Genomic DNA, 57,671 nt, shown 5'->3' with positions numbered 1-57,671 from the left:
TCGTCCTGTTATAGGGTGTCTATTGTCCTGTTATAAAAAACTATTTGTTTTCCTATAAGAAAATAATTGTTTTGTTGTAAGGGGATAATGAAAATTATGCAGTAAAGGTATTTGTTTTATGTGAGGCGGACAAGTAATTGATGCAATGTTTGGGAATAATCTTCTAATGTGTTGAACAAGTGAACGTTTCTTGTCCTGTGCCGAAAATTATGTTTTTCAGCATAAGTGAGTGTTTTTCTATACTAATATTATTGTATTCTAAAAAAAATCCCTTAATATTGCATTTGTATTATTTGTCAGACAAATAATACAAATCATAAAATTCTAATAATATGAAGATAGAAATTAATCAAACAACATTAATCGATCAGGTGGAAGACAGTCTGCTTACTTACTTTAAAAAGAATGACTTAAGGCGTGGAGATTCAATTCCCAATGAGAATAATCTGGCTGCAGAATTAGGAGTTGCAAGGAGTGTTGTCAGAGAAGCATTGAGTCGTTTGAAAATGATGGGGCTGATTCATGCACGTCCTCGCAAAGGAATGGTTCTGACCGAACCTTCTATTTTAGGAGGGATGAAAAGAGTGATAGATCCTCGTGTTTTGAGTGAAGAAACTATTTTAGATCTGTTAGATTTCAGAATTGCACTTGAAATAGGAATATCAAGCGATATTTTCCGTAAGATAACTCCTAAAGACATCGAAGAATTAAGCGAGATAGTGAAAATGGGAATTGTTTTTGAGAATAATGAATACGCATTAATCAGTGAATCGGCTTTTCATACGAAACTATATAAAATCACTGGAAATAAAATAATATCCGAATTTCAGGAAATCATTCACCCTATACTTGTCTATGTGAAAGAAAAATTCAAAGATTATTTGAAACCTATAAATATAGAAATGAGTAAAAGTGGTAAAATAGCTACTCATGCTGATTTGCTGGATTTTATAAAAAAAGGGGATGAAAAAGGATACCGGGATGCCATCGAAAGACATTTTGAGGTTTATAAGATTTTCAAGGTCAATCGGAGTCAGGAGTTGATGGCAGAAAAAGAAAGTAGTGAAAAGGTAGAAGGGATATGAAAAGACTATATTTCATCATTTTATGTTTATCCTTAATAATATTGTTTATGAATACATCTTGTTTGAGAAAAAAGGAAAAGAGGATAGAGGTGCAATGGGAAAACTCATTGCTGCTTCCAGGATGCGCCGGCATGCCGGAGAACGTCGGATTAGCAGGTGCATATTCCGGGATAGTGGAAGGAAAGTTGCTTGTGCTGGGCGGAGCTAACTTTCCTGACAAGTATCCTTGGGAAGGAGGAACGAAAACTTGGTGGTCTACTTTATATAGCTATGATTTACAAACGGGAAAATGGACTGTTTATGATGATTTTCTCGATCGCCCGCTTGCTTATGGAGTTTCAATAAGTCTGCCGGAAGGATTGTTGTGTATTGGAGGGTGTGATCGTACGCAGTGTAGTGATAACGTTTTCCTGATAAAGAAAGAAGAAGATTCATTTGTGATAGACTCTGTCAGTTATCCATCTTTGCCGGTTCCGTTGGCGAATGCAACGGGAGCAATGGATGATAACTGTATTTATATTGCTGGGGGGCAAGAGACTATGGTAAATGAACAGTCGACTCATCATTTTTACATGCTTGATTTGATGCATAAAGAAAGAGGATGGCAAGAAATGCCGGATTGGAATGGTCCTTCTCTTTCCTATGCAGTAGGTGTGGCTCAAGGGGAACGATTTTATCTTTTCAGCGGAAGAAGTTATGCTCCGGATGAGGCGATGGTAGAACATACGGAGGGGTACGTATTTGAGCCAGGCATTGGAAAATGGAGTAAAATGATCGGTTCTTTTCCTGTAATGGCGGGGACTGGTATACCATACGGGGAGGATAAGATTCTGCTATTTGGGGGAGTGGAAGAGATTCTTCCTACATCTTCCGAGCATCCGGGATTCAGCCGTAAGTTACGAGTAGTTAGTACAAGTACGAATTCTCTGGTAGATTCGCTCGAATGTCCTTATCGCATTCCGGTTACTACAAATGTTGTTTCTGTCGGAAATCAGGTATTTATCGTAAGTGGTGAGGTACAGCCGGGAATACGGACGCCATTTATTCTAAAGGGAAGTTTCTAGAAATAAAATGAAATATCAAATCTAATTAAATGCATTATGAACAATTATGAAAGACTGGAAGGGATGGTTGCGGCCACCTTCACCCCAATGGATGAAAATGGGGATGTAAATTTATCTGTTATTGAAAAATATGCTGATTGGATCGCATCAACTCCTATTAAAGGGGTGTTTGTGTGTGGTACGACCGGTGAATTCTCTTCGCTGACGATTGATGAACGTAAATTAATTCTTGAAAAATGGGTTGCTTCGGCTGGTAAGCGGTTCAAAGTGATTGCCCATGTAGGTTCAAACTGTCAGCGGAGTGCTATGGAACTGGCATGTCATGCGGAAAAAGCAGGAGCCGATGCCATTGCTTCAATAGCTCCGTCTTTTTTCAAGCCGGGAACGGTAGATGAGTTGATCGATTTTTTTGCTCCGGTTTGCAGGTCTGCCAGTGGACTGCCTTTCTATTACTATAATATGCCGTCGATCACAGGGGTTAATTTGCCGGTAGATAGATTTTTGGTAGAGGGTAAGAAGAAAATACCAAACTTGGTAGGTACTAAATTTACTCATAATAACCTGATGGAGATGGGGGCTTGCATCGATTTGGAGCAGCATAAGTTTGAAGTTCTGCATGGCTTTGACGAGATTCTGATTGCAGGTTTATCAATGGGAGCTGTGGCAGGCGTAGGAAGTACATATAATTATATTCCCAATGTTTACCATGCCATTTTTGAATCAATGAAGCAAAATGATGTGGAAACAGCACGTGTCTGGCAAATGAAATCTATACGTACAGTGGAAGTTATCATTAAATATGGTGGAGGCGTACGTGGAGGTAAAGCTATCATGAAATTAATAGGTATTGATTGTGGCAGTTGTCGTTTACCGATAAAACCTTTTTCAGTTGAGGAGTATGACAAATTAAAAGGTGATTTGGATGCAATAAATTTCTTCGATTTTTAGATATAAAAAGAGGAGATGACAGTAAAAGTATATTGCTGGGGTTTAGCTATTTTACTTTCTGTCATTCCCCTCAAATCTAGTTAAATGCGTTCAAAATTACCTAAAATAAAAATACTATGAAAGTAAGAAGGGAAATATTAATCATATTTTCAATGATTTTATTATTGGTATTGCCAGCCACGTCTTTGGGTAAAGAAATAAAATGGGTGCTGGAACGACCGGTAATTCCTGTGTTGGTGAAGAAATCGGCAAGTCCTGTATTAAAGGTTACTCTAATCAGGGCAGACAATCAACCTTACGCCATTCAGCAAATAGATTTAGATTTATTAGGGAGTACAGATGTGGCAGATGTTGTTTCTGTTGCTATATATGGTACACAAGAAAATGGACTGATAGATACATCCCGTTTGCTATATAAATCACTTCCCGCTGCACGTAAAATATCATTTACTGATAAAGTGCAGGTAAATCAGGATTCTTTGTCTTTTTGGGTAGCCGTGACGTTGAAAGATACGGTTTCATTGGATCACCGTATTCAACTTAACTGTAACCGGATTAAAACGACTAAAGGCAATCTGAAAATCTCGGAAAAAGGAAGTAAACCTTTGCGGGTAGGAGTAGCGGTACGGCAGAAAGGACAGGATGGGTGTGTTTCGTCACGTATTCCGGGATTGGCTACCAGCAATCAAGGAACTTTGTTAGCCATTTTTGATGCCCGTTATGACTACTCTCGTGATTTGCAAGGAAATATAGACATTGCTCTTCATCGGAGTACGGATCAGGGATTGACCTGGCAACCTGTTCAGACTGTATTAGATATGGGAGAATGGGGCGGCTTGCCGCAGAAATACAATGGAGTGAGCGATGCTTGTATTCTAGTCGATAAAAATACAGGTGACATTTATGTAGCCGGATTGTGGATGCATGGCCTGCTGGATAAAGATGGCAAGTGGATAGAAGGATTGAATGAAAGTAGCACGGTCTGGACACACCAATGGAAAGGAAAAGGCTCCCAACCCGGAACAGGACTAAAAGAAACCTGCCAGTTTATGATAGCGAAAAGTACGGATGACGGTCTTAGCTGGAGTTTTCCGGATAATATAACCGCAAAGACGAAGCATCCTGAATGGTGGCTGTTTGCACCGGCACCGGGACAAGGGATTACGTTGAAGGATGGTACGTTGGTATTTCCCACACAAGGACGTGATGAAAAGGGACTTCCTTTCTCAAATATTACGTATAGTAAAGATCACGGAAAGACGTGGGTGACCAGCAACTCTGCATATCAGGATGTAACGGAATGTAGTGTCGTACAATTGAATGATGGTGCCCTGATGTTGAACATGCGCGACAACCGGAACAGAGGACATAAAGAGGTGAACGGTCGGAGAATTTGTACGACTACCGATTTGGGAGCGAGTTGGAAGGAACATCCTACTTCAAGAAAGGCACTGGTGGAACCTACCTGTATGGCAAGCCTGCACCGACATGAATATATAGAAGAAGGAAAAAAGAAAAGCATGCTTCTCTTTGTAAATCCGAATGATTATGGGAAAAGGGATAAACTGACTTTGAAAGTGAGTTTTGATGATGGAATGACCTGGCCGAAGGAACATTGGATTCTTTTCGACCAATATCGCAGTGCCGGATATTCCTGCATTACGTCCATAGATGAAAATTCAATAGGCATATTATATGAGAGCAGTCAGTCGGATTTAGCTTTTATAAAAATCGATTTAACGGAGATTTTAAAGTAAACAGGCATGAATAATAAAACTTCAAATATATATCCCTGGGTAGTAGTCGGACTATTGTGGGGTGTTGCTTTGCTGAATTATATGGACAGGCAAATGCTTTCCACTATGCGAATTCCGATGATGGAGGATGTCCGGGAATTGGAATCGGCTGCCAATTTTGGTCGTTTGATGGCTGTCTTCCTGTGGGTATACGGACTGATGAGTCCTTTGTCGGGTATCATCGGTGACCGTGTGAACCGTAAATGGTTGATTGTAGGTAGTCTGTGTGTATGGTCGGGAGTTACTTATCTGATGGGCTATGCCACCACTTTCAATCAACTCTATTGGTTGCGTGGGATTATGGGAGTTAGTGAAGCACTGTATTTACCTGCTGCTTTGTCTCTGATTGCCGATTTTCACAAAGATAAAACTCGTTCGCTGGCTGTGGGAATACATATGACGGGATTATATGTAGGACAGGCTATCGGTGGGTTCGGAGCTACTTTTGCAGCAATCTATTCCTGGCATACCACGTTTCATTGGTTTGGCATTATAGGTGTAGGTTATGGTATTATTCTGGCATTTTTCCTACGTGATAAAGAGAGAGGAAATGTCTCGGAGAATCAGAAGATGAAAAAGATTCCGGTATTGAAGAGCTTGGGAATGTTATTCTCTAATGTCTTCTTCTGGGTTATCTTATTTTATTTCTGTGTGCCGGGTACTCCGGGATGGGCGGCAAAGAATTGGTTACCAACTCTTTTTTCTGATAGCTTGTCTATTGATATTTCAGTAGCAGGTCCTATGTCTACCATTTCTATAGCCTTATCTTCACTCTTCGGAGTATTGGCAGGTGGATACATCTCGGATCGATGGGTATTAAAAAATGTACGTGGAAGAGTTTATACCGGTGCGTTGGGTTTGGGGCTTATCATACCTTCCCTGCTGTTTATCGGATATGGTCATTCTATTTTTGCATTGGTCATGGGAGCGGTGTTATTCGGAATAGGTTTTGGTATGTTTGATGCAAATAATATGCCTATTCTTTGTCAGTTTGTATCTGCACGTTACAGGGCAACCGCTTATGGTATTATGAATATGTGTGGTGTATTTGCCGGAGCTGCTATTACTAGCCTTTTAGGCGAATCAATGGATGCCGGACACCTGGGACGTGATTTTGCACTGCTTGCTATATTGGTACTGGCTATGCTGGTTATTCTGGTCACTTGTCTGCGACCTAAAACAATTGATATGAAAGATTAATTTTCAAATTTTAATTTTATATTTTATGAAAAACTCAATAAAGCATACGAATAAAATATTATCGGTGTTATTTGCTTTTTTATTTATTTCCCTAAATATTCAAGCAGATGATATCAGTTCTAAAGAAATTAAAGTTTCTGGTATAGTACAGGATCAAACTGGGGTAGAATTGCCCGGAGTTTCAATTTCTGTAAAAGGAATAGATAAAGGTACCATTACCAATGCGTCCGGTGAATTCTCAATAATGGTTTCTCCTGACGCTACTCTTATTGTTTCTTTTGTAGGAATGGAAACAAAAGAAATTGCAGTCAAAGGGCGTAGAAATATTGTTATTGTTTTGAAAGAGAGTTCTGTATTGCTTGATGAAGTTGTAGCTATAGGCTATGGAAAACAATCAAGGGCATTAATAACCAATTCTATTTCTAAGATAAATAAGGAAGAATTCCAGAAGGCACCCGGACAGAATCCATTATTACAGTTACAAGGAAAAGTGCCTGGTCTGTCTTTACAGATTTCTAGTGGGCAGCCTGGAGCTGATCCTCAATTATTTATTCGTGGAGGAAGTTCAACTTCGCCGGAAAGTGATACGCCTTTAATAATTATTGATGGTATAATATCACAAGGTTTTAGAAATATATCAGATATGAATCCGGCAGATATAGAATCTATAGAGGTCTTGAAAGATGCTGCTTCTACCGCTATCTATGGTTCCAGAGCAGCCAATGGTATTATTCTTGTCAAGACTAAATCCGGTCAGAAAGGGAAACCTGTTGTGAGTCTGCGATACACATACGGAGTGGAACAACAACCTCAGCGAATCCCATTATTGAATGCACGGGATTATATAACATTATCTCGTTCGAATATTGCCAAATTTAATCAGGCAGACTTAACTTATAATGGAAAAGAAGATCAGGCTAAATTTTTGAGCGGTTCATTTGGTATGTCAACCGGAAATCCTAGAAATTCAAAGAATACGCTTGAGTTTTTGGATGTTTATCTTCAAAAGTATGGTCAAGGTTACGTCAGTAACTTGTTGGAAAACGAAGGATGGCAGACAATGGCAGATCCTGTTACAGGTAAACAACTTATTTTTCAGGATAATGACTTTCAGAAAGCCACCTTTACAACTGGGCAGAAGCATGAAATAGATTTGAGCATTAGTGGAGGGACGGAAGCTATTAACTATTATGTAGGATTAAGATATTTGAATCAGGATGGTATTCTTCGAGGTACGAATTATAAGAATTACAGCGTTTTGTTTAATGGAAACTATAAATTGAGTGAAGCATGGAGTCTGTCTACTAAAGCTAGTTTGCAGGTGAGAGATGCTGTAGGAGGTGGAAATACAGTTAATACCATATCACGAAGCATATTGACTCCACCAACTTACCGCTTGTATTATGAAGATGGAACTCCGGCTCCGGGTGAAGGAATTTCTTCTTTCAGAAGCAGATTGCATGAAATTTATTATAAGACTAACTATGATGATACCAATGTATATAGGACAACTTTCCAATTAGGTGCAATTTGGAATATTCTGCCTGGCTTGATATTAAAGCCTACAGCCTATTATTTCGGTACGGAAGGTATAGAAAATTATTTTCAGGCAGATAATGAAACAACCGGAAATACAATTCGTCCGGCTTCTGCCAAACATAATTTTGACAGGCATTTGCAGGGAGATTTAGTGCTCTCGTATGATAAGAAAGTGAAAGATCATAATATTGGAGTCGTAGCAGGTGCCAGCTATACTCATGATTATAGTTATAGGCTTTCTGCAAGTGGCAGTGGTTCTTCCATAGATTTAATTCCGACATTAAATGCAACGGCAGATAGTACTCAGCGGGCAAGTTCAACTAAAACAATGGAAGCCACTTTGAGTTATTTCGGACGTGTAAATTATGATTATAATGGCAAATATCTTTTCTCTATTAGTATGCGTGCCGATGGTTCTTCGCGATTTGCGGAAGATAATAAATGGGGATTTTTCCCGGGAGTATCTGCTGGGTGGAATATGCATCGGGAAAACTTCTATAAACCATTGGAAGCTATCGTTAGTCGTTGGAAATGGCGTGCTAGTTGGGGGCGCACAGGTAACAACAATTTGAGTGTGGCTAATTCGAGAGGAGAATATAAGATTACAGATACCAACTATCAGGGCTCTGTCGGTATATTAAATACAACATTGAAAAATTCGCAGTTGCGCTGGGAAACAACAGAATCCTATGACATCGGGGTTGATTTGGGCTTTTTCAATAATAGATTAGGACTGTTAATCGACTATTACAACAAACTGACATTTGACAGATTGTATGATGAACCTTTATGGAGTTCTACCGGATTTAGTTCCATTAAGAGTAACTATGGATCTGTAAGAAACTCCGGAGTAGAGATTGAGTTGAATGCTAGTCCTATTCAAACTAAAGATTTCTCATGGGATTTAGGGTTGACATTTGCTTATAACAAAGGAGTGGTAGTAGACTTACCGGATAATGGAGAAGAAAAGCATCGTGTAGGAGGAAATTTTGTTTATGATCCTGCAACTGGAGGGACAAAAAAAGTGGGTGGTATTGCCGAAGGTGAGAGATTTGGCGGAAGATGGGCTTTTCATTACTTGGGAACATATCAGACTGAAGAAGAAGCGGCCAAGGCACCTAATGACCCGAACGCACAAGGAAGAAAGAAACATGCGGGAGATGCAATATTTGAAGATGTAAATAATGATGGACAATTGGACTCAAAAGACATGATTTTCATGGGATATGTTCGTCCTGATAAAGTCGGAGGAATTATTAATACATTGAAATACAAAGGACTAACCGTGCGAATCGTTATGGACTGGGCTATGGGGCATGTAATAGACAATGGCTTCAAAGGACAGATAATGGGTAGCTCACGTAATAATAATAATGCCATCAAAGAGGCAATGACCAATTCTTGGCAGAGTGCGAATGATGGAAGCAAATATCCTAAATATACTGTTCAGAGTGACTATGATTATCAATATAGAAATCATATGAGATGGGATAATCAGATCGGAAGCTCTGCAAGTGGTAGTACTAATAATAGCTTGTATTTTAGCAAGGGAGATTACCTGGCATTCAGGGAAGTGTCTTTAAGTTATATGTTGCCATTATCTTGGATTAGAAAGATGAGACTCAGTGCTGTGGAAGTTTTTGCAGGAGCGTATAATATTGGTTATATAAAAAAATATGATGGCATGTTCCCTGAAATATATACTGGTGTTGACTATGGTATTTATCCGAGACCCAGACAATATAACATGGGAGTAAAAATTAATTTCTAATTAAATAAGACTCATAATTATGAAACAATTTAAATCAATACTATTAGGCATTTCTTTATTCTTGTTACATTCGTGTAACTTACTGGATGTAGATACTGTTTCAAGCATTACCGGAGATGGATACTGGAATACAAAAGGCGATGTAGAAAGTTATATGATCGGTATTTATACCAAATTGCGCGATACATCGAATTCTACTCTTCATTTTGAAGACAGAGGAGATGCCTTTACAACAGGGCTGGAAGGTGGCCCTTCTAATTTATGGGCGCAAAACCTCACATCGCAAAATGGTTATAGCTGGTCAAGCTATTACTCTGTAATACAACATTGTAATATGTTACTGAAGTATACTCCCGGAATAGATTTTGGTGTAGAGGCTGATAAAAACAGATTATTGGCAGAGGCGTATTGTATCAGAGGGTATATGTATTTCTGTATTGCCCGGATATGGGGGGATGCCCCTTTGGAACTGGAACCGACAGAAAGTTCAAATAAGCCTAAGTTAGCAAGAGAACCCGCGGAGGAAGTTTTGGCACGTGCTCTAAGTGATGTAAATACGGCAATTGATCTTTTTCCGGAAGAAAGTTATGCAAATGGAAAAGGAAGGGCATCGAAGCCGGCATGCTATGCATTGAAAGCCGATATTTTGCTATGGAAAGCAAAAGTGATGAATGGATCGGAACAAGATTTGAAAGATGTCATAACTTATGCGGATTTGGCAAGTAAAGGACTTTCACTGGAAGATAACTTTGCAGATATTTATGGAACTAAATATGGGAAAGAAGTGATATGGACTATCCATTTCGAAATTTATGAAAAGGAAGCTCAGTATAGTCAGAGTCTGAAACCAAGAGATGTTTTTGTAGAAAAGGCGGTCAATAAGGATGAAATTCCTTATGCTAAAGGAGGAGCTCGCAGCACTTATGCACCAAGTCCGTTTTTGATAGGTCTTTTTAATGCAAATCCGGCAGATATCAGAACCAAAGACTCTTATATCACTGCAAAGGATGCGGACGGAAATGAAATAGGGACTTTTGATAATAAGATGAAGGGAACAAAAACAGAAGGAGATCGCACCTATGACTCAGATATAGTTATATATCGGCTTGCAGAGATGTATTTATTTAAAGCAGAAGCTTATGCGGCGTTAAATCAAACACCACAGGCTATTATTGAACTGAATAGAGTCAGAGACCGTGCCAAGATTGGAACTTATAATGGAAGTACCAATAAAATAGCAGTGGAGAAAGAAATTCTGAACGAGCGTGCAAGAGAGTTATATCTTGAGAGAAAAAGATGGCCCGATCTTCTTAGATTTCATTATGGTGGAACGATTGATGTTTATCAGGAGGTCCCGAACTTAAAGAAAAAAGTCGATGATAATATTATCATTCCATTATATCTTGCAATCCCATTGAGCGATATAAATATCAATCCTAATTTAAAACAAACTCAAGGATATGAAAACCTATAAGATTATTACATGCGTATTTCTTTTTACAAGTATGTTTACACAGGCTTGTCAAAAAGATGATGAGACACAAGGAAACCCAACTCCTGTTCCACCGGAAGAAGAAGTGCCTTCGTCCGAATTCAACTATATTTATAATCAAGGGACGGATGGTTTTGAACTCTATCGAATACCTGCTATTGTTAAAAGTAAAAGCAATACTTTATTAGCTTTTGCTGAAGCTAGAAAAGCTCGAAGTAATGGAGATAGCGGAGATATAGATCTTGTAGTCAAACGTTCGTCGGATAATGGAAAAACATGGAGTAAACAGATTACGATATGGAATGATGGACAAAACACTTGTGGAAATCCCGTGCCTATTGTTGACGACAGAGGTAGAATACATCTGCTTATGACTTGGAATTTCCAGACTGATAAATGGGGGGCAATAACCAATGGTACCGGAGAAGACAGCCGACGTCCGTACTATACATATTCTGATGATGACGGCATTACTTGGGCGCAACCAGTTGAAATAACTTCTTCTGTAAAAAAAGAAAAATGGGATTGGTATGCTACCGGTCCGTGCCATGGTATTCAGATTCAAAAGGGAATACATAAAGGAAGATTAGTTGCTCCAAACTATTTTACAACTCGGGAGAGTGGAAAGGTCACGAGTTATTCTCATATCATTTATTCTGATGATTACGGAAAAACATGGAAACCAGGAGAACCTACTCCTGTCGGTGGTGTTGGAGAATGTTCTGTAGCCGAGATAGGAGAGGGAACGTTAATGTTGAATATGAGAGCAGATGAAGGCTTTTATCGGAAAAGTTGTACTAGCATAGATGGAGGACTTACTTGGTCTTCACCTCAAATTAGCATTGATCAAATAGACTGTAAGTGTCAGGGTAGTATATTATCAATAGGAGGAGCTGTTTTTCTTTCGAATGCTGCTTCCGCTACGGAACGTATTAATATGACTATCAAAAAAAGTACGGATAATGGGAAAAACTGGAAGGGACAATATACAGTTTATGAAGGTAACTCTGGTTACTCTGATATAGTTGAGCTCTCTGATTCACAGATTGCTATTATCTATGAGGGAGGAGAAAAACGATATACGGATGGGCTGGCATTTAAAGTTGTTAGCATAAAATCAATACAATGAATTTAATACATTACTGATATGAAAAGAAAAACTATATATTTATTACAGTGTATTGTTGTGATATTGTTATTGGCTTGTTCTGAAGATGATTTGCAGTCCTTGCAAGCTGCTTTCGAATCAGATCTTCAGGAAGTCACAATCGGAGAAAGTATTACTTTCAAAGACATATCTACTGGTGAACCTTCTAAATGGAATTGGCGGTTCGAAGGTGGAGAACCAGAAACCTCAATCTTATTTAGTCCTAATGTTGTATATAATAAGCCTGGAGTTTATTCGGTTACCTTGTCGGTCGGACGCGGAGAAGAAGCAAACGAAATGGTGAAGGAACAATATATTACTGTTAACTATCCGTCGCAGATAACTGTTGACTTCTCTGCAGATAAAACTACTGCTACAAATGAAGATGTTATTTCTTTTAAAGATTTGTCCAAAGGCTATCCGAATGAGTGGTTATGGAGTTTCACACCTAAAGAAGGTGGAGCAGTTATCACTTCAACAGAACAAAATCCACAAATGACACTTTCTCCGGGAATCTATACTATTAAATTGACAGCTAAGAATCCCAAAGCGTCTTCGGACAAAGTAAGAGAGGATTATATTACTGTTATTGATAAAAATGCGATTGCCGCTGATTTTGGTGCACAATGCCGGAATACTTATGCCGGGGGATATATTAACTTCTTGGATAAGACATTAGGAACGGTTGAAGAATGGGAATGGACATTTGAAGGAGGTACTCCAGCCAGTTCTGTAGAACAAAATCCTGTAGTGCAATATAATAATCCAGGAAAATACAAAGTGACGTTGAAAGCTAAAAACTCAGTAAATAGCTCTACGAAAGAGAAAGAAGGTTATGTATATGTTGTTTCTGCAGAAAAGTTAGTATTGTATTTGCCATTCGATGGTGATAATAAAGATGCAGGTCCAAATCAATTGAATCCTGAGGAACTTACGGCAGGAGCTGGTTCCAGTGTATATAATTCTCAGGCGCGCTTTTCCGGAGAAAGTGCTGAATGTCGATTTGCAGCACACTTCCAAGGCGACAAGCAAAATTATTCAATTTTGTCTATTCCTGAAGAAGGATTGAAGAATCATTATACGGATAGTGAATTTACAGTTGCATTTTGGGTGAAGGTTTCAAATATGACAGCTAAGAATGCAGTCTTTCATCAAGGTGTGGGACCTGGTGCTACTTATACCGATCCTGTGCCCAGACAAAGTTGGTTTAGACTTGATACCAGTGGTAAAACTGTTGTTTTCTGTGTAGAATACAAGGGAAAAGCAGGAAACTGGGCTGAATATGAAGGTAAACGAATGGATGACGGTGAGTGGCATCACTATGTATGTATTTATAAGAAAGTGGATGGAAAAAGAGATAGTTATTTGTATATAGATGGGCAGAAAGTTATTGAAAAGAAAGGGGTTGTTGACAAGGTGGTAGATAATTGGCCATACTATATTGGTTGTAACTATCGATTTACTAATGGAGAATTTGCACCTGAGAACTTCTTGAATGGTTATCTGGATGATTTTATTTTGTATAACAGAATATTGTCAGAAGAAGAAATACAAGATTTATACAATAACTAAAAACTAATTGTGGAACTTCTCTTTTAATCAGTAAAAGAGAAGTTCCACATTCAATTAATATCAGAATATGAAAAAACTTTTTCTATTGATTTTCATGCTTGTAAATTGCATTGGTTTATATGCACAACAGGTAATGGAGACAAGTGAAGCATACAAGAAGGCGGATGAATTATTAAAGAAGCTGACAATTGAGGAAAAAGCGCCATGGTTAGGGGCTATAATAAGTTTTTTATCAAAGGTTTTGAAGAAAAAGGAATACTTCCTGTTTATTTGTCGGATGCGACACAAGGGGTTAATATCCGGAATAATTTGCCTGATCCTAACGTTGTAAAGCAACTGGAACGTTCAACAGCTTTTCCTTCTCCCATTTTGCTAGCCTCAACATTTTCACCGGAGTTATCTTACCAATATGCTAAAGCTATTGGAGAAGAATGTAGAGCTGGAGGAATTGAGGTTTTGTTAGGTCCCGGATTAAATATCTATCGACAGTCTCAATGTGCCAGAAATTTTGAATATTTTGGAGAAGATCCCTATTTGGTATCTCAAATGGTCAGTCAATATGTGACCGGACTTCAAAGTACGGGTACAGCGGCATGTTTAAAGCATTTCTACGGGAATAATACTGAATTTTATCGTAAACGGAGTAATTCCATTATCGGAGAACGTGCTATGAATGAAATCTATTTGCCGGGTTTTAAAGCTGGGATAGATGCAGGAGCTATGTCTGTAATAACTTCTTATAATCAGATCGATGGCGAATGGGCAGGACAAAGTTCGTATGTAATAAAGAAGATTCTTAGAGAAAAGCTGGGATTTAAATGGTTGGTTATGAGTGACTGGAATTCTGTGTGGGATTTGGAAAAGGTTATTAAATCAGGTCAAAATCTGGAAATGCCGGGTTCATATAATTTTGGAGTATCAGTATTGGATTTATATCATGAAAAGAAAATAACAGAGAAGGATTTAGACGATATGATACGGCCCACTTTGGCTACTTGTGTTGCCATGGGATTTTATAGCAGGCCTAAGTATGACACGACTTTGTTAAGTAAATATCCTGAACATGAGCAGACTGCGAGGCGAGTTGCAGAAGAAGGTGTGGTATTACTTAAAAACAGGAATGAAATTTTACCGCTTGATCCTACAAAAAATAGAAAAATATTATTAACCGGTAAATTTGTATATGAAATACCTCGTGGCTATGGTGCGGCAGAAGTGATAGGGTATAATAATGTAAGTCTGATTGATGCTTTGCAGAAAGTCTTTGGGCGAACTGTATATTATATTGAAAAGCCTACTGTGGCAGAGATAAAAGAGGCTGATGTTGTTTTATTGAGTATGGGTACACGGGATAAAGAAGCCGTAGAACGTCCGTTTGCTTTACCTAGGGAAGACGAATCATTTATGCGCTATATCACTAAAAATAATCCTAACACTATTGCTATTATCAATACTGGGTCTGCGATTGATATGTCAGCATGGAACGAACAATTAGCAGCTTTGATTTATGGTTGGTATGGAGGACAATCTGGATTTGAAGCACTTACTGATATTATTATCGGAAAAGTAAATCCATCAGGAAAATTACCGATGACTATAGAAAGGTCATTTAAAGATTCACCGGCATGGGGATATTTGCCACAAGGGGCATCACTCTATAATGAGCTTAAAAATGAGCATCTTATTAATGTGTATGATGTTAATTATAAGGAAGATGTATTAGTTGGATATAGGTGGTATGATACAAAGAAGATAGAACCGCTTTATCCTTTTGGATATGGACTATCCTATACAACATTTGCTTTGACAAAACCACGATTATCATCTAACAAGATGAATGATAAACAGACTATAAAATGTTCTGTTACTCTTACGAATACAGGTAAGTGTGAAGGAGCTGAGGTGGTACAATTATATATCAAAGAGAACCAGCCAAGTGTATTACGTCCCGAAAAAGAACTAAAAAGATTTGAGAAAGTATCCTTGAAACCTGGGGAAAATCGAATCCTTGAGTTTATAATAACTTCCAAGGATTTAGCTTTTTGGGATGATCAGACACATAGTTGGAAAACAAATACTGGACAATATACAATTTTTCTAGGAACATCCTCCAGGCATATAAATCAAACTCTTTCTTTTATAAAAGAATAGGAATACTTTTAGGGCTACTTTGTGGATGCCGATGATAGAATTTGCCTTTAAGCATAAGTTAATAAAACTACAGTCTGATAATGATTTAGATTGTAGTTTTTTTGATAATATCTCATTCATTTATTATTTAATGGTGGAATTGTCTTATTTATTTGGCCAATTCTGTATATTTGCAGACATATATTACAATATCATGAAAATTATATTTATTAATGCACTTCGTATCCTGATGATTCTCGTGATTATTATTTCATGTGGAGTTGCCTATGTAGTATACGAAGATACATTAGCTGCCTGGTGGATACCTGTTGGAGTGGCACTTATAATAGTGATAGCAACAATTCCTTTCTATAAAGGATGGATTTGGCTGACAACAATGGATAATAAAGTAATTAATTGTTGTTGCCATTTGGTTTGTGTCGGTGCTATCAGTTGTGTATTGTTTCTTGGGGGGAATTACTGGTTTGCCGATTCTGCTTCCACGCATGAAGAGAAAGTCATGGTACAGAAAAAATATGTGGAAACACACAAGAAAACCCGTAGAGTCGGCAGACACCGTTATGTGTCGGATGGTGTTCGTAAAGAATATTATTTGCAGGTAGCTTTTGAAAATGGGAATGTAGAAACATTGCATGTATCTCCTTCTACTTATAATAAGACAAAGACAGGTCGGCCGAAGATTCTGACTTTGCAAAAGGGCTTATTTGGGTTGCCTGTAATTACCAAAGGACTTTAATGAAAGTCACACCACCTTTAGAATGGGTTATATATCCTTTAAAAGCGATATTCTTCTTTTCTTTTATTTTTCATCTTGCTAATTTTGCATTTAGTCTACAAATGGGACACGTTCGTCTCATTTGAAAAATTAGTGCTGATCTCTGCCTTATCTTCGTGACGAAATAAAAACGGAATAAAATCATGAAGATGAATAAAACTAGATTATTAGAGAAAATATCTATTCAGTCGGGTGTCTCTTTAGATGAGTGTGGGACAGTGCTCAAAACTTTTGAAAAAGTTCTAAGTGAAGAACTTTCCCGGAAAATATATCGTTATGGCGGATGGATCCTATTATTGACCGCTTTATTTGTGTCTGTAACAGTATTCAGCCAGACAACAGGACGGAAAGGACGTCCGGTGCAGACCATCCGTGGGATTGTTATAGATGGAGACTCGAAGTTTCCGATACCGTATGCAACAGTAAAGCTATCTGAAAAAGAGGGGGCGGGTACGATAACAGACAGTCTTGGTCGTTTCAGTATACCGCAGGTTCCTGTCGGGCGACATACCGTAGAAGCTGCGTTTATGGGATATGAACCGGGCATTTTCAGAGAAATACTGGTGACCTCCGCCAAGGAAATATATTTGGAAATACCTTTGAAAGAAAGCGTGAACGAATTAAACGAAGTAATAATTCGTGCGCGGACGAACAAGGAAGAAGCAATGAATAAGATGGCTACTACCGGAGCACGTATGTTGAGTGTAGAAGAAGCGAGCCGTTATGCAGGTGGATTTGATGATCCCGCACGTTTGGTTTCTGCTTTTGCCGGAGTAGCTCCCAGCGTTTCTTCCAATGGAATTTCTATTCATGGCAATGCCCCACATCTGTTGCAATGGAGACTGGAGGATGTCGAAATTCCTAATCCGAATCATTTTGCGGACATCGCTACGTTGGGTGGAGGAATCCTTTCCTCTCTAAGTTCACAAGTGCTTGGAAACTCTGATTTTTTCACCGGAGCATTTCCTGCCGAATATGGAAATGCTGTATCCGGAGTCTTTGACATGAAATTGCGTAACGGCAACAACCAAAAGAACGAAAATACCATTCAGGTGGGAATTATGGGAATCGACGTCGCTTCCGAAGGCCCTTTGAGCAAGAAACATAAAGCATCGTATATTTTCAATTACCGTTATTCTACAACCGGACTTCTGAATCTTGAAGGAGGAACGATGGATTATCAGGACCTGAACCTCAAACTCAACTTTCCAACACAGAAAGCCGGAACGTTCTCTGTTTGGGGAACGAGCCTGATTGATAAGTTCACCAGTGATTTTGAGAAGAACACAGAGAAATGGGATTATTGGGGCGACCGCAGTGAATCAAGAGACAAGCAATATATGGCAGCCGGAGGTGTCAGCCATCGTTATTTCTTTAATAATGACGCATCGTTGAAGACCACGATAGCCGCTACCTATTCGCAACTCGACGGAGGAGCAACCTTGTTCAACCATTCGATGGAGTCTACTCCTTATATGGATCTTGATTCAAAATATACCAACCTGATATTTACCACTACCTTTAATCGTAAATTCAGTAACCGTTTTACGAACAAGACAGGATTCACCTATACCAATATGTTCTACAAAATGGATCTTTCCATTGCTCCTTATGAAGCCGAACCACTGGAAATTGTATCTCAAGGAAAAGGTAATACAAGTCTGATTTCAGCCTACAATAGTTCATCGGTGGGATTAACAGAGCGTTGGACCCTTAATGCAGGAATCTATGGACAGCTTCTGACTCTGAACAATAAATGGTCTGTAGAACCACGGGTTGGCTTGAAGTGGCAAGCTACTCCAAAAACAACCTTTGCGTTGGCTTATGGAATGTACAGTCGTATGGAAAAGATGGATGTATATTTTGTTAAAACGAAAAGTACAGGCAATCAATCCGTCAATAAAGATCTTGATTTTACAAAAGCACAGCACATTATGTTATCATTCGGTTACAAGATTTCTGATCGCATGAATCTGAAGATAGAACCATATATCCAGTTTTTGCATGATGTCCCAGTAATGGCGGATAGTTCTTACTCCGTACTTAACCGTTCTGATTTTTATGTGGAAGATGCGTTGGTTAATAAAGGAAGAGGACGCAATGTGGGAATAGACATTACCTTCGAACGTTTTTTGGAGAAAGGACTTTATTATATGATTTCGGGTTCTTGGTTTGATTCCCGTTACCGGGGTGGGGACGGTGTGTGGTATAACACGAAGTTTAACCGTAATTATGTGATAAACGGACTCATCGGTAAAGAATGGATGCTGGGAAGAAATAAACAGAATATACTTAGTGTCAACCTGAAACTAACCTTGCAAGGTGGTGATCGATATTCTCCGATTGACTTGGAGGCAACGATGAATCATCCGGATAAAGAAGTGCAATATGACGAAACGAAAGCTTTCTCAAAACAATATTCTCCTATGTTGATTGGTAATTATACTGTCAGTTATCGTATCAACAAGAGAAAAGTATCACATGAATTTGCAGTGAAAGGACTTAACTTTACGGGTGCTAAAGAACATTACGGGCATGAATATAATGTGAAAACTGGAAGAATAGATGTCAGCGACAATTCTACGATATTGACGAATGTGAGTTATAAGCTTGAATTTTAGAGATACGGTATAGAGTCTAACCGGAAAAATGTTTTATCTTCGTCCCCAATAAAGCGTATGACAACTGAAACACTTGCAACAGGTAGTGAATCTACCTTTTTATATCGATTTCTCGTTAGTCCGGACTTACGATGGATGCGGTATTTGGTACTTATCCTGGTGCTGGGGACGATCTCTTTCAATCAGGTCTTTATTATCTTTTTGGATTATAAGGATATATTGGGCGGATGGATTTACACATTTACCTTTCTTTACCTGCTCACTTATGTAGCGGTTATCTACTTGAATCTTTTCCAACTCTTTCCGAAATATTTGTTGAAGAGACATTATCTGACCTATTTGTCATTACTTTCTGCTGCGATGATCGTAGCTCTGTTGATACAGATGTCAATAGAATACATGGCATATTCCTATTGGCCGGAACTCCATGCGCGAGGTTCTTATTTTTCGATGCACATGGTAGTGGACTATATTTCTTCTTTTATGTTATCTACGCTGTGTATGATAGGAGGTACGATGACAGTTCTCCTGAAGGAGTGGATGATTAATAACCGGCGTGTTTCACAAATGGAGAAAGCCCATGTCGTTTCTGAAGTGGAACGGTTAAAAGAACAGATTAGCCCTGAACTTCTTTTTAAAACATTGCACCAATCGGGAGAATTAACGTTGAGTGAGTCGGAAACAGCCTCAAAGATGTTGATGAAGTTAAGCCAACTTCTCCGCTATCAGTTGTATGACTGCAATAGGGCCAAAGTCTTGCTTAGTAGCGAAATTACATTTCTTACTAATTACCTGACATTGGAACAGACCTCCCGACCACAATTTTACTATGAATTTACTTCCGAAGGCGAAGTGAATAGAATGTTGGTACCACCTTTGCTTTTCATCCCTTTTGTACAATATATAGTCAAAGCAATAGACGAGCAACAGATACAGCCTCCTGTTTCATTGAAAACTCATTTGAAAGCGGAAAAGGGTACGATTATTTTCGCTTGCGCTTGTCCTGAAGTAAATCTCTTGTCGTCCGATAAAGGGCTGGAAAGAATCAGACAAAGATTGGATATTTTGTATGGAAGCCGTTACAGATTGTCATTGGCTGTCGGCAGTATATGGCTGGAACTGAAAGGAGGTGAGTCATGAGTAGGGATACCAATCATGGTAATGACTTCAATAAAAATACCACTGACAGAAATATGAATGATAAAAGTGTCACTGCATTTCTATTGAGTCCCCGTTATCGGATATACAGGCATTTGCTGCTGCAATTGGTTGTTGTTTTGATAACAATCAATGTCCTTTGGTATGAGCCTTTACAAACAGTCTCTTTTGGGAGGCGACTGGGCGGATGTCTGGCATATTTTGCTTCTATGAATATGGTGATATATATAAACCTGTATGTATTGGTTCCTTATTTCCTGTTGAAGAATCGTTGGGGTAGTTATGTGTTGATGGCAGTCATTACAAATATAGCAGTCATTACTTTTCTTTCAGTTACCCAAGGTTTGCTTTTTGAAGTGATTCTGCCCGGAAAAGATCCCAATGGTTTTGCCACTTTTATCAATGCTTTTTCGGGCATACTGACCATTGGCTTTGTCATGGCAGGCTCTGCAGCTATCTCATTGTTCATGCATTGGCTACGCTATAACCTGCGTATTGATGAACTGGAATCCACGACTTTACAATCGGAACTGAAGTTTCTTAAAAATCAGATTAATCCGCATTTTCTTTTTAATATGCTGAATAATGCCAATGTCCTGATAAAGAGAAATCCGGAAGAAGCATCCAAAGTACTTTTCAAATTAGAAGATTTACTGCGCTATCAGATAAATGACAGCTCGCGAGAAAGAGTTTCGTTAGCATCGGATATTCATTTCTTAAATGATTATCTGAATCTGGAAAAGATCCGTCGTGATAATTTTCAGTTTACGATGGAGGAACATGGAGAGACAGATTCCATTTGGATTCAGCCGTTATTGTTTATTCCTTTTGTGGAGAATGCGGTAAAGCATAGTTTTGACAGCGAGCATCCTTCGTATGTGCACGTTTCTTTTAAAGTTGATAATGATAGATTAGAGTTTCGATGCGAGAATTCCACACCGGAAGTTGCCGTTAGTAAAGGGAAAGTCGGAGGGATAGGACTTGTGAATATTCAACGCAGATTGGGGCTGTTGTATCCCGGTCGGTATGAACTGAAGCAGATAGAGAATGAAAATAAATATACTGTAATTTTAAGTATAACATTATGAATTGTATTATTGTAGACGATGAACCATTGGCACGTGAAGCCATGAAGCTATTGATAGAAGAATCGAATAACCTTCAATTAATCGGGAGTTTTAATAGTGCGTCCACTGCTTCCGATTTCATGGAGCAACATGTGGCTGATTTGGTTTTTCTTGACATTCAGATGCCAGGGATTACAGGAATTGAGTTTGCACGTACGATTTCAAAGAAAACACTGGTCATTTTTACCACAGCCTACACAGAGTATGCACTGGACAGTTACGAAGTGGATGCGATAGATTATTTGATTAAGCCTGTTGAAGCGGAGCGTTTTCAAAAAGCTGTGGATAAGGCTTTGTCTTACCATTCTTTGTTACTGAAAGAAGAGAAAGAAGCCATCGAAACGGTGGTTACTGCCGACTATTTTTTTGTGAAAGCAGAACGCCGGTATTTCAAAGTCAACTTCTCCGATATTCTCTTCATTGAAGGATTGAAAGATTACGTTATAATCCAACTTAGCGATCAACGTATTATCACCCGTATGAGTTTGAAAGCCATATTCGATTTGTTACCCAAATCAACTTTTCTGCGGGTGAATAAGTCATATATTGTCAATACCGGTCACATCGAATCATTTGACAATAATGATATATTCATAAAATCGTATGAAATAGCTATCGGTAATAGTTACCGCGACGATTTCTTTGAGGGGTTTGTGATGAAACAAAGAGTGTGAGATCGTGATGTAGTATTATTCAATGTTTCTGCATTTTTTCAATTTGAAATATAAATAAGAAGATAAAGTGAAGTGCGAATATATGCAAATATGTTTATTCTTATCATTTGGCATATATAAACAGCCCTCTATCCATCTTCTAAAGACGAATAGAGGGCAGTTGCCATGACGAGAAAAAAGTCGAAGTCTATTGCTTTGCTTCGTTATTTTGTTTCAGAAGAAATTCATCAATTGCTTTTTTAAGCTGGTCTTTAGGCATAGCTCCCTGCATGATTCTCGGTTCCTCTTTCATCGGAATCATCAATAGGGTAGGGATGCTGCGGATACCGAATGCTGCTGCCAGATCTTGTTCTTTGTCCACATCAATCTGGTAGATATCTACTTTGCCGCTATATTCTTTGCTAAGTTCTTCCAGAATCGGGTGCATCACTTTGCAGGGACCGCACCAGGTAGCATAGAAATCTACGATGGCAGGACGGCTGCCTTCAAATTTCCAATCGTTCGGATTGGCTTCATAGTTATATACCTTCTTTAAAAAATCTGCTTTATTTAATGCTACTACTTCCATTTTATTGTCCTCCTTTGTTGGTTCATTGCTTTTTTTATTTTCTCCGCTGTTTCCCGCGCAAGCCGTGGCTGCCAGTGTCAAGACGAAGACACTTAATAAGCTTTTTATCCGTTTCATATATTATCTTTCTTTTTGTTTTTATCTGATGCAAAGATAGGCGATATAAAGGGACCATAAAATAGCAATTTGACAGAAACTCTTGGCAAAACTTCCCTCGGATAGTTATTGAACACTAAAATTTGTCTATTAATCTTTGGAAGATATAAAAATAAGCACTACTTTTGCTGCGATAAAATGAGTATTCACCCTTTAAAATTGATGGAAAGGGTATTAATTATGTTGGAGTTATAATATTTTCAAATTAGGACTAAGTTGTCTCGTCGGGAGGATGAGGCTTTGCAACTTATTATTTTTTATATTGAACTGATGGTTCTTACATTGACCGCAATTCTACTAACAGGCGGCAATGGTTGATTAGTCCTGCAATCACATTTATTATTTTTAAAATTAATCACTTCAATGCGGTGGGAGGGTATTTTATATCCGTATCCTAAGCATTGGTATCACGTGTATTGCATCGTCGTTTGCCGGTGAGGCTGACAGGGAATGTTGTATGCGAATGAAAAAAGAGTATGGGAATACGATTAAAAGATTTAAGTAAACTGGGATACCGGGATAATGTTGCCCGCAGTCTGGTAGTGGACATTGTGAGCAAACATTGCAAATATAACACGAAGGAACAGATTGAAATGACATTGAGCGATATACTCGAGCATCCCGAATCTTACAAAAACAATGAAATATGGAATAAGCTGGCCGAACGCCTTTCGCCGACTATAGTAGCGAAAGAGTTTATAGCTTATGATTTACTGGATGGGCCGTTGATGTATAAAACCTATGGAGGTAAATTTATCGAGACGCTTGCCAAACAACAGATGAACCTGGCTATGCGCTTGCCCGTAACAGTGGGCGGAGCATTGATGCCTGACGCTCATGCCGGATACGGATTACCTATCGGTGGAGTGCTTGCTACGGATAATGCGGTGATTCCGTATGCCGTAGGAGTTGATATCGGCTGCCGGATGAGTCTGACAGTATTCGATGCCGGAGCAGATTTTCTGAAACGGTATGCCTATCAGATGAAAGAAGCCTTGAAAGATTTCACCCATTTCGGTATGGATGGCGGATTGGGTTTTGAGCAGGAACATGAAGTGTTGGATAGGGAGGAATTCCGTCTGACGCCTTTATTGAGGGATTTGCATGGAAAGGCCGTCCGTCAACTGGGGAGTTCCGGTGGTGGCAATCATTTTGTAGAGTTCGGCGAGATCACTTTGCAAGAAAAAAACGTACTGAATCTTCCGGAAGGAAGTTACCTGGCATTGCTGTCACATTCCGGTTCACGAGGATTGGGGGCTGCTATTGCAAAACATTACAGTCTGCTGGCACGTGAAGTGTGCAGGCTTCCTCGTGAAGCACAACATTTTGCTTGGTTGGATTTGAACACGGAAGAGGGACAGGAGTATTGGATGAGTATGAATCTGGCAGGTGATTATGCCCGTGCCTGTCATGAACGGATTCATTTGAATTTGGCGAAAGCCTTGGGGTTGAAGCCTCTCGCTAATGTCAATAATCATCATAACTTCGCTTGGAAAGAGGAAATAACACCGGGACGTATGGCGATCGTCCATCGTAAAGGGGCTACTCCGGCGCAAAAGGGACAAGCGGGATTGATTCCCGGAAGTATGGCCACCCCGGGTTATCTGGTGTGTGGCAAAGGGGTGGAAGATGCGTTGAATTCGGCTTCTCATGGAGCCGGCAGGGCAATGTCCCGCCAAAAGGCAAAAGATAGTTTTACGCAATCGGCTTTGAAGAAGTTACTGTCGCAAGCAGGAGTAACTTTGATTGGTGGGAGCGTGGAAGAAATGCCGCTGGCATACAAGGACATTGACAGAGTGATGTATACGCAGGAGACACTAGTGGAAGTGCAAGGCAAATTTATGCCTCGCATTGTACGAATGAATAAGGAATGATGCGATGAAAGAAAAAGTCTATTTACAAATTACTTCCGGCAGAGGACCTGCGGAATGTTGCCGGGTAGTGGCTTTAGTGCTGTTTAGCTGTGCAAAAAAGAATAAGTATTTAATTAAAAAAAAAGAAGAAGATGATATCAGAGAAATATGGTCGTACCTATCACTATCCGTTCTCTCCCGGAACGACTAGTGATGACCGAATTAATCATACGTATTGGGAAGATATCCAACGGATTAAGACATTGGTGCATACCGAGAAGTTGGATGGAGAGAATAATTGTTTGAGTCAGTGGGGTGTCTTTGCCCGTTCGCATGCGGCTCCCACCACTTCACCCTGGACGAGGCAACTGCGGGAACGTTGGGAATTGATAAAGAATGATTTGGGCGATATAGAAATCTTTGGAGAAAATCTATACGCCATACATTCTATTGAATATCAACGGTTAGAAACGCATTTTTATATCTTTGCGGTTCGTTGCATGGATCAATGGTTGTCATGGGAAGAAGTGAAGTTTTATGCAGCTTTATTTGACTTGCCTACGGTTCCGGAGTTGAAGATAGAACCTGTTTCCGGTTTAACGCCGGAGCTTTTAAAACAGGAAATCATCGATATGTCACAAGACCCGTCTGTTTTCGGTTCATGTGATCCGTGGACGAAAGTGGCTTGTACTCGTGAAGGAGTAGTCAGCCGCAATATCGAGGAATATCCGGTAAGCGAATTTGCGCATCATGTGTTTAAGTATGTGCGAAAAGGACACGTCAAAACAGATGAGCATTGGACGCGTAATTGGAAACGTGCCCCGCTTGTCTGGGAATTGAGTAATGAAAAGGAGAATAATGATGAATTGGAAATTGATAGAAGATAAATCGTGGTGCTCACTCGAACAGCAGTTCGAGTGGGTACGAGAAATGAATGTCGTCCCGCAGGATACTCGTTATCATGCGGAGGGAAGTGTGGCCGAGCATACCCGTATGGTGTTGGAAGCATTGCAGCAGTCTTCTGCTTATCAGACTCTCTGCACCTTGGAGAAAGAAATTATTTGGACATCTGCATTGTTACATGATGTTGAAAAACGTTCGACTTCCGTGGATGAAGGAGAGGGGCGGGTATCTGCTAAAGGGCACGCCAGAAAAGGAGAGTACACTGCCCGTACTATTTTATACCGGGATTGTCCTGCTCCGTTCCATATTCGGGAGCAGATTGCGTCTTTAGTCCGGTATCACGGATTGCCTGTTTGGCTGATGGAGAAGTCGGATTCTGTAAAGAAACTCTGTGAAGCTTCTTTACGGGTAGATACTTCATTACTGAAAATGTTGGCTGAAGCTGACGTCAGAGGACGTATTTGTGAAGATAAGAATGGGTTGTTGGAAGCTGTGGAACTGTTTGAGATTTTCTGCCGTGAACAAGATTGTTGGAGTAAACCGAGAGAGTTTGCCACAGATTATGCACGCTTTCATTACTTCCATGCAGAAGGCAGTTATATTGATTATATCCCTCACGAACAGTTTAAATGTGAAGTGACGATGTTGTCAGGACTTCCGGGAATGGGGAAAGACTATTATATTCAGTCTGCTGGCATGGATATGCCGGTGGTGAGCTTGGATGCCATTCGTCGCAAGTACAAATTGAGTCCCACGGATAAGTCGGCGAATGGACGGGTAGTGCAAATGGCGAAGGAAGAAGCCAGAACGTATCTTCGCAAAGGACAGGATTTTGTTTGGAATGCTACTAACATAACTCGTCAGATGCGTGCCCAACTGATTGATCTGTTTGTTGATTATGGTGCAAAAGTGAAGATAGTCTATCTGGAACAGCCATATCACACTTGGCGTCAACAAAATAAAAGCAGGGAATATGCACTTCCTGAATCTGTATTGGATAAGATGTTGGATAAACTGGAGGTTCCTCAACTGACGGAAGCGCATGAAGTGGTATATCATGTGGTATAAGTAACTTATAGAACTTATACAAATAATGACCGAATAGTTTCAAAATATGTTTCAAGCCTTGAAACAGTTCGTTTCTCGGTGTGAAACACTTTGTTTCAATGCTTGAAACGCTTTGTTTCCCGGTGTGAAACACTTTGTCCCAAGTAATGAAACAAAGTGGAACTACTGTTAACCGGAAATTTTCCAATGAGTAATTACGAGGCAGGTTGAAAGTAACCGTTTACCCTCCCACCTGTAACCATGATGAATAAGCGGTTTGAGCTAATAGGGAGAGGGTGTGAGGGTAAAGACATCGTAAACTTATTAGAGATATCTTTGGGGTAATCAACTGAAAATATAAACAATAATTCCGGTAATCGCCACATACACCAACGCATAAGGAATAGCCGCTTTCAGTATTTCACCTTCTTTTCCCTGTTGGTTTCCCGCAGAAGTAGCAATGGCAATACTTTGCGGAGAGATAATCTTACCACCTGTAGCACCTACTGTATTTGCAGCGGACAGCCAATCCGGGCTGACATGAATTTGCCCTGCAACACTTGCTTGCAACTTTCCGAAAAGGATATTGGAAGAGGTGTCGCTTCCGGTGATAAACGTTCCCAGACAACCGATGACCGGAGCAAACAGTGGATACAAACTTCCCGTAGCCGTAGCCAGTGCCGTGGCAATCACAGCAATCATTCCGGCACTATCCATAATTGTGGATAATCCCACAAGGCAGATCACGGTGATGAATGTTTTCTTTAATTGCTTCACTGTATTCCAAAGAACGATGAACAGGTCTTTTACTTTAGCTCCTTGAATTAATCCACCGATAAAAGTTCCGATGAAAAGCAATACCCCGGCATGAGTTAGCCAGGAAATGGTATAATTGACGGTGGAAGCATTGATGGGCAAACTGATTCGGGTTATCCAGTTATTCTCTAATGTATGACGCAATTCCGGGAAGAGGGGACTGGTCAGGATGATTAAAAATAGAATCAGCAAATAGATGCTCCATGCATTCAGTATATCTTTTGTTCTCAGATGGCTTTTCCGTGCTTTCTCTTCTTTAGAGGCAGTCAGTTTTCCATAAAGAACAATCACGATAATCGAAAGAATACTGCCGATAATGGCCGGAGATTCAGCACCCATGTACTTGGCAGCCAGATATTGGCTGACTAAAGAAACTCCGCCTACTAATAAGGCAAGAAATATATTTTTGGGAAGCGATTTAAGTTTGGAGTCAGTAAGGAAAAGCAAAACTAGCGGAATCAGGAACATCAAAACGGATAACTGCAATACGACATTCGTGCTAAGATGCAATACATCCAAATTCGTTTCTTTGGCTAGTACCAATACCGGAGTTCCGATCGCTCCGAAAGCTGTGGCTACACTGTTGGCAATCAAACTTACGGTTGCCGAAAAGATAGGCTTAAATCCCAGACTGATAAGAATGGCTGCCGGAATGGCAACTGCTGTCCCGAAGCCGGCCATCGCTTCCAGTAGTCCCCCGAATCCCCAAGTCAGTAATAACACCTGAATACTTTTATCGGTAGAAATAGAAGCGAATTGCTGTTTGATAATCTCCATCTTTTTTGTTTTCAACAATACGTTATAACTGAAAATAGCCATCAGGATAATGATTAAGATAGGAGAGACGGCTTTTAACGCCCCATATAAAAAGGAGTAAAACAGATTGTCTACTGAAAAAGCGAAGCCGAAAATAGCAATCAGCATCGTCACGATCAGAGAAATGATACTACTTTTGTCACCCGGCATTTTAAAGAATGCCATTAATATAATCAACAGTAACACCGGAATAATAGCAAGGATCAAGGTCATAATTATCAGATTTAAAAAGTGGAACGTCGTTTATTATTGATATAACAAACAAACGTCCCACTTTGGTCGGGTGAATAAAAAGATTTTTCTGTTTATTTCATTTTCACGCTAAGAATTTGTTGTAATTGTTTTAAGTTGGCCAGCGCAGCTTCGTTACCTAGCTTTGCTGCCTTTCGGATAGCTGTTGGCTACCTGATACATTTCGTTCAGACTAAGGTATTTCGGATTTTCCCTGATAATGATGCGGCCTTGTTCAACATCGAAGTTGACAACGGTATAGGTTTTATTAAAAATGATAAGCGATAAACAGAAAAGCGGGGAAGTTTGTTGTCGCAACCTGCAAAAAAAGCTCCCTAAATAAATGGATAAAGATGTTTTAAGGCATAAATGCTAACATTTTCCACACATGAGGCGTTCATTATATAAAAGTACTTTGTGTAATCAATATGACAATGATTTCATATATTACTGTTTATTTTTACACACACATACAACTTTAATAACTACAGCCTATGAAAGAGCTTATTAACAACCTGGAAGAACTGAACAGGAAAGCAGAAAAAGGCGGCGGAGACGCTCGCATTGAAAAACAACATTCTGTGGGAAAACTGACCGCCCGTGAACGCATCGATTTATTATTGGAGAAAGGTTCGTTTATCGAACTGGATAAGTTGGTAACCCATCGGTGTACCGATTTCGGTATGGAAAAGCAGAAATTTGCCGGAGACGGGGTAGTGACGGGATACGGTATGATTGGCAAGCGCCTGGTTTATGTCTTTGCACAGGATTTCACCGTATTTGGTGGAGCTCTTTCGGAAACGCACGCTAAGAAAATTTGTAAAGTGATGGACATGGCTATGCAAATGGGAGCACCCATCATCGGACTGAACGACTCTGGCGGTGCACGAATTCAGGAAGGGGTACGTTCTTTGGCCGGATATGCCGAGATATTCCTGCGCAACTCTATGGCATCCGGAGTGATTCCGCAGATTAGTGCGATCATGGGCCCATGTGCCGGAGGTGCGGTTTATTCTCCTGCATTGACAGATTTTATCCTGATGGTGAAAAATTCCGGTTATATGTTTATTACAGGACCGGATGTGGTGAGAAGTGTGACACAGGAAGAAGTCACTAAAGAGGAACTCGGCGGAGTAGGCGTACACATGACAAAGTCCGGTGTAGCTCATCTTTCTGCGGAGAATGATATTGAGTGTATTAATTATATTCGTGAATTGATTTCCTATCTGCCGGGAAATAATATGGAAGAGCCTCCGTTTGTAGCTACAAACGATTCGCCGACCCGTCTGACTCCGGAACTGGCTAATTTGATTCCAACCAATCCGAATCAGCCGTATAATATAAAAGAAATGATTGAAGCAGTGGCTGATGATAATAGTTTCTTCGAACTTCAGGCAGAGTATGCTGCGAATATTGTGACCGGCTATATCCGGCTGAATGGAAAAACAGTGGGAGTGGTGGCTAATCAGCCATTGGTACTTGCAGGCACGCTGGATATTAACGCATCTGTCAAAGCTGCCCGTTTTGTCCGCTTCTGCGATGCTTTCAATATCCCTTTACTGACACTGGTAGATGTGCCGGGATTCCTTCCGGGAATCGATCAGGAATATGGCGGAATTATTCGTAACGGGGCAAAATTGCTTTATGCTTATTGTGAGGCTACAGTGCCGAAAGTTACGGTTATCACCCGCAAAGCATACGGTGGCGCTTATGATGTGATGAGCTCCAAGCATATCCGCGGAGATGTCAATCTTGCTTTTCCTACTGCCGAAATAGCTGTGATGGGACCGGATGGAGCTGTGAATATTCTTTTCCGTAAGGATATAGATAAGGCCGGAAACCCCGAAGAAAAACGGAAAGAACTTCAGGATGATTATCGCGGGAAGTTTGCCAATCCTTACCGGGCGGCGGAATTGGGATATGTGGATGAAGTGATTGAACCGGCGGTAACCCGTTTGCGGTTGATTCGAAGTTTCGAGATGCTTGCCAACAAACGGCAGTCTAATCCTCCTAAGAAACATTCGAATCTTCCGCTTTAATAAGTTGAGAGTGGAGAGTTGAGAATGGAGAGTGTTCATTAAAAGAATAAAAAGATTATGATAAAGAAAATATTAGTAGCCAACCGCGGTGAAATAGCGATGCGAATCTTCCGTACCTGTCGGGTGATGAATATCGCAACGGTGGCTGTTTATACCCATGTAGACCGCGGAGCTTTGCATGTACGTTATGCAGAAGAAGCCTATTGCATCTCCGAATCGCCCGAAGATACTTCCTACCTGAAGCCGGAATTGATCTTGTCCATTGCTAAAAAGACCGGTGCTGCTATTCATCCGGGATATGGTTTCTTGTCGGAGAATGCGGATTTTGCCCGCCGTTGTGAAGAAGAAGGAGTGATTTTTATCGGACCGAGTGCGGACATTATTTCCAAAATGGGAATCAAGACAGAAGCCCGCAAGATTATGCGTGAAGCAGGATTACCCATTGTTCCCGGAACCGAAACACCTGTGCAGGGGATTGATGAAGTGAAGAAGGTGGCTAATGAAGTCGGCTATCCCATTATGCTGAAAGCACTTGCCGGAGGTGGAGGAAAAGGAATGCGTTTGGTACGTACGGAAGAAGAAGTGGAAACGGCTCTTCGTTTGTCACAATCCGAAGCAGGGACCTCTTTTGGCAATGATGCGGTATATATTGAGAAATACATCGAGAACCCGCATCATATCGAAGTTCAGATCATGGGAGATAAATATGGCAATGTGGTCCACCTTTACGAACGTGAATGTTCTATTCAGCGCCGTAATCAAAAAGTGATAGAGGAAAGTCCTTCTCCTTTTGTGAAAGAAGAGACGAGAAAGAAAATGTTGAAGGTTGCTGTGGAAGCCTGTAAGAAAATAGGTTATTACAGTGCCGGGACATTGGAGTTTATGATGGATAAAGACCAAAACTTCTACTTCCTCGAGATGAATACCCGTTTGCAGGTAGAACATCCTGTGACGGAGGAATGTACGGGAGTTGACCTGGTTCGGGATATGATAACAGTTGCCGCCGGAAATCCGTTGCCTTATAAACAGGATGATATTCAGTTTAGCGGAGCAGCTATCGAATGTCGTATTTATGCGGAAGATCCGGAGAATAACTTCATACCTTCTCCCGGGGTGATTACTGTTCGTGAAGCTCCCGAAGGGCGTAACCTGCGTCTTGACAGTGCCGCTTATGCCGGATTTGAAGTCTCTCTGCATTATGACCCGATGATTGCCAAGCTATGTTGTTGGGGACGTACCCGTGCTTCTGCCATTTCCAATATGGCACGTGCTTTGCGCGAGTATAAGATTTTGGGAATTAAAACAACAATTCCTTTCCATCAACGTGTATTGAAGAATGCAGCTTTCCTGAAAGGCGAATATGATACAACGTTTATTGATACGCGCTTTGATAAGGAAGATCTGAAACGCCGTCAGAATACCGATCCGACAGTGGCTGTCATTGCTGCCGCAGTGAGACACTACGAACGGGAGAAAGAAGCGGCTTCCCGTGCCACAACGCTTCCGGTGGTAGGCGAATCGCTCTGGAAGTATTATGGTAAGTTGCAGATGACTGCTAATAATTATTGATGTAAGACTAAAAAATAACAGAACAGATTATGGGTACAACATTAGCTACATATTACGCCAAGCTCCAGGACATGCCGGATAGTGAATATAAGGTGGAAATACTGGAGGACGGACCAATCAAGAAGATTGCAGTCAATGGTAAGATATATGAGGTCGATTATAACATGGGTGGCGACTCTATCCATTCAATTATCATCGATCACCACTCGCATGGAGTGCAGATTTCTCCCTCTTCCAATAATTCATATACAATCATGAATAAAGGGGAGCTTTATCAGATTGAATTGCAGGGAGAAATGGAGAAGATACATAATGCCCGCACTGCTGCTGAGTCTGTAGGACGTCAGGTAGTACAGGCACCGATGCCGGGAGTAATACTGAAGACGTATGTAAAGAAAGGAGATAGTGTGAAACGTGGCGATCCGCTTTGCGTATTGGTGGCAATGAAGATGGAGAATGAGATACGTTCGGTGACGGATGGAGTAGTTAAAGAGGTATTTGTGGAAGATGGCATGAAGGTGGGATTGAACGACCGGATCATGGTAATTGAATGATTCTCAAAAAAAAACTGGTTTTTGCGTACTTATCTTCAAAAAAAGATTTACTTTTGGCAGATAAGTACGCATTAATTCTGATATATCATGAACACCGAACAAAACCAAAAAGTACTATTAGAACAGCTGGAAGCGCTAAAGAAAGAAAATGAGCAGCTCAAAAAGGAGCTTTCTATTCTTAGGAATGAGAATATAAGTAATCGTCCCCTGAGTTTCAAAGAAAAATATGCTGTCAGGATTCTGGACTCTTTGCCGGATATGCTGACTGTCTTCAATCAGAACGAAGTAGGCATTGAAGTTGTTTCCAATGAAGAAACCAATCATGTCGGGATATCAAATAAAGATTTTAAGGGAATGTATATGCGGGAAATGGTTCCACCGGAAGCATATCAGAATATTCACTCCAATATGCGTCAGGCTGTCAGCACGGGAGCTGTTTCAACCGCCCATCATGAATTGGATTTTAATGGCGAACATCATCATTACGAAAATCGTATCTTTCCGTTGGATGAGGAGTATGTATTGATTATGTGCCGTGATATAACGGAGCGGGTGACCACGCAAAGGCAACTGGAGGTTTTCAAGAGTGTACTCGATAAAGTGAGTGACAGCATTCTTGCCGTATCGGAAGACGGGACATTGGTTTATGCAAATAAGCAATTTATAGAAGAATACGGAGTTACCCAACAGATGGGTATCCAAAAGATATATGATTTGCCCGTCTCTATGACAACAAAGGAGGCGTGGGAAAGACGTCTTCAGGAAATACGTGACAATGATGGCACTTTTGCTTATCGTGCTGCCTATATGCGGAAAGGTGAAGATAAAGAGCGGATGCATCAGGTGTCTACATTTCTGATTCGTGAGAATAATGAAGAACTGACTTGGTTCTTTACACAGGATATTACTGATGTTATAAAGAAACAGGATGAACTTCGCGAACTAAATCTATTGCTGGATGGTATTTTGAATAATATCCCAGTCTATCTGTTTGTGAAAGACCCGGAAAATGATTTTAGGTATTTGTATTGGAACAAAGCATTTGCCGACCATTCAGGTATCCCGGCGTCTAAAGCGATTGGACATACGGACTATGAAGTATTTCCGAGTCATGGAGACGCAGAGAAATTCCGTAAGGATGATTTGGAATTACTTCAGACCCATAAGCGTATTGATATGCAGGAAACGTATCTTTCCGTCACCGGGAAAGCGCGTATTGTACAGACGTTAAAGGCGCTTGTGCCGATGGAAGGACGCAAACCGTTGCAGATTGGTATCTCTTGGGATATTACTAATCTTCAGAATATTGAGCAGGAACTGATAAAGGCAAGGATTAAGGCGGAGCAATCCGACCGATTGAAAAGTGCTTTCCTTGCTAATATGAGTCATGAGATCCGGACACCCCTGAATGCAATTGTAGGATTCTCTCAATTATTGCCTGCTGCCGAAACTGCTGAAGAGAAAAAGCTCTATTCGGGTATTATCAATCAGAATTCGGATATTTTGTTGCAACTGATTAATGATATTCTGGATTTATCGAAGATAGAAGCCGGGACACTGGAATATATCAAGCGTCCAATGAATCTGGGAGAAGTTTGCCGGACAATTTATGCTGTTCATAAAGAACGTGTGAAAGAAGGGGTAACTCTTGTTTTTGATAATGAGGATGAGAATTTATTCATTGAGGGAGATCAGAATCGTATCATGCAGGTGATAACGAATTTCCTGACTAATGCGAGTAAATTTACGTATGCAGGAGAGATTCGTTTGGGTTTTGAGCGGACGGATAAAAATATTCGTGTATATGTGAAGGATACAGGAATAGGAATAGAACCGGAAAAGGTAGATCATATCTTCGAGCGTTTTGTCAAACTGAACTCTTTTGCTCAAGGCACAGGATTAGGGCTATCTATCTGTCAGATGATTATCGAAAAGATCGGTGGAGAAATAGGAGTGACTTCTGAATTGGGTAAAGGCTCTACGTTCTATTTCACGATTCCTTATGAAGAAGCCGGAGAACTCGGCGAAATCTTTAAAATGTCAAAGACGGAATCTAAAGGAGATACTGTAAATCGTGTGCAACAGATCAAAAAGATTTTGGTAGCGGAAGATGTAGAAAGTAATTTCATCCTGCTGAAGAATCTGATCGGCAGGGAATATACATTGCTTTGGGCTAAGGATGGGGTGGAAGCCATTGAAATGTATAAGCAGTATCAACCGGACTTAATTCTGATGGATATAAAAATGCCACGCATGGATGGATTGGAAGCAACGCATATCATTCGTTCTTATTCCAAAGATATTCCTATTATTGCTTTGACGGCTTATGCTTTTGAAACGGATAAAGAATTGGCTTTGGAGATGGGATGCAATGATTTTGTGACTAAACCGGTTTCGGAAAGAACTTTGAGAAAGGCTTTGGATAAATATTCGACTATTGTTTAATGAATAGATGCGACAGAAGAGAAAAGCCCGCAAAATCAGTGAATAATTGTAGAATGTTCTACCATTACGCGCTTACGCAGCAGATATATAAGAAGGTTCCAGCGGATTTATAATCCGCTGGTCTTTTGTATCAGGATTTTTAGTCCGCTTGTCGTGTCCGATCGTTTAAAAACCTTTGTCTCTTTCGATTTTAATCGTACATTTATCCTCTCTAATCAAATTAGTATATCAATGGATACTGCGAATCGAGTTTTAGATGAATTATATTTTGTTACTTCTACCGTTGTCGATTGGATAGATATCTTTACCCGTCCTAAATACAAGCATATAATTCTGGAGTCACTAGCCTATTGTCAGGAGAAAAAAGGCTTAAGAATTTATGCCTGGGTATTAATGAGTAACCATTTGCACATGATTGTCAGTTCCGGAACAGAAGCAACAGTTTCGGATATCCTTCGAGATTTTAAAAAGTTCACTAGTAAACGTATTATGGCAGAACTCGAAACAGATCCTCAAGAAAGTCGTCGCGAATGGATGTTGGATCGTTTTCGCTTTGCCGGAGCTAATGACAAAAAAATATCTAAGTATCGTTTTTGGCAAGAAGGTAATCATCCCGAATTAATTTATTTGCATGACTTCTTTCTGCAAAAATTGAATTATATTCATAATAATCCGGTGAAGCAGGAGATTGTTGCACGGCAGGAAGATTATTTATATAGTTCGGCGGTGAGTTATGCGGGTGATAAAGGACTGCTAGAGGTGATTGTAGTTTAGGAAGGCAAGAGGTTAAGGAGCGGATTACAAATCCTGATACTCAAGCAATCGGATTGCAAATCCGATTGAATGGAGCAGATTGAACAGAGAACGGAAACCTACTTTAAATGATTTTATGGCGAACTTTCATGTAAGATGTGATGTTGTTTAGATAGAAAAATGTATCTTTGTAATGTAGTAAGTTTGATTCATTCATGCATTTAGAAAGAGTAAGAAATGAAGAGACCGGAGATTATAGAAGCTATTCGTGAAACATTAAAACGTGTTGCTCCCAATGCGCAGGTTATTTTATATGGCTCTGAGGCGCGTGGGGATGCCAGGCATGATAGTGATGTTGATTTACTCATTTTAGTGGAAGGTGATAAAATGACATTGGCTAAAGAAGAAGCTATCACATTACCTTTATATGAATTGGAATTGAAAACAGGTGTTAGTATTAGCCCGATAGTTGTTTTGAAGAAATTTTGGGAGAACCGGCCTTTTAAAACACCTTTTTATGTAAATGTGATAAACGAAGGTATTGTCTTATGAAAGAAATTCTAGATAAGGAAAGTAAGAAAGCACTGGTCGCTTATCGGATACAACGTGCTTATGAAACATTGAGAGAGGCTGAGGTTATGATACGTGAGTCATTCTATAATGCTGCTATTAACAGGCTGTATTATGCATGCTATTATGCAACTGTAGCTCTTCTTTTAAAATATGATATTCAAACGCAGACTCATAATGGGGTGAAGACGATGCTTGGTCTGCACTTTATTTCGACAGGAAAACTTCCTGTAAAAGTAGGAAAAACTTTTTCTACATTATTTGAGAAAAGGCATAGTGGAGATTATGATGACTTTGTATATTGTGACGAAGAAATGGTAAACAACTTATATCCACAAGCAGAGACTTTCATAAATAGTATTCAAGAATTAATAAGAGATAAAGAGTGGGAATCTATATAAGGAAGGTGAACCGTCCCAGTGGATTTTGAATCCGCTTGCTTCACTTATGTGTTGTTGATTTTTAAAAGAAGAGATTATGAGCAATAAAATTTATCCTATCGGTATTCAGAATTTTGAAAGCCTTCGTCAGGATGGTTATTTTTATATTGATAAAACGGCATTGATGTATCAAATGGTAAAGACCGGGCGTTATTACTTTTTGAGTCGTCCGCGCCGTTTCGGAAAGAGTCTGCTCATTTCTACTTTAGAGGCTTACTTTCAAGGAAAAAAAGAACTGTTTACCGGCTTGGCAGTAGAAAAGTTGGAAAAGGATTGGATTAAATATCCTATATTGCATCTCGACCTGAATATCGAGAAGTATGACACTCCGGAAAGTCTGGATAAGATATTGAATGATAATCTGGAATATTGGGAAAGCCAATACGGCACCCGTCCATCCGAGACATCTTTTTCCCTGCGTTTTGCAGGTATCATTCAGCGTGCTTGTGAGAAGACCGGACAACGTGTAGTTATTCTGGTAGATGAGTATGACAAACCTATGCTGCAAGCTATCGGTAATGAGGAACTGCAAAAGCAATTCCGAAATACTCTGAAGCCATTTTATGGCGCTTTGAAAACGAAGGACGGGTATATAAAGTTCGCTCTGCTCACCGGCGTGACAAAGTTTGGCAAAGTCAGTGTATTCAGTGATTTGAATAATCTGGATGATATTTCAATGTGGAATGAGTATGTCGAAATTTGTGGTGTCAGCGAGCGTGAAATCCATGAAAATCTGGAAGCGGAACTACATGAATTTGCAGCAGCACGTGGAATAACGTATGACAAACTCTGTGAAGATTTGAGAGAGTGTTATGACGGTTATCATTTTACGCACAATTCAATCGGCATGTACAACCCGTTCAGTCTGCTGAACGCTTTCAAGCGTAAGGAGTTTGGTAGTTATTGGTTTGAAACGGGTACGCCTACCTATTTGGTGAAATTGCTAAAAAAACATCATTATGACCTGGAGCGGATGGCACATGAAGAGACCGATGTCCAAGTGTTGAACAGTATAGATTCTGAATCCACCAATCCCATCCCGGTAATTTATCAGAGTGGATACCTAACCATTAAGGGGTATGATGAAGAATTTGGAATGTATCGCTTGGGTTTCCCCAATCGCGAAGTGGAAGAAGGTTTTATCCGCTTCCTGCTTCCTTTTTATGCGAACGTAAATAAGGTCGAGTCGCCTTTTGAGATTCAGAAGTTTGTTCGTGAAGTGCGTTCCGGTGATTATAACTCTTTCTTCCGCCGTCTGCAAAGTTTCTTTGCAGACACTACTTACGAAGTGATTCGGGACCAGGAGCTACATTACGAAAATGTTCTTTTTATCGTTTTTAAACTGCTAGGTTTCTACACCAAGGTAGAGTATCATACGAGTGAAGGGCGCATCGACCTTGTCTTGCAGACCGATAAATTTATTTATATCATGGAATTTAAGTTGAACGGTACGGCAGAAGATGCTTTACAGCAGATTAACGACAAGAATTATGCTCTTCCTTTCGAAATGGACGGACGTAAACTCTTTAAAATAGGAGTAAATTTCAGTGCGGAAACCCGTAATATTGAAAAGTGGATTGTAGAAACAAAAAACTAGCCCGGCAAATAGTGAGGCTAGTCTTTTGAAGTCATAAGTCTTTTTATTCTTTTATTTCCGGAACTAATATAAATTTCGTATCCGGGAAATACTTCTTCAGCCAGTTTTGAATGAAGTTCATCGTATCATTCTGAATCGTTTTATCTTTTACGGTAGGATACATATTATAAAGTACTGTATCCAGTACAATACCGTGTTTTTGTATGGCTTCAAGGCTAAGCAAAGTATGATTGATGCTTCCCAATTTACCGGAAGTAACAAAGATAAGCGGATAATTCTCTTGGGCAATGTAGTCTATTGTCAGAAGCTCTGTTGTTAGCGGAACCATTAAGCCACCTGCGCCTTCGAGCAGAACAAAATCATAGCGTTCGCTCAACTCTTCCGTAGCACGTTTGATTTTGCCGAAGTCAATGGGACGGTTATCCAGTTGGGAAGCTAGATGCGGAGAGGCAGGATAAGAGAAAATTTCCGGCATAGTCAGTCCTTCTTTGTCTTCTTCTGTAAAGGAGATTCCCATGATACGACGATGCAAATCAATATCCTCGGAGTGACCGATGTTTCCTGTTTGGATAAACTTTTGAGTGATGGTACGCTGTCCGTTCTTGTTCCATTCACGAGCTAGAAATCCGGTGGCGTAGCTCTTGCCGGCATCGGTGTCGATACCGCTTACGAAATATACATTCTGTTTCATACTTTTTTCTTTTTTGCGATGATATAAATAGGGTGATAGGTCAGGGACACTGAAGTGCCTTGGGTAAATTCTTGTGTGTAACGTTCACTGAATAACTGCAAGTCACGACGTGTCCGCAGTTGTTGGGAAGAGGTGCCGGATATTCCGGTTACTCCTGTCTGCTTCAAATGATAAAGTACTTTTATGGGGTTATCAAACGAAAGAGAAATAAGTTCTTCTTCCGAATGGAGTATGTCAAAGTGGGATGACAAGGCTGTTACAAGCTCTTCCCGTGAACGATAAGGGAGCCCGTTTCCTGTTAACTCTCGTATCTCTTTCATATTCTCTTTACCGAAAGTGCTGAAAGCGAAATAGCCTTGGTTATTAAGCAGGGCGTTGCACCTTTTGAAAAAGTTTTCAGGAGATTCGAACCATTGCAGAGCCGAGCAGGAAGTAATTAATGTACTTTCAGCGGGGAAAGGAACTGTTTCTGCATCTCCCGGAAGAAAGGAAACCTGTCCTTTTCTTAATATATCCTCACAACAGTACTTCATTTCCGGGCAAAGGTCGTTTAGCAATAATTCTTCCGGCCGAAGAGCCTGAAGTAGCATACGGGAATAAATACCTGTGCCGCATCCGAACTCAATCACTTTTGAACAGGGAAAAGAGATGTGTTCTGTAAGCAGGTGAATCATTTTATCTGCTATTTGCCGTTGTACGTTTGCTTCCTGGGGATAAGTAGCAATGGCTTTAGAGAAACGTTCGGCGATTAGTTGTTTATCCATAAATCGATCATTAGTTGATTTGCATGATTACATTATCAAAAAGGTCTTGTTGATAATGAGCGGCTTCTGTATATTCAAGGGAATCCACTTTGTTTTTCCATGCCAACCATTGGCTATCCGGCAGGAAGATACGGTCGCTCTTTCCTATGATGGCTCTTTGCCATGCAAAATCCGACGGTGGCAATGATAAGTATTGCTTTTGTATGGCAGCAAGCTCTTCTTTGAGCTCTTCAACGGGACGTTGGGGAGCTACTGTCTGAAAAGCCTTGTAATCGGCTGCTGAACCGCACATTCTTCTTTGAAACTTTTGCAGGGATTGTTCATTCAGTCCTTGCAGGGTTCCTTCAAAAATGGTAGGAGTAATCCCTTTCGTCTCATGTATGGGATAAAGAGTCCCATTGATAGCGATACTTTGGGAAAGGGGCAGGGATGGATATTGTTTCATTATCTGTGAGGCTGCCCATACTCCCATTGACCAGGCAATGAGGGTGATTTCGGAATATTCTTGCAAAATGTCGGCATCGAACTCTAATGAACGATAATCATAGCAAATCATCCAGTCCTTATCGGTCGGGTGAATTTGCAGGAATGGAGTTTCATCCATTCCCCAGCCTGCGAAGAAAAGCAATAGATGCTTTTGATTATTCTTTATGATAAAATACTGTTTCATCCGTTTATCAGTTTAATGAGTTGGTCGATTTCATGTTCGGTGATGTCCGCTGTCAGTGAGAAGCGGATGCGTGAAGTCCCTTCGGGTACGGTAGGCGGACGTACCGGCAATGCGTAAAATCCTTTGCGTTGGAGTTCTTCTGCTTTCAATATGGTATTTTCACTTGCTCCGACAATCATAGGGACAATATGGCTTACCGAGGGGCAATTGTATCCTTTGGTTGTAAGGGCTTCCTTCAGCTTTTCACTGATTTGTAGCAGGTGAGTTCTCTTCTGTTGTAAAGCTGGAAGACGTTCTAACACCCATGAAGTCCACTGAATATTGATAGGTGGAAGAGCGGTTGTGAATATAAACGTGCGCATTTTATTGATTAGATATTCCCGAATGAGTTGCCGGCAGACAATATACGCTCCTGCCGAGGCAATGGCTTTCCCGAATGTACCTATTAGAAAGTCTATATCGTTGATACATTCTTGTTCTTCAGCACATCCTAATCCTTTTTTCCCTCGTACACCAAAAGCATGAGCCTCATCTATATAAAGAAGAATATTGGAATAGCTCTTCTTGAGTTGAATGAGAGCGGGAAGATCAGCTTCATCGCCATCCATGCTGAAGATGCTTTCGGTAACAATAATAATCTGCTCATAAGCGTTATGATTTTCAGCAATCAGTCGCTGCAACTGGGAAATATCATTGTGACGATACCGGATACATTTAGCTGATGATAATTTAATTCCGTCTATCAGGCTTGCATGCACCAGCTTGTCAGCAAGAATCAGGGTGTGAGTGTTGCAAATGGCAGGAAGTATTCCTGTATTGGCATGATAACCACTATTGAATATGAGTGCACTTTCGGTTCCGAACATGGTGGCTAGCTGTTGCTCCAACTTCTGATAGTCACTAAAATTACCGGTCAATAACCGGGAAGAAGAGGAGGTAGGCAGGAAAGTTTCGGGAGTGAGCGTCCTTAAGAATTCCTCCCTCAATGAAATGTCATTGGCCAGTCCGAGATAATCATTAGAAGATAGGTTCAACATTCGTTGTCTGTTCAGCAGAACATCTCGCCCCTCGTGGATTAGCGGTGGGAGAGAACGGTAGTTCTTTTTCTCTTTCAAGGTCTGGAGTTCTTGGTTTATATACTCTAATGTCATGAATTGTTATTTTAAGTAATCAGTATTCGATAGATGAATGATTGAAAGTGTAATCTGTTGTTTATAAGATGTTTATCGTCAGAAGGACTATCCCGGAAGTTTCTCACCGACCAAGGCATCCTTCCTCGGTGAGGAAAGGTCCGTTCCTCACCGAGGAACACCCTTTTGCTCACCGAGGAACAGATCCTTGGGTGAAAATCCGGTAATATTCTTCTTATCTGTCATCTTTTTTGAATGACTTTAAGTAGCCCGGAAGTCAGTTTGCCTAATTGTTCCGAAGTAATGATGAAAGGCGGCATCAGATATACCAGTTTGCCAAAGGGACGTACCCAGATTCTTTCTTCCACAAATCGTCGTTGCATATAGGCCATATTTACCGGACGCTTCATCTCAATGACTCCGATAGCTCCGAGTATTCGTACATCAGCTACTTCCGGAAATTCCCGTGCAGGTGCCAGTTCTTCTTTCAGTTGAGTTTCGATTCGCTTCACATTCTCTTGCCAATCGGATTCGAGTAATAGGCGAACGGAAGCGCAAGCTACTGCACACGCAAGTGGATTACCCATAAATGTAGGCCCGTGCATAAAAGCTCCCGGTGCATGGTTGGAGATGGTATCTGCTATCCGGTTACTGGCTAATACAGCAGAAAGTGTCATATATCCTCCGGTCAGTGCTTTGCCGATGCACATGATATCCGGTTCTACTCCGGCGTGTTCCCAAGCAAAAAGTTTGCCGGTACGTCCGAATCCCGTTGCTATTTCATCGAAGATTAGAAGAATATCGTGCTTCCGGCAAAGCTTTTCTGCTTCACGCAGATACTGCGGATGATAAAACCACATTCCACCTGCTCCTTGTACCACCGGTTCCAGGATAAGCGCCGCTAACTCTTTTGAATGTTTTTCAATTATCTCTTGCAGAGGCAGTATATCTTCCGGATTCCATTCTCCGTCGAACCGGGAAGTGGGGGACGGGACAAAATAACGTACAGGCAATGCTGAACCGAAAAGACTGTGCATACCCGTCACCGGATCACATACAGACATGGCATTCCACGTATCACCGTGATAGCCGGAACGGATAGTCACGAAATTGTTCTTTTCCGGTTTTCCTGCTGCATACCAATATTGTACAGCCATTTTCAGTGCCACTTCTACGGCTACCGAACCGGAGTCTGCATAGAATATTTTCTGCATGGAGGAAGGAACCAAAGGCAATAATAGTTTCCCCAATTCAATGGCCGGATCATGCGTCAGTCCTCCGAACATGACATGAGACATTTTATCTAATTGTTCTTTTGCCGCCTGATTCAATACCGGATGATTATATCCATGCACTGCACACCACCAGGAAGACATTCCGTCAATGAGCGTTTGTCCGTCTTCGAGGGTAATGGTAACACCGTCTGCCCGTTTCACTTTGTAGACAGGAAGCGGATCGGTGGTAGAAGTGTACGGATGCCAGATATGTTCGCGGTCAAATTGGGAAGCGGCGAAATGATAACCTTCTTCCTGAATCATCTTTTTGTCTTCCGATACTTTGGAACCGAGAGTTGTCAGCAGGTCGCCTACGATAGCCGAGTTAATACCGATATATAATGCTTTGTGCATCGCCTCGGAAGAAAGTTGTGAACGTCCTCCGGCAAATCTTAGAAAAGCTGTCGGATTAATAAAACGAAAGATAGCGATGGTTTTAAGTATTTCTTCTTCGCTTAAAGGCTGCTCGTTTTCCAGTGGAGTTCCCGGAATCGGACTAAGCAGGTTGATAGGTATGGACTGAACATTCAGTTCTTTTAAAGTGAAAGCAAATTCAATCCGTTGCTCCATCGTTTCTCCCATACCGATGATACCTCCGCAGCAGATATCCATGCCTACACGGCGGGCTGCATCAAGAGTAGCTCGTTTTTGTTCTTGTGTATGCGTAGTACAGAGTTTGGAAAAATAAGACGGAGCCGTTTCCAGGTTACAGTGATAACGGGTGATTCCGGCTTCGTATAGGGAACGTAGCTCTTCTTCGTTAAGTAACCCCAGAGAAGCACAGAGCTGAATGGACGAGTGACGTCGCATTTGGCGAACGGTATCGCAAAGTTGGGTGATCTGTTTGGGAGATGGTTTTCGTCCGCTGGTAACGAGAGAGAAACGGTTGACGTCTTGGGCTTCATTGTATTTCGCCTGTCGGAGACATTCTTCAGCGGGAAGGAGATCGTAAATATCGGCTTTAGTCTTGTAGTGAGAGGATTGTGCACACCATTTACAGTTTTCCGGGCATCGGCCGGACTTGGCGTTGATGATGGAACACATGTCGAATTCGTGCGAAGCACGTGCGACGGTAATCTCATGTGCGGCGGCATATAGCGCCTCGCTGTCAGCCATGTTGGCTAGCCAAGCGGCTTGGTCGGGCGAAATATCAATGCCTGCCAACACTTGGTCTTTTATTTCCTGAAGTGTCATAAATGTATGATAAGGGATAGTAATTTTAGCATTCTGCTTGCGAAGGGCAACGTCCACAACATTGATGTGCAGATGACCGATTTGGAATTCACGTCCCATACTCGCAAAAGCGGCATAGTTCTTTCTGCCCCAATAACGGAAGCGGGAAAGAAGAGTACGTGTGGTCTGTATGTGGCGTTGTTGCTTCATTGATTTTTTACTTTTGTTCGTTAGAACGTGGCAAATGTACAAAGATTCTTTGGATAAGCAAGCAAGTTTACGATTTCTGATATCCGTACTTTTATTTCTTTTTCCTGTATTCTTTGCGTAAGTTGAAATTGAATCCGGCATATATCTGAAGAGTGCCGAAACCATTGTCTACAGAGAAATTATTCCGGTGGTAATTATAGTTTTTCCCAACGAAAGAAGTACCTACAAAGTATTTTCCGTTATTATAAACAACCCCTGCACGGAGTAGAAAATCCAGATTAAATTTGCCGTACCATGCTTTTCCTTCGTGAGTTTCCGCATCTACATCAGAGGCTTTATAGGCAATGGCAGGGGTGAGAGACAAACATGCCAGGCAGTTGCGGGCAAAGACCCAGTTGTAGGCATATCCGAAACTGATATTGGCATTGGTATATTTTATATCCTTGACTTTCATACCGGGATTCATTGTCTGCTGTAGAAAATCAGGAAGTTCTGTGTAGTCGAAGTCGAGATGATGCTTTGAAATAGAAAAACCGGCAATAAATGTTCCCGCGTTGCGTCGTTGGTTGGTGGACTGGCTGAAGGCGGCCGGATAAGAGAATTTTCTGTTATTGAAGATATAATATAAGTTCAGCCCTTTTATATCCACCTTTATTCCACTGAAATCCTCGGAATAGTTGGAGGGAATATCTTCAGAAAATCCTCTGATCTTATGTATCTTGTAATTGTTTCCGGTACGGCGGTAGAATATATCTACACCAAGTTTGGAACTATATAAGCTAAGGTCAAATTCTGTACCTCTATTCTTCCGGTTGGTTTTCCGATAGATATCATCCACATCTACGGACCATCCCAGGAAAATCCATCGCCAGCCGAAATACAGTCCTATTTTATTATGCGGGTTAGGAGAGAAACTAAGTTTTTGTGGTTGAGGCTGTTCGCTGGTGACAGAGTAATATTCGAAGTTGCTGAAATGAGTAGCCATCAACGCATAATTATAACGGTTCGGGCTGATATAGAGCGTATCAAAATCACTGAAATTCATAAATTTCTTGATTGCTCTTTTGAAAGGACTGGGCTGGGTGACCGTTGTGGAATCTATTCTTGTGCTATCATTTGTAGAAAGGGTTTTCTTTTCACTTTGCGCCTGTAAGGACAGTGAAAATAACAGAAATAGATATAGAATAACCCGTTTCCCCATGTGGTTCTTTGTTGTTTTAGATGTTTTTCGTTTCACGAATGTACTACCTTTCGTTGATTTATGCTAGTAATCTTCTAAAAAATGTTTCGTTTCCTAAACAAAAAAGTTCAATATACTGTTAGTTACAACAAGCAAATAAATCTTAAGCCACAAAATTATGAGAATCTATTTACGTTTATTAGTCGTGTCTCTTCTGCTTTTTGCAGGAAATATAGTATATGCGGAAGCACAGCAGGAGAAACGCGTGACGGGTACGGTGACTTCTGAAGGGGAGCCCTTGCCTGGTGTCTCCGTACAATTGAAAGGAGCATCCTCCGGCACCATCACTGATATTGATGGAAATTATTCAATTGAAGTTCCTGTTACCGGCACTTTAGTGTTCCGCTTTGTAGGAATGAGATCGGTAGAGCAACCGGTGAATAACCGAAGTGTGATTAATGTCACGTTGGAATCGGAAAGTAAAGAACTGGAAGAAGTAATGGTAGTAGCTTATGCTACCGCTAAGAAGTATAGTTTTACCGGAGCAGCTTCGACGATGAAAGCAGGTGAGATTGAAAAGCTACAGACTTCGAGCGTATCGCGCGTATTAGAAGGGACGGTGTCCGGAGTGCAGGCTAGTGCGGCAAGCGGGCAGCCGGGTACGGATGCGGAAATCCGTATTCGTGGTATCGGATCTATCAATGCATCCAGTGCTCCGCTTTATGTGGTGGACGGTGTTCCGTTCGACGGTAGTGTGAACTCTATCAATCCTGATGATATATCTTCGATGACAGTATTGAAAGATGCGGCTTCTGCTGCTTTATACGGTTCACGTGGCGCAAATGGGGTGATTATTATCACAACCAAGCAAGGAGATCAAAATACCAAAGCGACCGTAAAGGTAAAAGCCTCTTTAGGAGGTTCCAATCGTGCCGTGCGTGATTATGATCGTGTCAGTACCGATCAATACTTTGAATTGTATTGGGAAGCACTTCGCAATCAGTACGCCAAGAGCGCGGATTATACTCCGGCAACTGCTGCGGCACAAGCATCCAAAGACCTGGTTACGAAATTGATGGGAGGTGGCCCCAATCCATACGGTCCCCAATATACGCAACCGGTCGGTACAGATGGAAAATTGGTGGCAGGTGCCCGTCCATTATGGAATTCAGACTGGAGTGATGCCATGGAACAACAGGCACTTCGTACAGAGTTGAATCTAAGTGTTTCCGGAGGCGGAAAAGCAAATCAGTATTTCTTTTCAGCCGGCTACCTGAATGATAAAGGTATTGCGCTTGAATCGGGTTATCAGCGTTTCAATCTTCGTTCCAATATCACCAGCGAAATGACTTCCTGGTTGAAGGGAGGAGTCAATTTGAGTTTTGCACATTCTATGCAGAACTATCCGGTTTCTTCCGACTCCAAAACCAGTAATGTGATTACCGCAGGACGTACCATGCCGGGATTTTATCCGATTTATGAAATGAATACCGACGGTAGTTACAAATTGGATGAGAATGGAGACCGCATTTATGACTTCGGCTCTTATCGTCCTTCCGGTTCGATGGCAAACTGGAATCTGCCGGCTACTTTGCCTTTAGACAAATCAGAACGAATGAAAGATGAAGTCTCCGGTCGTACTTTCCTGGAAGCTACGATTATTGAGGGATTGAAATTCAAGACTAGTTTCAACTTTGACTTGATTAATTATAATACGTTGGATTATACGAACCCCCAATTAGGTCCGGCTAAAGAAAACGGCGGCGGTGTCAGCCGAATGAATACCCGTACTTTCTCCTGGACATGGAATAATATTGCTACGTATGACAAGACAATTGGTGAACATCATTTTAATGTTCTTGCCGGTGTGGAAGCCTATTCTTACCGCTACGATGAACTGACGGCATCACGTTCCAAAATGGCGCAGCCTGATATGCCGGAACTAGTAGTTGGTTCACAGTTGACCGGAGGTTCGGGGTATCGCATCGACTATGCGTTGGTGGGTTATCTGACTCAAGCATTATACGACTATCAAAATAAATATTTCTTCTCGGCATCCTATCGTCGCGACGGTTCTTCACGTTTTGCGCCGGAGACCCGCTGGGGAAATTTCTGGTCGTTGGGTACTTCCTGGCGTATCGACCGGGAAGAGTTTATGGCAAGTACTTCCGACTGGTTGTCTGCCTTGACTCTGAAAATGAGCTATGGTGCGCAAGGAAATGACAACCTGGGTACTTATTATGCAAGTAAAGGACTTTATACCATTGTTTCCAATTTGGGAGAAAATGCGTTAGTGTCCGACCGTATGGCAACTCCGAATCTGAAATGGGAAACGAACCTCAACTTTAATGTAGGTATCGACTTCTCTCTGTTCAATAACCGTTTTTCCGGTTCATTTGATTTCTTTACACGTCGTTCGAAAGACCTGCTTTATTCACGTCCGATAGCTCCTTCCCTGGGATATGGTTCTATTGACGAAAATGTAGGAGCCTTGAAGAATACAGGTATAGAAATGGTACTTAACGGAACGATTATCAATCAGAATGGTTGGGTATGGAAACTGGGTATGAACTTGACGCATTATAAGAATAAGGTGACAGACCTCCCATTGAAAGATATGCCGCGAAGTGGTGTGAACAAGTTGCAGGTAGGTCGTTCGGTGTATGATTTCTATATGATAGAGTGGGCAGGAGTAGATCCGGAAAATGGAGATCCGCTGTGGTATAAGGATGAGAAAGATGCAAATGAGAATCCGACCGGAAGACGTATTACAACAAATGATTATGGTTCGGCTGACTATTATTATGTCAACAAATCGTCTCTTCCGAAAGTATATGGCGGATTCAATACGTCTCTTTCCTGGAAAGGATTCGATCTTTCAGCCATCTTTGCTTATAGTATCGGTGGATATATTTACAATCGTGATGTCACAATGATTCTGCACAATGGAAGTTTGGAAGGTCGCGACTGGTCGACGGAGATTCTAAGAAGATGGACTCCCGACAATCGCTATACCGATGTCCCTGCTTTGAGTACTACCTCTAATAACTGGAACTCGGCTTCCACTCGCTTCTTGCAGAATAATTCGTATATGCGATTGAAAAACCTGACACTTTCCTATAACTTACCCAAACAATGGATTAGTAAGTTGTCATTGAGCAGTGTGCAGGTATATGTACAAGGAGATAATCTGTTTACCATTCACCGGAATCAGGGACTAGACCCTGAACAGGGAATTACCGGTATCACTTATTACCGTTATCCGGCTATGAGAACCATCTCCGGAGGTATCAATGTTTCTTTCTAAATTCAGACTAAATTATGAGAAAAATAAAAATTCAATCCATTCTTGCGGCAGTTGCCGGACTTTTCCTGGCAACGAGTTGCAGCAGCAGTTTTTTGGATACGGACCCCACAGATGCGGTAAGTTCGGAAAAGGCGCCTGTACCCGAAAATGCGGAGGCACTTGTGAATGGTGCCTGGTATAATCTGTTTGATTATTCAAGTACCTATGCCAATATCGGTTATCGGGCACTTCAGTGTCTGGATGATATGATGGCAAGTGATATTGTTTCCCGTCCGAAATATGGTTTTAACTCTTCGTATCAGTTTAATGATATAGCGCAATCCTCAAATGGTAGAACAGAGTTTGCCTGGTATCTGATATATAAAACGATAGATAATTGTAACACTGCCATTTCTATCAAGGGGGATTCGGAAGAACTCCGTCAGGCACAGGGACAAGCATTGGCATTACGCGCCTTTTGTTATTTGCACTTGGTACAGCATTATCAATTCACCTACTTGAAAGATAAAGATGCTCCGTGTGTTCCTATATATACCGAACCTAGCAATAGTTCCACTGTACCGAAAGGAAAATCAACAGTGGCACAGGTTTATCAGCTTATTTTCGACGATCTCACTTTGGCGAAGGACTATTTGAAAAACTATGTCCGCAGCGGTGATAATCAAAAGTTCAAACCGAATGTTGCAGTGGTTGACGGTCTTTTGGCTCGCGCTTACTTGCTGACCGGACAATGGGAAGAAGCTGCAAAAGCTGCCGAAGCAGCACGTGCAGGATATACGTTGATGACAACTACAGCCGAGTACGAAGGTTTTAATAACATTTCCAATAAAGAGTGGATATGGGGATTTCCTCAAATTCCTTCCCAATCGGATGCCAGCTATAATTTCTATTATTTGGATGCAACATACGTAGGAGCATATAGCAGCTTTATGGCTGATCCCCATCTGAAAGATACATTTACCGAAGGTGATATTCGTTTACCTTTGTTTCAGTGGATGCGTGAAGGGTATTTGGGATATAAGAAATTTCACATGCGTGCAGATGATACGGCTGATCTGGTCTTGATGCGTGCTGCTGAAATGTATTTGATAGAAGCGGAGGCGAAAGTTCGTGACGGCGTAGCGTTGGCACAGGCTGTAGCTCCATTGAATACATTGCGTAATGCCCGTGGAGTAGGGGATTATGAGGTGACAGGAAAATCACAGGAAGATGTAATCAATGAGATTCTGATGGAACGTCGCCGTGAACTTTGGGGAGAAGGATTTGGTATTACCGATATACTTCGTACACAAAAGGCAGTAGAACGTGCTGCTTTATCGGATGAAATGCAGAAGACAGAAGTCGATTGCTGGCAGGAGGGTGGTAGCTTTGAAAAACGAAATCCTCTGGGACATTGGTTCCTCAACTTCCCGAACGGTAAACCGTTTACAGTAAATAGCACTTATTATTTATATGCTATTCCACAGAAAGAAATTAACGCTAACCCTAACATATAAATAGCTCTCTTAATTTTTTGACTTTGACCTTAACTTGTAGACCGGTATACGTCGTGACGACGCATACCGGTCGTTTTCTTTGGAAAAGAGGGAGTGCAAAATGTGACACACCCCATTTTATTTAATCTAATCTTATTCTATTTTTTTCTTCTTCAAATTCGGTAAAAAGAATGTGACCAATCCTAGTAACGGCATATAAGCACAGATATTATATACATATTCAATGCTCGTTTTATCCGCTAAATTACCGAGTACGGCAGATGCTACACCGGCCACTCCGAAAGCAAATCCAAAGAACAATCCGGATATCAATCCAAGTTTGGTAGGAAGCAACTCTTGGGCATAAAGCAATATGGCAGGAAAAGCGGAAGAAAGCATCAATCCCACACAGAAGCTAAGGATAATAGTCCACAGCAGATTGGCATGGGGCATTAGTAAGCTAAATGGGGCAGCTCCTAAAATAGAAGCCCAAATCACATACTTCCGACCAATTCGGTCACCGACAGGTCCACCAATTAATGTTCCGATAGCAGTAGCTACCAGAAAGATAAATAAATATAGTTGCGAATCTTGTACGCTTACATTAAATTTATGAATCAAGTAGAAAGTATAATAACTCGTGAGACTTGCCATATAGATATATTTGGAGAAAATCAGAATCAGCAATATCGCGATTGAAAGGGCTGTCTTATCCATAGGCAAAGGAAGATGAACAGGTTTTCTGACACTGACGGTGTCTGTGCTTTCATCCGGTTTAGATATGATTTATACCATTTGCAAATTGGGTACATCACTCCGATAGCAGCTAAAGCCACAAATGCAAATACGATGAGATGTTGTCTGCCATAAGGAGCCACCAACAGAGCAACCAGTAAAGGACCTAATGAACCTCCGAAGTTACCACCTACCTGAAAGAGTGATTGTGCTAGTCCACGTTTCCCGCCAGAGGCAAGGAATGTGATACGGGAGGCTTCCGGATGCAGTACGGAAGAGCCAATTCCGATTAAGAATACGGAGGCTAATATCCAGTATAGATTATCAGAGAATGCTAAGTTTATCAAACCAATCAGTGTAAAGCTCATTCCGATAGGCAACGACCATGCAACGGGATATTTATCAAAAATGATTCCGGTAATCGGTTGAAAGACCGAAGCCGAAAGCTGATAAACCAGTGTGATAAGGCCGATTTGCGCAAAACTTAATCCTAAATCATCTTTGAATAGTGGATAAGCTGCTGAAACAACGGACTGTAAAAGATCATTGAGACAGTGTGAAAGACTTAATGCGATTAAGATGGAAAATGTAATTTTTCCTACGGGTTGTTCCTGATTTTGTACCATGATACCTATTGCTTTAGAAGTGTTCCTGAAAAATTGGCTGCAAAGGTACGCAAACTTTCCCGTTTCTCTAAGACTAAGGATTCTAAATTGTCGTTAATTCAATTTTGACTAACTGAACTATTCTCCGTACCTGCTGTTGTTAAATAAAAAAAGGAGGATTATATGGGCTTTATTTGGTATATCATTATTGGTATTGTGGCTGGATTCCTCGCAGGTAAAGTAATGCGCGGCGGAGGTTTTGGTCTTATTATAAATTTATTACTTGGTATTCTTGGAGGTGTACTGGGCGGTTGGGTATTTGCCCTTTTCGGACTGTCAGCTTCAGGATTGATCGGAAGTTTGATAACTTCCACTGTAGGGGCTATCCTTGTATTATGGATTGCTTCCTTATTCTCGAAATCTAAATAGATATTTATATAATTTATTTTTAATCCTAAAAACAGAACTTAATTATGGAATGTAGACATGGAAATTTCTGGATTGGACTCGGAATTGGGTCAATCCTCGGCGCAGTAGCTTATCGTCTTTCACGTACAGCAAAAGCAAAACAGTTGGAAAGCGAAATTTATAATGCTATCCATCGCATAGGTCGCGATGCTGAAATAGCAGCTGCTCATGCTGAAAGAAAAGCAATGGATCTTGGACTTAAAGCAGTAGAAACCGGTGCGGAAATTGCTGATAAAGTAGCGGCAGAAGCCGACAAAATGGCCGGAAAAGCAAAAGATAAGTGGGAAAAGTAAGAATCCCAAAACGGGTAATCGATTTAAATATAATTGGTTACCTGTTTTATTTTTTGTATATTTAATCTTTTATCCCTAGCTTTATTTAGTCATCGTATCAATGTGTGTGCGAACACATTTAGGCTAATCTTCTTTATTATTATCGTTTCCTTCAAGAATTGGGAGTTACTTTCTCTCTAACTTTTCATCTGAAAAGAGTCTTTTTCTCTATACTATCTTTACTTTTTCTTATGTTTAACAACATGTATGTTTTCTGTTTGTTGGAGTTAATTATTTGATTATTAATTGTATATGTTTGTTTTGATATAATGTGTGTGCGCACACACTATTGCTTAATTCAATAATTCATTTTACTTTTGCCGATGAAAAACAAGATGCTTATCAATATATGGATAAAGAGTTTTCAAATATTCGGATTGTAGACATTGCTAAGATGGCAGGTGTCTCTGTTGGCACGGTAGACCGTGTAATCCATAATCGTGGAAGAGTATCTGAAGAAAACAGGAAAAAAGTACAGGCTATCTTGGAAATGGTACATTACCAACCAAATCTGATGGCACGTTCATTAGCTGCCTCCAAAAAACAATATCATATCCTTGCAATAACTCCTTCTTTTGTGCAGGGGGAGTATTGGGAAGCTATTTCGGAAGGTATAGATAAAGCTGCGGCGGAAATGGAATCATATAATATCACCATTACCAAACTCTTTTTCGATCAATATAATAACAAGACTTTTGATGATATCATCCGAAATCTGCTGAATGAGAAAGTGGATGGGGTATTGATTGCGACTTTGTTTACAGATTCTGTTATCCGGCTTTCGCAGGAGCTTGACAGGAATGAAATACCATACGTGTATGTTGACTCCAACATTGGAGGGCAACATCAACTGGCTTATTTTGGAACGGAATCTTATGATGCCGGAGTGATTGCTGCCAGATTATTGATGGACAGGCTTCCTTCTTCTTCCGATATATTAATGGCACGGATTATTCATAGTGGGAAGAATGATTCTAACCAGGGAAAGAACAGGCGCGAAGGTTTCTGTCATTATCTCACTGAAACAGCGTTTAACGGAAATCTGCATGAAGTAGAACTGAAAATAAATGATTCAGTGTATAACTTCATGAAACTGGATGAAATCTTTGAAGCTAATCCGAATATTAAAGGCGCTATTATCTTTAATTCAACTTGCTATATTTTAGGAAATTACCTGAAAGCAAGAGGAATGCAGGCTGTCAAACTGGTTGGTTATGACCTTATCGGCAGAAATACGCAATTACTTTCCGAAGGTGTGATAACCGCATTGATTGCGCAGCGCCCCGAGCGTCAGGGGTACGATGGTGTTAAATCATTGTGTAATCATTTGCTGTTCAAGCAGAATAGTGAGAAAGTGAATTTGATGCCTATCGATATTCTCCTTAAAGAGAATCTGAAATATTATCTGAACAATAAATTATAAACATATAAATTTATAAGAACCATGAATGAATTATTTAACGTAAAAGACAAAGTAGTTGTTATCACCGGCGGAGCTGGTATTTTAGGTAAAGGTATTGCTGCGTATCTCGCAAAGGAAGGCGCAAAAGTGGTTGTACTCGACAGAAGTGAAGAAGCTGGAAAAGCATTGGTAGACAGTATCAAAGCAGAAGGAAATGAAGCAATGTTCCTTTACACTGATGTGATGGATAAGGAAGTGCTGGAAGGCAACAAAGTGGAAATTATGAAAGCTTATGGCCGTATTGATGTTTTGTTGAACGCTGCTGGAGGTAACATGGCAGGTGCAACTATCGCTCCGGATAAAACTTTCTTTGATTTACAGATTGACGCATTTAAGAAAGTGGTGGATTTGAACCTTTTCGGTACAGTATTGCCTACAATGGTATTTGCTGAAATTATGGTAGAACAGAAGAAAGGTTCTATTGTAAACTTCTGCTCTGAATCAGCTCTTCGTCCATTGACTCGTGTCGTTGGTTATGGTGCAGCTAAAGCAGCTATTGCTAACTTTACTAAATACATGGCTGGCGAACTGGCATTGAAATTCGGTAATGGCTTGCGCGTAAATGCAATTGCTCCAGGCTTCTTCCTGACTGAACAAAACCGTACATTATTGACTAATCCGGATGGCTCTCTGACTGACCGTTCAAAAACGATTCTCGCTCATACTCCATTCAACCGTTTCGGTGAACCGGAAGATCTTTATGGAACCATCCATTATTTGATTAGCGATGCTTCCAACTTCGTAACAGGTACAGTAGCTGTAATCGATGGTGGATTTGATGCATTCTCAATTTAATAAATGGGGAATTGGGAATTAAAAATAGAGAATTGGCTGCGTAGCATCCGTATGCCGACTCTCAACTTTTAATTTTCAACTTTGATTTCTTAATTCTTAATTTTCAATTCTTAATTTAATAACAATATGTATTTATGTGAACAAACTTGGCGCTGGTATGGTCCTAACGACCCCGTTAGCTTGTGGGATATTAAGCAGGCAGGCGCTACCGGTATAGTAAATGCTCTTCATCACATTCCGAATGGTGAAGTGTGGACAGTAGAAGAGATTATGAAACGTAAGCAAATGATTGAAGAAGTAGGTCTGACATGGTCTGTGGTAGAAAGTGTACCTGTACACGAACATATCAAGACACAGACTGGTGACTTCATGAAATACATTGAAAACTATAAGGAAAGTATCCGTAATCTGGCGAAGTGTGGCGTAATGGTAGTTACTTATAACTTTATGCCCGTACTGGACTGGACACGTACTGACCTTGCCTATACAATGCCTGATGGCTCTAAAGCTCTTCGTTTCGAAAAGGCGGCTTTTGTAGCCTTTGACCTTTTCATCCTGAAACGTCCGAACGCAGAAAAAGATTACACTCCTGAAGAAATAGCTAAAGCAAAAGCTCGTTTCGAACAAATGAGCGAAGATGATAAGAAACTGTTGGTTCGCAATATGATTGCCGGACTTCCAGGCTCGGAAGAAAGTTTCACTGTAGAACAATTCCAGCAGGCATTAGACCGTTATAATGATATTGACGCTGAAAAGCTCCGTTCCAACTTGATTTTCTTCTTAAAAGAAATTGCGCCTGTTGCCGATGAAGTAGGCGTGAAGCTGGTGATTCACCCGGATGATCCTCCTTACACTATTTTAGGTTTGCCACGTATTTTGAGTACGGAAGAAGATTTCAAAAAACTGATTGAAGCCGTGCCTAACGAATCCAATGGCCTTTGCTTATGTACAGGTTCTTTCGGAGTGCGTGCCGACAATGACCTTGCAGGCATGATGGAACGTTTCGGTGATCGTGTAAACTTTGTTCACCTGCGTAGTACACAGCGTGACGAAGAAGGCAACTTCTATGAAGCTAACCACTTGGAAGGAAATGTAGATATGTACGGCGTAATGAAAGCTCTTATTCTTTTGCAACAACGTCGTAAATGCTCTATCGCTATGCGTCCCGACCACGGACATCAAATGATTGATGACTTGAAAAAGAAAACGAATCCGGGATATTCCTGCTTAGGCCGTCTTCGCGGATTAGCAGAACTTCGCGGCTTGGAAATGGGTATCGCTAAGTCTATCCTTTAGTTGAAGTTTTAATTAGCACTTTATTATAAAAACACTATGACTATTATTGATCGTGATAATAGTTGTAGTGTTTTTTATTTATTCTTTTTCACTTGTTGAGGAATAAGTGAGGCGAATAAGTCTCCAACATGCGTATCTTTATCGGCTTTTTTTGCTTTCTTCGGTTTGGGAGGATCGGGGATAATAAGCAAAGCTATTTGTGCACAAGCTTCTGCGTCAGCAAGTGCGTGGTGGTGATTCTCTAAATTATATCCGCACCGTTCTGCTACCGTATGCAATTGATGATTGGGCAGATCTTTTCCGAAAACTTTTCTGGAAGTACGGCAGGTACAATAAAATTTGTAATTAGGATAAGTCATGTCATACAATTCGTGAACTGCCCGAAGACAACCTTCATCAAAAGGACTATTGTGTGCAACAAGTGGCAATCCATCTATCAACGGTTTGATTTCAGCCCATACATCAGGAAAATCTTCGGCTTCCATCGTATCGTCATAAGTTAATCCGTGGATAGCCGTTGTCCATTGCGTATAATAATTAGGAGCAGGACGAATGAGACGATAGATTTTATTCACGATCTTACCGTCTTTTACAATGACAACACCTACACTACAAACACTTGTACGTTTACCATTGGCTGTTTCAAAGTCGATGGCTGCAAAGTTCCTCATTTATTTCCTTGTTTTAGAGAAACAAAGATAATACAAAAAAGGGTCATGCAAAATATAGAAATAGGATTGATAACCAGGAAATTTATTGATTTTAATGAAAATGAATGTTTTTAATGGATGTTTTCAGTGAAATACCTTTCTTGTTGTGAAAATTATGCTATTTTTGCCAAACATAAACAAAAAAGCATGAACAAAACCTACTTCAAATATAAATACGTTTTAATATTCATTCTTTCATTGCTTGTTTTTATAGGTGGACTAAATTACAAACACTGGTATGTTACTGACAATTTGATGGTAAAGCGTATTTCCCTGATTTACTCCATATCTAAAGATGATATTGGCAACAGAAATATAGAAAAGTTGTTGTATCAGGAGTTTCAGAAACAAGGGATAGAGGTAATGTTTGATAAGTTTTATTTTGATTGTAGCAAATATGATGAGAAAGAGCGGATAGAACATGTAAGGGAATATCTTGAATTTCTAGAAAGTAAATCGACAGACCTTATTCTGACCGTTGGTGACCAGGCAACTAATTCTTTATTATCTACCCGTCACCGGTTATTATCTTCTATTCCTGTGGTAGCTTGTAATGTGCATTTTCCCAATGAAGAACTGATTGAAGAATACGATTCGCAGAAAGTTTATGTATTGCGTGATAGTCCCGATCTGAAACGTAATATCGACTTTATAAAAACATTGTATCCCCATAATGATATGGAGATTATTTATAATATAGATCTGACCTTTCTTGGACATAAATCTTTCGATAGCCTTTCCCGAGTGGTTGACAGGAAGAATGTGAGAGTTTTGGGCTATCAAAAAGCATTTGTGCAAGAGTGTGATTATAAGCATTTGACGGAGATGATTGAATATTTTAATCTGACCCCCGGTTTGATAAATGATAATGTTAACAAGAATGGTCTGACAATAAGTCTTTGCCCCTTTCGTTATAT

Annotated in this window: 41 protein-coding genes and 3 pseudogenes; 34 read left to right on the top strand and 10 right to left on the bottom strand. The window is 40.5% G+C overall.

The window, feature by feature from the left end; all coding sequences use genetic code 11:
* The first annotated feature begins 332 nt into the window (after nucleotides 1–332).
* The 15 genes and pseudogenes from BXY_RS21495 (at nucleotide 333) to BXY_RS21425 (ending at nucleotide 22,120) form a co-directional block, all read left to right on the top strand.
* Nucleotides 333–1,085: a FadR/GntR family transcriptional regulator gene (locus BXY_RS21495; protein ID WP_004314826.1), complete on the top strand. Its 753-nt coding sequence runs from the start codon at nucleotides 333–335 to the stop codon at nucleotides 1,083–1,085.
* The gene (locus BXY_RS21490) at nucleotides 1,082–2,149 is read left to right on the top strand and encodes a hypothetical protein (protein ID WP_456151229.1); all 1,068 of its coding nucleotides are present in this window, start codon (nucleotides 1,082–1,084) and stop codon (nucleotides 2,147–2,149) included. Before BXY_RS21495 ends, BXY_RS21490 begins: the two co-directional genes overlap by 4 nt.
* Nucleotides 2,150–2,185: 36 nt before the next feature.
* Nucleotides 2,186–3,097 carry a dihydrodipicolinate synthase family protein gene (locus BXY_RS21485; protein WP_008644728.1) on the top strand — a complete coding sequence of 304 codons (912 nt, stop codon included), beginning with the start codon at nucleotides 2,186–2,188 and terminating at the stop codon, nucleotides 3,095–3,097.
* A gap of 116 nt (nucleotides 3,098–3,213) precedes the next feature.
* Nucleotides 3,214–4,854: a sialidase family protein gene (locus tag BXY_RS21480; protein WP_151927745.1), complete on the top strand. Its 1,641-nt coding sequence runs from the start codon at nucleotides 3,214–3,216 to the stop codon at nucleotides 4,852–4,854.
* Between the two features lie 6 nt (nucleotides 4,855–4,860).
* Nucleotides 4,861–6,093, top strand: coding sequence for an MFS transporter (locus tag BXY_RS21475; RefSeq protein ID WP_008025676.1), 1,233 nt, complete (start codon nucleotides 4,861–4,863; stop codon nucleotides 6,091–6,093).
* 25 nt (nucleotides 6,094–6,118) lie between these two features.
* Nucleotides 6,119–9,403, top strand: coding sequence for a SusC/RagA family TonB-linked outer membrane protein (locus tag BXY_RS21470; RefSeq protein ID WP_015532953.1), 3,285 nt, complete (start codon nucleotides 6,119–6,121; stop codon nucleotides 9,401–9,403).
* A gap of 19 nt (nucleotides 9,404–9,422) precedes the next feature.
* Nucleotides 9,423–10,877, top strand: coding sequence for a RagB/SusD family nutrient uptake outer membrane protein (locus BXY_RS21465; RefSeq protein WP_004314820.1), 1,455 nt, complete (start codon nucleotides 9,423–9,425; stop codon nucleotides 10,875–10,877).
* Nucleotides 10,864–12,024 (top strand): sialidase family protein, encoded by a 1,161-nt coding sequence (locus tag BXY_RS21460; protein ID WP_004314819.1) that lies wholly within the window; start codon nucleotides 10,864–10,866, stop codon nucleotides 12,022–12,024. Before BXY_RS21465 ends, BXY_RS21460 begins: the two co-directional genes overlap by 14 nt.
* An 18-nt stretch (nucleotides 12,025–12,042) precedes the next feature.
* Complete coding sequence (locus tag BXY_RS21455) at nucleotides 12,043–13,614, top strand: PKD domain-containing protein (RefSeq protein ID WP_004314818.1); 1,572 nt, start codon at nucleotides 12,043–12,045, stop codon at nucleotides 13,612–13,614.
* A gap of 67 nt (nucleotides 13,615–13,681) precedes the next feature.
* Nucleotides 13,682–15,765, top strand: a pseudogene (locus tag BXY_RS21450) (beta-glucosidase).
* Nucleotides 15,766–15,958: 193 nt separating this feature from the next.
* On the top strand, nucleotides 15,959–16,501 hold the full coding sequence (locus tag BXY_RS21445; RefSeq protein ID WP_032812111.1) for a hypothetical protein: 543 nt from the start codon (nucleotides 15,959–15,961) through the stop codon (nucleotides 16,499–16,501).
* A gap of 182 nt (nucleotides 16,502–16,683) precedes the next feature.
* A complete protein-coding gene (locus tag BXY_RS21440; protein WP_015532951.1) occupies nucleotides 16,684–19,161 on the top strand; it encodes a TonB-dependent receptor in 2,478 nt (825 codons plus the stop codon).
* A 57-nt stretch (nucleotides 19,162–19,218) separates the two neighbouring features.
* Nucleotides 19,219–20,301, top strand: coding sequence for a sensor histidine kinase (locus BXY_RS21435; protein WP_195436012.1), 1,083 nt, complete (start codon nucleotides 19,219–19,221; stop codon nucleotides 20,299–20,301).
* Nucleotides 20,298–21,407 carry a sensor histidine kinase gene (locus tag BXY_RS21430; protein ID WP_008644740.1) on the top strand — a complete coding sequence of 370 codons (1,110 nt, stop codon included), beginning with the start codon at nucleotides 20,298–20,300 and terminating at the stop codon, nucleotides 21,405–21,407. The genes BXY_RS21435 and BXY_RS21430 overlap by 4 nt, the downstream gene beginning before the upstream one ends.
* Nucleotides 21,404–22,120: a LytR/AlgR family response regulator transcription factor gene (locus BXY_RS21425; RefSeq protein ID WP_015532949.1), complete on the top strand. Its 717-nt coding sequence runs from the start codon at nucleotides 21,404–21,406 to the stop codon at nucleotides 22,118–22,120. Before BXY_RS21430 ends, BXY_RS21425 begins: the two co-directional genes overlap by 4 nt.
* A gap of 187 nt (nucleotides 22,121–22,307) precedes the next feature.
* On the opposite strand, the gene trxA is transcribed toward BXY_RS21425, so the two are convergent.
* Nucleotides 22,308–22,805 carry a thioredoxin gene (gene trxA, locus BXY_RS21420; RefSeq protein ID WP_008025658.1) on the bottom strand — a complete coding sequence of 166 codons (498 nt, stop codon included), beginning with the start codon at nucleotides 22,803–22,805 and terminating at the stop codon, nucleotides 22,308–22,310.
* Between the two features lie 515 nt (nucleotides 22,806–23,320).
* Here trxA and BXY_RS21415 point away from each other — a divergent pair.
* The 3 genes from BXY_RS21415 to BXY_RS21400 all read left to right on the top strand — a co-directional run bounded on the left by BXY_RS21415 (nucleotide 23,321) and on the right by BXY_RS21400 (nucleotide 26,668).
* Nucleotides 23,321–24,718, top strand: a complete 1,398-nt coding sequence (locus BXY_RS21415; protein WP_015532948.1) for an RtcB family protein — start codon at nucleotides 23,321–23,323, stop codon at nucleotides 24,716–24,718.
* Nucleotides 24,719–24,849: 131 nt separating this feature from the next.
* A complete protein-coding gene (locus BXY_RS21405; RefSeq protein ID WP_008019617.1) occupies nucleotides 24,850–25,584 on the top strand; it encodes an RNA ligase family protein in 735 nt (244 codons plus the stop codon).
* Nucleotides 25,559–26,668: an AAA family ATPase gene (locus tag BXY_RS21400; RefSeq protein ID WP_009039895.1), complete on the top strand. Its 1,110-nt coding sequence runs from the start codon at nucleotides 25,559–25,561 to the stop codon at nucleotides 26,666–26,668. The genes BXY_RS21405 and BXY_RS21400 overlap by 26 nt, the downstream gene beginning before the upstream one ends.
* 324 nt (nucleotides 26,669–26,992) lie before the next feature.
* On the opposite strand, the gene BXY_RS21395 is transcribed toward BXY_RS21400, so the two are convergent.
* Nucleotides 26,993–28,492 carry an L-lactate permease gene (locus tag BXY_RS21395; RefSeq protein ID WP_015532946.1) on the bottom strand — a complete coding sequence of 500 codons (1,500 nt, stop codon included), beginning with the start codon at nucleotides 28,490–28,492 and terminating at the stop codon, nucleotides 26,993–26,995.
* 512 nt (nucleotides 28,493–29,004) lie between these two features.
* On the opposite strand from BXY_RS21395, the gene BXY_RS21385 reads away from it, so the two are divergent.
* The 8 genes from BXY_RS21385 (at nucleotide 29,005) to BXY_RS21350 (ending at nucleotide 38,477) form a co-directional block, all read left to right on the top strand.
* Nucleotides 29,005–30,549, top strand: a complete 1,545-nt coding sequence (locus tag BXY_RS21385) for an acyl-CoA carboxylase subunit beta (protein ID WP_015532945.1) — start codon at nucleotides 29,005–29,007, stop codon at nucleotides 30,547–30,549.
* Nucleotides 30,550–30,606: 57 nt separating this feature from the next.
* Nucleotides 30,607–32,118, top strand: coding sequence for an acetyl-CoA carboxylase biotin carboxylase subunit (gene accC / locus BXY_RS21380; RefSeq protein ID WP_004314804.1), 1,512 nt, complete (start codon nucleotides 30,607–30,609; stop codon nucleotides 32,116–32,118).
* 29 nt (nucleotides 32,119–32,147) lie between these two features.
* Complete coding sequence (locus BXY_RS21375; protein WP_004314803.1) at nucleotides 32,148–32,672, top strand: biotin/lipoyl-containing protein; 525 nt, start codon at nucleotides 32,148–32,150, stop codon at nucleotides 32,670–32,672.
* A gap of 87 nt (nucleotides 32,673–32,759) precedes the next feature.
* Entirely contained in the window at nucleotides 32,760–35,117 is a 2,358-nt protein-coding gene (locus tag BXY_RS21370; protein WP_015532944.1) for a hybrid sensor histidine kinase/response regulator, read from the top strand.
* 231 nt (nucleotides 35,118–35,348) lie between these two features.
* Nucleotides 35,349–35,891, top strand: coding sequence for an REP-associated tyrosine transposase (locus BXY_RS21365; RefSeq protein WP_015532943.1), 543 nt, complete (start codon nucleotides 35,349–35,351; stop codon nucleotides 35,889–35,891).
* A gap of 216 nt (nucleotides 35,892–36,107) precedes the next feature.
* Nucleotides 36,108–36,422 carry a nucleotidyltransferase domain-containing protein gene (locus BXY_RS21360; RefSeq protein ID WP_015532942.1) on the top strand — a complete coding sequence of 105 codons (315 nt, stop codon included), beginning with the start codon at nucleotides 36,108–36,110 and terminating at the stop codon, nucleotides 36,420–36,422.
* Nucleotides 36,419–36,841: a HEPN domain-containing protein gene (locus BXY_RS21355; protein WP_004316065.1), complete on the top strand. Its 423-nt coding sequence runs from the start codon at nucleotides 36,419–36,421 to the stop codon at nucleotides 36,839–36,841. Before BXY_RS21360 ends, BXY_RS21355 begins: the two co-directional genes overlap by 4 nt.
* A gap of 76 nt (nucleotides 36,842–36,917) precedes the next feature.
* On the top strand, nucleotides 36,918–38,477 hold the full coding sequence (locus BXY_RS21350) for an ATP-binding protein (RefSeq protein WP_008019626.1): 1,560 nt from the start codon (nucleotides 36,918–36,920) through the stop codon (nucleotides 38,475–38,477).
* 43 nt (nucleotides 38,478–38,520) lie between these two features.
* Here the strand turns inward: BXY_RS21350 and bioD are convergent, their stop codons facing one another.
* The 6 genes from bioD to BXY_RS21320 all read right to left on the bottom strand — a co-directional run bounded on the left by bioD (nucleotide 38,521) and on the right by BXY_RS21320 (nucleotide 45,590).
* The gene (gene bioD, locus BXY_RS21345; RefSeq protein WP_015532941.1) at nucleotides 38,521–39,168 is read right to left on the bottom strand and encodes a dethiobiotin synthase; all 648 of its coding nucleotides are present in this window, start codon (nucleotides 39,166–39,168) and stop codon (nucleotides 38,521–38,523) included.
* Nucleotides 39,165–39,932 carry a malonyl-ACP O-methyltransferase BioC gene (gene bioC, locus BXY_RS21340; RefSeq protein ID WP_015532940.1) on the bottom strand — a complete coding sequence of 256 codons (768 nt, stop codon included), beginning with the start codon at nucleotides 39,930–39,932 and terminating at the stop codon, nucleotides 39,165–39,167. Before bioC ends, bioD begins: the two co-directional genes overlap by 4 nt.
* Nucleotides 39,933–39,942: 10 nt before the next feature.
* Complete coding sequence (locus BXY_RS21335; RefSeq protein ID WP_015532939.1) at nucleotides 39,943–40,602, bottom strand: DUF452 family protein; 660 nt, start codon at nucleotides 40,600–40,602, stop codon at nucleotides 39,943–39,945.
* The gene (locus tag BXY_RS21330; RefSeq protein ID WP_015532938.1) at nucleotides 40,599–41,753 is read right to left on the bottom strand and encodes an 8-amino-7-oxononanoate synthase; all 1,155 of its coding nucleotides are present in this window, start codon (nucleotides 41,751–41,753) and stop codon (nucleotides 40,599–40,601) included. The genes BXY_RS21335 and BXY_RS21330 overlap by 4 nt, the downstream gene beginning before the upstream one ends.
* A 221-nt stretch (nucleotides 41,754–41,974) precedes the next feature.
* Nucleotides 41,975–44,389, bottom strand: coding sequence for an adenosylmethionine--8-amino-7-oxononanoate transaminase (bioA, locus tag BXY_RS21325; RefSeq protein WP_208946889.1), 2,415 nt, complete (start codon nucleotides 44,387–44,389; stop codon nucleotides 41,975–41,977).
* A gap of 91 nt (nucleotides 44,390–44,480) precedes the next feature.
* Nucleotides 44,481–45,590, bottom strand: coding sequence for a DUF4421 domain-containing protein (locus BXY_RS21320; protein WP_008997356.1), 1,110 nt, complete (start codon nucleotides 45,588–45,590; stop codon nucleotides 44,481–44,483).
* 157 nt (nucleotides 45,591–45,747) lie between these two features.
* Here BXY_RS21320 and BXY_RS21315 point away from each other — a divergent pair, with 157 nt between their 5' ends.
* Both BXY_RS21315 and BXY_RS21310 read left to right on the top strand, forming a co-directional pair.
* Complete coding sequence (locus BXY_RS21315) at nucleotides 45,748–48,876, top strand: SusC/RagA family TonB-linked outer membrane protein (RefSeq protein WP_015532935.1); 3,129 nt, start codon at nucleotides 45,748–45,750, stop codon at nucleotides 48,874–48,876.
* 14 nt (nucleotides 48,877–48,890) lie between these two features.
* On the top strand, nucleotides 48,891–50,372 hold the full coding sequence (locus tag BXY_RS21310) for a RagB/SusD family nutrient uptake outer membrane protein (RefSeq protein WP_015532934.1): 1,482 nt from the start codon (nucleotides 48,891–48,893) through the stop codon (nucleotides 50,370–50,372).
* Nucleotides 50,373–50,504: 132 nt separating this feature from the next.
* On the opposite strand, the pseudogene BXY_RS21305 reads toward BXY_RS21310, so the two are convergent.
* Nucleotides 50,505–51,712, bottom strand: a pseudogene (locus tag BXY_RS21305) (MFS transporter).
* 162 nt (nucleotides 51,713–51,874) lie between these two features.
* Here BXY_RS21305 and BXY_RS21300 point away from each other — a divergent pair.
* The 5 genes from BXY_RS21300 to uxuA all read left to right on the top strand — a co-directional run bounded on the left by BXY_RS21300 (nucleotide 51,875) and on the right by uxuA (nucleotide 56,044).
* Nucleotides 51,875–52,120 (top strand): GlsB/YeaQ/YmgE family stress response membrane protein, encoded by a 246-nt coding sequence (locus BXY_RS21300; protein WP_004313353.1) that lies wholly within the window; start codon nucleotides 51,875–51,877, stop codon nucleotides 52,118–52,120.
* Between the two features lie 44 nt (nucleotides 52,121–52,164).
* On the top strand, nucleotides 52,165–52,452 hold the full coding sequence (locus BXY_RS21295; RefSeq protein ID WP_015532932.1) for a YtxH domain-containing protein: 288 nt from the start codon (nucleotides 52,165–52,167) through the stop codon (nucleotides 52,450–52,452).
* A 388-nt stretch (nucleotides 52,453–52,840) separates the two neighbouring features.
* Nucleotides 52,841–53,914 carry a LacI family DNA-binding transcriptional regulator gene (locus BXY_RS21290; RefSeq protein WP_008025616.1) on the top strand — a complete coding sequence of 358 codons (1,074 nt, stop codon included), beginning with the start codon at nucleotides 52,841–52,843 and terminating at the stop codon, nucleotides 53,912–53,914.
* A 21-nt stretch (nucleotides 53,915–53,935) separates the two neighbouring features.
* A complete protein-coding gene (locus tag BXY_RS21285; protein WP_005678019.1) occupies nucleotides 53,936–54,748 on the top strand; it encodes an SDR family oxidoreductase in 813 nt (270 codons plus the stop codon).
* A gap of 126 nt (nucleotides 54,749–54,874) precedes the next feature.
* Entirely contained in the window at nucleotides 54,875–56,044 is a 1,170-nt protein-coding gene (uxuA, locus tag BXY_RS21280; RefSeq protein WP_004313350.1) for a mannonate dehydratase, read from the top strand.
* A 74-nt stretch (nucleotides 56,045–56,118) separates the two neighbouring features.
* Here the strand turns inward: uxuA and BXY_RS21275 are convergent, their stop codons facing one another.
* On the bottom strand, nucleotides 56,119–56,715 hold the full coding sequence (locus tag BXY_RS21275; protein WP_004313349.1) for a 3'-5' exonuclease: 597 nt from the start codon (nucleotides 56,713–56,715) through the stop codon (nucleotides 56,119–56,121).
* Between the two features lie 117 nt (nucleotides 56,716–56,832).
* Here BXY_RS21275 and BXY_RS21270 point away from each other — a divergent pair.
* Nucleotides 56,833–57,671, top strand: a pseudogene (locus BXY_RS21270) (PAS domain-containing sensor histidine kinase); the annotation flags it as partial.

Origin of the sequence: Bacteroides xylanisolvens XB1A (assembly GCF_000210075.1) — a bacterium.
Lineage (GTDB): Bacteria > Bacteroidota > Bacteroidia > Bacteroidales > Bacteroidaceae > Bacteroides > Bacteroides xylanisolvens.
This window is presented reverse-complemented; position numbering and strand designations above follow the sequence as displayed.

Excerpts from the sequence above, each read along its gene's own strand:
- BXY_RS21300 (WP_004313353.1), top strand. The coding sequence starts at position 51,875 with ATGGGCTTTATTTGGTATATCATTATTGGTATTGTGGCTGGATTCCTC.
- BXY_RS21465 (WP_004314820.1), top strand. The coding sequence starts at position 9,423 with ATGAAACAATTTAAATCAATACTATTAGGCATTTCTTTATTCTTGTTA.
- BXY_RS21295 (WP_015532932.1), top strand. The coding sequence starts at position 52,165 with ATGGAATGTAGACATGGAAATTTCTGGATTGGACTCGGAATTGGGTCA.
- BXY_RS21375 (WP_004314803.1), top strand. The coding sequence starts at position 32,148 with ATGGGTACAACATTAGCTACATATTACGCCAAGCTCCAGGACATGCCG.
- BXY_RS21355 (WP_004316065.1), top strand. The coding sequence starts at position 36,419 with ATGAAAGAAATTCTAGATAAGGAAAGTAAGAAAGCACTGGTCGCTTAT.
- BXY_RS21365 (WP_015532943.1), top strand. The coding sequence starts at position 35,349 with ATGGATACTGCGAATCGAGTTTTAGATGAATTATATTTTGTTACTTCT.
- BXY_RS21370 (WP_015532944.1), top strand. The coding sequence starts at position 32,760 with ATGAACACCGAACAAAACCAAAAAGTACTATTAGAACAGCTGGAAGCG.
- BXY_RS21455 (WP_004314818.1), top strand. The coding sequence starts at position 12,043 with ATGAAAAGAAAAACTATATATTTATTACAGTGTATTGTTGTGATATTG.
- BXY_RS21425 (WP_015532949.1), top strand. The coding sequence starts at position 21,404 with ATGAATTGTATTATTGTAGACGATGAACCATTGGCACGTGAAGCCATG.
- BXY_RS21275 (WP_004313349.1), bottom strand. The coding sequence starts at position 56,715 with ATGAGGAACTTTGCAGCCATCGACTTTGAAACAGCCAATGGTAAACGT.
- BXY_RS21435 (WP_195436012.1), top strand. The coding sequence starts at position 19,219 with ATGACAACTGAAACACTTGCAACAGGTAGTGAATCTACCTTTTTATAT.
- BXY_RS21320 (WP_008997356.1), bottom strand. The coding sequence starts at position 45,590 with ATGGGGAAACGGGTTATTCTATATCTATTTCTGTTATTTTCACTGTCC.
- BXY_RS21400 (WP_009039895.1), top strand. The coding sequence starts at position 25,559 with ATGAATTGGAAATTGATAGAAGATAAATCGTGGTGCTCACTCGAACAG.
- uxuA (WP_004313350.1), top strand. The coding sequence starts at position 54,875 with ATGTATTTATGTGAACAAACTTGGCGCTGGTATGGTCCTAACGACCCC.
- BXY_RS21415 (WP_015532948.1), top strand. The coding sequence starts at position 23,321 with ATGGGAATACGATTAAAAGATTTAAGTAAACTGGGATACCGGGATAAT.
- BXY_RS21385 (WP_015532945.1), top strand. The coding sequence starts at position 29,005 with ATGAAAGAGCTTATTAACAACCTGGAAGAACTGAACAGGAAAGCAGAA.
- BXY_RS21495 (WP_004314826.1), top strand. The coding sequence starts at position 333 with ATGAAGATAGAAATTAATCAAACAACATTAATCGATCAGGTGGAAGAC.
- BXY_RS21290 (WP_008025616.1), top strand. The coding sequence starts at position 52,841 with ATGGATAAAGAGTTTTCAAATATTCGGATTGTAGACATTGCTAAGATG.
- bioC (WP_015532940.1), bottom strand. The coding sequence starts at position 39,932 with ATGGATAAACAACTAATCGCCGAACGTTTCTCTAAAGCCATTGCTACT.
- bioD (WP_015532941.1), bottom strand. The coding sequence starts at position 39,168 with ATGAAACAGAATGTATATTTCGTAAGCGGTATCGACACCGATGCCGGC.
- BXY_RS21480 (WP_151927745.1), top strand. The coding sequence starts at position 3,214 with ATGAAAGTAAGAAGGGAAATATTAATCATATTTTCAATGATTTTATTA.
- BXY_RS21440 (WP_015532951.1), top strand. The coding sequence starts at position 16,684 with ATGAAGATGAATAAAACTAGATTATTAGAGAAAATATCTATTCAGTCG.
- BXY_RS21485 (WP_008644728.1), top strand. The coding sequence starts at position 2,186 with ATGAACAATTATGAAAGACTGGAAGGGATGGTTGCGGCCACCTTCACC.
- BXY_RS21350 (WP_008019626.1), top strand. The coding sequence starts at position 36,918 with ATGAGCAATAAAATTTATCCTATCGGTATTCAGAATTTTGAAAGCCTT.
- BXY_RS21310 (WP_015532934.1), top strand. The coding sequence starts at position 48,891 with ATGAGAAAAATAAAAATTCAATCCATTCTTGCGGCAGTTGCCGGACTT.
- BXY_RS21335 (WP_015532939.1), bottom strand. The coding sequence starts at position 40,602 with ATGAAACAGTATTTTATCATAAAGAATAATCAAAAGCATCTATTGCTT.
- BXY_RS21360 (WP_015532942.1), top strand. The coding sequence starts at position 36,108 with ATGAAGAGACCGGAGATTATAGAAGCTATTCGTGAAACATTAAAACGT.
- BXY_RS21470 (WP_015532953.1), top strand. The coding sequence starts at position 6,119 with ATGAAAAACTCAATAAAGCATACGAATAAAATATTATCGGTGTTATTT.
- BXY_RS21490 (WP_456151229.1), top strand. The coding sequence starts at position 1,082 with ATGAAAAGACTATATTTCATCATTTTATGTTTATCCTTAATAATATTG.
- BXY_RS21445 (WP_032812111.1), top strand. The coding sequence starts at position 15,959 with ATGAAAATTATATTTATTAATGCACTTCGTATCCTGATGATTCTCGTG.
- BXY_RS21475 (WP_008025676.1), top strand. The coding sequence starts at position 4,861 with ATGAATAATAAAACTTCAAATATATATCCCTGGGTAGTAGTCGGACTA.
- BXY_RS21285 (WP_005678019.1), top strand. The coding sequence starts at position 53,936 with ATGAATGAATTATTTAACGTAAAAGACAAAGTAGTTGTTATCACCGGC.
- accC (WP_004314804.1), top strand. The coding sequence starts at position 30,607 with ATGATAAAGAAAATATTAGTAGCCAACCGCGGTGAAATAGCGATGCGA.
- BXY_RS21330 (WP_015532938.1), bottom strand. The coding sequence starts at position 41,753 with ATGACATTAGAGTATATAAACCAAGAACTCCAGACCTTGAAAGAGAAA.
- trxA (WP_008025658.1), bottom strand. The coding sequence starts at position 22,805 with ATGAAACGGATAAAAAGCTTATTAAGTGTCTTCGTCTTGACACTGGCA.
- BXY_RS21460 (WP_004314819.1), top strand. The coding sequence starts at position 10,864 with ATGAAAACCTATAAGATTATTACATGCGTATTTCTTTTTACAAGTATG.
- BXY_RS21430 (WP_008644740.1), top strand. The coding sequence starts at position 20,298 with ATGAGTAGGGATACCAATCATGGTAATGACTTCAATAAAAATACCACT.
- BXY_RS21315 (WP_015532935.1), top strand. The coding sequence starts at position 45,748 with ATGAGAATCTATTTACGTTTATTAGTCGTGTCTCTTCTGCTTTTTGCA.
- BXY_RS21395 (WP_015532946.1), bottom strand. The coding sequence starts at position 28,492 with ATGACCTTGATCCTTGCTATTATTCCGGTGTTACTGTTGATTATATTA.
- BXY_RS21405 (WP_008019617.1), top strand. The coding sequence starts at position 24,850 with ATGATATCAGAGAAATATGGTCGTACCTATCACTATCCGTTCTCTCCC.
- bioA (WP_208946889.1), bottom strand. The coding sequence starts at position 44,389 with ATGAAGCAACAACGCCACATACAGACCACACGTACTCTTCTTTCCCGC.